The 57,495-nt window shown below is 58.4% G+C and carries 47 protein-coding genes, 2 tRNA genes and 1 pseudogene (2 of these 50 only partly in view); 37 read left to right on the plus strand and 13 right to left on the minus strand.

The window, feature by feature from the left end:
• The 11 genes from nrdD to H3T89_RS05415 form a co-directional block, all read left to right on the plus strand.
• Positions 1-889: the 3' portion of an anaerobic ribonucleoside-triphosphate reductase gene (gene nrdD, locus H3T89_RS05365; protein WP_232348479.1), read on the plus strand. The gene continues 1,508 nt to the left of window position 1, outside the view; the window shows 889 of its 2,397 coding nt (coding positions 1,509-2,397); its start codon lies off the left edge, out of view; its stop codon occupies positions 887-889.
• A gap of 69 nt (positions 890-958) precedes the next feature.
• Complete coding sequence (gene nrdG / locus H3T89_RS05370; protein WP_110416803.1) at positions 959-1,681, plus strand: anaerobic ribonucleoside-triphosphate reductase activating protein; 723 nt, start codon at positions 959-961, stop codon at positions 1,679-1,681.
• 56 nt (positions 1,682-1,737) lie between these two features.
• The gene (gltX, locus tag H3T89_RS05375; protein ID WP_198216438.1) at positions 1,738-3,264 is read left to right on the plus strand and encodes a glutamate--tRNA ligase; all 1,527 of its coding nucleotides are present in this window, start codon (positions 1,738-1,740) and stop codon (positions 3,262-3,264) included.
• A gap of 68 nt (positions 3,265-3,332) precedes the next feature.
• Positions 3,333-3,405, plus strand: a tRNA-Glu gene (locus H3T89_RS05380).
• Positions 3,406-3,446: 41 nt separating this feature from the next.
• Positions 3,447-3,518 (plus strand) — tRNA-Gln (locus H3T89_RS05385).
• A gap of 315 nt (positions 3,519-3,833) precedes the next feature.
• Positions 3,834-5,009 carry an NAD(P)/FAD-dependent oxidoreductase gene (locus tag H3T89_RS05390; protein WP_198216439.1) on the plus strand — a complete coding sequence of 392 codons (1,176 nt, stop codon included), beginning with the start codon at positions 3,834-3,836 and terminating at the stop codon, positions 5,007-5,009.
• Positions 5,010-5,062: 53 nt separating this feature from the next.
• Positions 5,063-5,293 (plus strand): hypothetical protein, encoded by a 231-nt coding sequence (locus H3T89_RS05395; RefSeq protein ID WP_198216440.1) that lies wholly within the window; start codon positions 5,063-5,065, stop codon positions 5,291-5,293.
• Positions 5,290-6,342 carry a cytochrome d ubiquinol oxidase subunit II gene (gene cydB / locus H3T89_RS05400; RefSeq protein ID WP_198216441.1) on the plus strand — a complete coding sequence of 351 codons (1,053 nt, stop codon included), beginning with the start codon at positions 5,290-5,292 and terminating at the stop codon, positions 6,340-6,342. The genes H3T89_RS05395 and cydB overlap by 4 nt, the downstream gene beginning before the upstream one ends.
• A 61-nt stretch (positions 6,343-6,403) precedes the next feature.
• The gene (locus tag H3T89_RS05405; protein ID WP_232348480.1) at positions 6,404-8,374 is read left to right on the plus strand and encodes an ABC transporter ATP-binding protein/permease; all 1,971 of its coding nucleotides are present in this window, start codon (positions 6,404-6,406) and stop codon (positions 8,372-8,374) included.
• Positions 8,375-8,393: 19 nt separating this feature from the next.
• The gene (gene cydC / locus H3T89_RS05410; RefSeq protein WP_198203637.1) at positions 8,394-10,253 is read left to right on the plus strand and encodes a thiol reductant ABC exporter subunit CydC; all 1,860 of its coding nucleotides are present in this window, start codon (positions 8,394-8,396) and stop codon (positions 10,251-10,253) included.
• A gap of 261 nt (positions 10,254-10,514) precedes the next feature.
• On the plus strand, positions 10,515-12,008 hold the full coding sequence (locus tag H3T89_RS05415; RefSeq protein WP_198216442.1) for a cytochrome ubiquinol oxidase subunit I: 1,494 nt from the start codon (positions 10,515-10,517) through the stop codon (positions 12,006-12,008).
• Positions 12,009-12,258: 250 nt separating this feature from the next.
• Here H3T89_RS05415 and H3T89_RS05420 read toward each other — a convergent pair whose 3' ends face one another.
• Entirely contained in the window at positions 12,259-13,218 is a 960-nt protein-coding gene (locus tag H3T89_RS05420) for a polyprenyl synthetase family protein (protein WP_198203638.1), read from the minus strand.
• A gap of 228 nt (positions 13,219-13,446) precedes the next feature.
• Here H3T89_RS05420 and H3T89_RS05425 point away from each other — a divergent pair, with 228 nt between their 5' ends.
• Positions 13,447-14,928, plus strand: coding sequence for a serine/threonine protein phosphatase (locus H3T89_RS05425; RefSeq protein WP_110416809.1), 1,482 nt, complete (start codon positions 13,447-13,449; stop codon positions 14,926-14,928).
• 27 nt (positions 14,929-14,955) lie between these two features.
• On the opposite strand, the gene H3T89_RS05430 is transcribed toward H3T89_RS05425, so the two are convergent.
• Complete coding sequence (locus H3T89_RS05430; RefSeq protein ID WP_044090872.1) at positions 14,956-15,744, minus strand: IclR family transcriptional regulator; 789 nt, start codon at positions 15,742-15,744, stop codon at positions 14,956-14,958.
• Positions 15,745-15,895: 151 nt separating this feature from the next.
• Here H3T89_RS05430 and leuC point away from each other — a divergent pair, with 151 nt between their 5' ends.
• The 9 genes from leuC (at position 15,896) to H3T89_RS05475 (ending at position 28,063) form a co-directional block, all read left to right on the plus strand.
• The gene (gene leuC, locus H3T89_RS05435; protein ID WP_110416811.1) at positions 15,896-17,299 is read left to right on the plus strand and encodes a 3-isopropylmalate dehydratase large subunit; all 1,404 of its coding nucleotides are present in this window, start codon (positions 15,896-15,898) and stop codon (positions 17,297-17,299) included.
• Positions 17,300-17,351: 52 nt separating this feature from the next.
• On the plus strand, positions 17,352-18,038 hold the full coding sequence (gene leuD / locus H3T89_RS05440; protein ID WP_015021334.1) for a 3-isopropylmalate dehydratase small subunit: 687 nt from the start codon (positions 17,352-17,354) through the stop codon (positions 18,036-18,038).
• A 113-nt stretch (positions 18,039-18,151) separates the two neighbouring features.
• Positions 18,152-19,114, plus strand: a complete 963-nt coding sequence (locus H3T89_RS05445; RefSeq protein ID WP_015021335.1) for a CPBP family intramembrane glutamic endopeptidase — start codon at positions 18,152-18,154, stop codon at positions 19,112-19,114.
• A gap of 167 nt (positions 19,115-19,281) precedes the next feature.
• A complete protein-coding gene (locus H3T89_RS05450; RefSeq protein ID WP_198216443.1) occupies positions 19,282-21,969 on the plus strand; it encodes a CPBP family glutamic-type intramembrane protease in 2,688 nt (895 codons plus the stop codon).
• A 103-nt stretch (positions 21,970-22,072) separates the two neighbouring features.
• On the plus strand, positions 22,073-23,125 hold the full coding sequence (locus tag H3T89_RS05455) for a CPBP family intramembrane glutamic endopeptidase (RefSeq protein WP_198216444.1): 1,053 nt from the start codon (positions 22,073-22,075) through the stop codon (positions 23,123-23,125).
• A 139-nt stretch (positions 23,126-23,264) separates the two neighbouring features.
• Positions 23,265-24,596, plus strand: coding sequence for a UDP-N-acetylglucosamine 1-carboxyvinyltransferase (murA, locus tag H3T89_RS05460; RefSeq protein WP_198203642.1), 1,332 nt, complete (start codon positions 23,265-23,267; stop codon positions 24,594-24,596).
• Positions 24,597-24,610: 14 nt separating this feature from the next.
• On the plus strand, positions 24,611-25,504 hold the full coding sequence (locus tag H3T89_RS05465; RefSeq protein WP_198216445.1) for a lysophospholipid acyltransferase family protein: 894 nt from the start codon (positions 24,611-24,613) through the stop codon (positions 25,502-25,504).
• A gap of 113 nt (positions 25,505-25,617) precedes the next feature.
• Positions 25,618-26,619 (plus strand): NAD(P)H-dependent glycerol-3-phosphate dehydrogenase, encoded by a 1,002-nt coding sequence (locus tag H3T89_RS05470; RefSeq protein ID WP_198216446.1) that lies wholly within the window; start codon positions 25,618-25,620, stop codon positions 26,617-26,619.
• A 295-nt stretch (positions 26,620-26,914) separates the two neighbouring features.
• Positions 26,915-28,063: a D-alanine--D-alanine ligase family protein gene (locus tag H3T89_RS05475; protein WP_198203645.1), complete on the plus strand. Its 1,149-nt coding sequence runs from the start codon at positions 26,915-26,917 to the stop codon at positions 28,061-28,063.
• An 89-nt stretch (positions 28,064-28,152) separates the two neighbouring features.
• Here the strand turns inward: H3T89_RS05475 and H3T89_RS05480 are convergent, their stop codons facing one another.
• On the minus strand, positions 28,153-28,974 hold the full coding sequence (locus H3T89_RS05480; RefSeq protein WP_198216447.1) for a mechanosensitive ion channel family protein: 822 nt from the start codon (positions 28,972-28,974) through the stop codon (positions 28,153-28,155).
• Positions 28,975-29,054: 80 nt separating this feature from the next.
• Positions 29,055-29,507, minus strand: a complete 453-nt coding sequence (locus tag H3T89_RS05485; protein WP_198216448.1) for a GNAT family N-acetyltransferase — start codon at positions 29,505-29,507, stop codon at positions 29,055-29,057.
• 276 nt (positions 29,508-29,783) lie between these two features.
• Between H3T89_RS05485 and H3T89_RS05490 the strand changes: the two genes are divergently transcribed.
• Positions 29,784-30,380 (plus strand): sugar O-acetyltransferase, encoded by a 597-nt coding sequence (locus tag H3T89_RS05490; RefSeq protein WP_232348482.1) that lies wholly within the window; start codon positions 29,784-29,786, stop codon positions 30,378-30,380.
• Here H3T89_RS05490 and H3T89_RS05495 read toward each other — a convergent pair.
• Entirely contained in the window at positions 30,340-31,155 is an 816-nt protein-coding gene (locus tag H3T89_RS05495; protein ID WP_198216450.1) for an ABC transporter ATP-binding protein, read from the minus strand. The genes H3T89_RS05490 and H3T89_RS05495 overlap by 41 nt on opposite strands.
• A gap of 393 nt (positions 31,156-31,548) precedes the next feature.
• Here H3T89_RS05495 and H3T89_RS05500 point away from each other — a divergent pair, with 393 nt between their 5' ends.
• The 4 genes and pseudogenes from H3T89_RS05500 to rsmD all read left to right on the plus strand — a co-directional run.
• Entirely contained in the window at positions 31,549-32,577 is a 1,029-nt protein-coding gene (locus tag H3T89_RS05500) for a helix-turn-helix transcriptional regulator (RefSeq protein ID WP_110416820.1), read from the plus strand.
• A 124-nt stretch (positions 32,578-32,701) separates the two neighbouring features.
• A complete protein-coding gene (gene rpmB / locus H3T89_RS05505; RefSeq protein ID WP_015021347.1) occupies positions 32,702-32,896 on the plus strand; it encodes a 50S ribosomal protein L28 in 195 nt (64 codons plus the stop codon).
• A gap of 101 nt (positions 32,897-32,997) precedes the next feature.
• Positions 32,998-35,475, plus strand: coding sequence for an ATP-dependent DNA helicase RecG (locus tag H3T89_RS05510; protein ID WP_198216451.1), 2,478 nt, complete (start codon positions 32,998-33,000; stop codon positions 35,473-35,475).
• A 10-nt stretch (positions 35,476-35,485) separates the two neighbouring features.
• Positions 35,486-36,091, plus strand: a pseudogene (gene rsmD, locus H3T89_RS05515) (16S rRNA (guanine(966)-N(2))-methyltransferase RsmD); the annotation flags it as partial.
• Positions 36,092-36,116: 25 nt separating this feature from the next.
• Here the strand turns inward: rsmD and trmD are convergent.
• Complete coding sequence (trmD, locus tag H3T89_RS05520) at positions 36,117-37,067, minus strand: tRNA (guanosine(37)-N1)-methyltransferase TrmD (protein ID WP_198216453.1); 951 nt, start codon at positions 37,065-37,067, stop codon at positions 36,117-36,119.
• Positions 37,068-37,415: 348 nt separating this feature from the next.
• Between trmD and H3T89_RS05525 the strand changes: the two genes are divergently transcribed.
• The 3 genes from H3T89_RS05525 to H3T89_RS05535 all read left to right on the plus strand — a co-directional run bounded on the left by H3T89_RS05525 (position 37,416) and on the right by H3T89_RS05535 (position 41,104).
• On the plus strand, positions 37,416-38,039 hold the full coding sequence (locus H3T89_RS05525; RefSeq protein ID WP_198216454.1) for a hypothetical protein: 624 nt from the start codon (positions 37,416-37,418) through the stop codon (positions 38,037-38,039).
• A complete protein-coding gene (locus tag H3T89_RS05530) occupies positions 38,036-39,145 on the plus strand; it encodes a helix-turn-helix domain-containing protein (RefSeq protein ID WP_198216455.1) in 1,110 nt (369 codons plus the stop codon). Before H3T89_RS05525 ends, H3T89_RS05530 begins: the two co-directional genes overlap by 4 nt.
• Before the next feature lie 555 nt (positions 39,146-39,700).
• Entirely contained in the window at positions 39,701-41,104 is a 1,404-nt protein-coding gene (locus tag H3T89_RS05535; RefSeq protein WP_198216456.1) for an MFS transporter, read from the plus strand.
• A 30-nt stretch (positions 41,105-41,134) separates the two neighbouring features.
• Here H3T89_RS05535 and H3T89_RS05540 read toward each other — a convergent pair whose 3' ends face one another.
• A complete protein-coding gene (locus H3T89_RS05540; protein WP_232348483.1) occupies positions 41,135-42,151 on the minus strand; it encodes a YdcF family protein in 1,017 nt (338 codons plus the stop codon).
• 357 nt (positions 42,152-42,508) lie between these two features.
• On the opposite strand from H3T89_RS05540, the gene H3T89_RS05545 reads away from it, so the two are divergent.
• From H3T89_RS05545 to H3T89_RS05555, 3 genes are read left to right on the plus strand one after another with little or no spacing between them, the layout of a single operon-like run.
• A complete protein-coding gene (locus H3T89_RS05545; RefSeq protein ID WP_015021358.1) occupies positions 42,509-43,327 on the plus strand; it encodes a (Fe-S)-binding protein in 819 nt (272 codons plus the stop codon).
• Positions 43,324-44,829, plus strand: a complete 1,506-nt coding sequence (locus H3T89_RS05550) for a LutB/LldF family L-lactate oxidation iron-sulfur protein (RefSeq protein ID WP_015021359.1) — start codon at positions 43,324-43,326, stop codon at positions 44,827-44,829. Before H3T89_RS05545 ends, H3T89_RS05550 begins: the two co-directional genes overlap by 4 nt.
• On the plus strand, positions 44,826-45,530 hold the full coding sequence (locus H3T89_RS05555) for a LutC/YkgG family protein (RefSeq protein ID WP_015021360.1): 705 nt from the start codon (positions 44,826-44,828) through the stop codon (positions 45,528-45,530). Before H3T89_RS05550 ends, H3T89_RS05555 begins: the two co-directional genes overlap by 4 nt.
• A gap of 106 nt (positions 45,531-45,636) precedes the next feature.
• Here H3T89_RS05555 and rimM read toward each other — a convergent pair whose 3' ends face one another.
• From rimM to H3T89_RS05575, 4 genes are all read right to left on the minus strand, one after another.
• Positions 45,637-46,242, minus strand: a complete 606-nt coding sequence (gene rimM, locus H3T89_RS05560; RefSeq protein WP_198216458.1) for a ribosome maturation factor RimM — start codon at positions 46,240-46,242, stop codon at positions 45,637-45,639.
• Positions 46,239-46,472 carry an RNA-binding protein gene (locus H3T89_RS05565; protein ID WP_198216459.1) on the minus strand — a complete coding sequence of 78 codons (234 nt, stop codon included), beginning with the start codon at positions 46,470-46,472 and terminating at the stop codon, positions 46,239-46,241. The genes rimM and H3T89_RS05565 overlap by 4 nt, the downstream gene beginning before the upstream one ends.
• A gap of 36 nt (positions 46,473-46,508) precedes the next feature.
• Entirely contained in the window at positions 46,509-46,967 is a 459-nt protein-coding gene (gene rpsP, locus H3T89_RS05570; RefSeq protein ID WP_198216460.1) for a 30S ribosomal protein S16, read from the minus strand.
• Positions 46,968-47,159: 192 nt separating this feature from the next.
• On the minus strand, positions 47,160-47,906 hold the full coding sequence (locus H3T89_RS05575; protein WP_198216461.1) for a GntR family transcriptional regulator: 747 nt from the start codon (positions 47,904-47,906) through the stop codon (positions 47,160-47,162).
• 398 nt (positions 47,907-48,304) lie between these two features.
• Between H3T89_RS05575 and H3T89_RS05580 the strand changes: the two genes are divergently transcribed.
• From H3T89_RS05580 to H3T89_RS05595, 4 genes are all read left to right on the plus strand, one after another.
• A complete protein-coding gene (locus H3T89_RS05580; protein WP_198216462.1) occupies positions 48,305-49,330 on the plus strand; it encodes an extracellular solute-binding protein in 1,026 nt (341 codons plus the stop codon).
• A gap of 16 nt (positions 49,331-49,346) precedes the next feature.
• Entirely contained in the window at positions 49,347-50,483 is a 1,137-nt protein-coding gene (locus H3T89_RS05585) for an ABC transporter ATP-binding protein (protein ID WP_198216463.1), read from the plus strand.
• Positions 50,480-52,132 (plus strand): ABC transporter permease, encoded by a 1,653-nt coding sequence (locus H3T89_RS05590; protein WP_198216464.1) that lies wholly within the window; start codon positions 50,480-50,482, stop codon positions 52,130-52,132. Before H3T89_RS05585 ends, H3T89_RS05590 begins: the two co-directional genes overlap by 4 nt.
• Before the next feature lie 61 nt (positions 52,133-52,193).
• A complete protein-coding gene (locus H3T89_RS05595; protein ID WP_198216465.1) occupies positions 52,194-52,904 on the plus strand; it encodes an N-acetylmannosamine-6-phosphate 2-epimerase in 711 nt (236 codons plus the stop codon).
• 136 nt (positions 52,905-53,040) lie between these two features.
• Here the strand turns inward: H3T89_RS05595 and H3T89_RS09110 are convergent, their stop codons facing one another.
• Complete coding sequence (locus H3T89_RS09110) at positions 53,041-54,183, minus strand: endonuclease/exonuclease/phosphatase family protein (protein ID WP_198216466.1); 1,143 nt, start codon at positions 54,181-54,183, stop codon at positions 53,041-53,043.
• 30 nt (positions 54,184-54,213) lie between these two features.
• A complete protein-coding gene (gene ffh, locus H3T89_RS05605) occupies positions 54,214-55,830 on the minus strand; it encodes a signal recognition particle protein (RefSeq protein ID WP_198216467.1) in 1,617 nt (538 codons plus the stop codon).
• Between the two features lie 407 nt (positions 55,831-56,237).
• Here ffh and H3T89_RS05610 point away from each other — a divergent pair, with 407 nt between their 5' ends.
• On the plus strand, positions 56,238-57,495 hold the 5' portion of the coding sequence (locus H3T89_RS05610; protein ID WP_198216468.1) for an ABC transporter substrate-binding protein. 53 nt of this gene lie beyond the right edge of the window; the window shows 1,258 of its 1,311 coding nt (coding positions 1-1,258); it begins with the start codon at positions 56,238-56,240; its stop codon lies beyond the right edge, outside the window.

Below are 57,495 nucleotides of genomic sequence, written 5' to 3' on the forward strand. Positions count from 1 at the left end.
GGCCCACCACGCCCTGCAGTTCCGCATCATGCGCTGCAAGCAGGCTACGCCCATCAACGCACCCACCCTCTACCAATACGGCGCCTTCGGCAGGTTGAAGCCGACCGACAGTGTGGACACCCTCTTCCGCAACAGCCGCTCCACCGTTTCGCTGGGCTACATCGGCCTTTACGAGGCCACCAGCGTCTTCTACGGCAAGGACTGGATGAAGGACCACTCCTGGGATCCGGATGGTAAGGAGTTCGCCCTGAGCATCGTTCGCCGGATGAATCAGCTCTGCAAGCAGTGGGAGAAGGCTGAGGGATACCACTATTCGGTCTACTCCACTCCGGCTGAGTCGCTGACTGACCGCTTCGCCCGGATGGACAAGGAGAAGTTCGGCGTAGTCGACGGAGTCACCGACCACGACTTCTACACCAACAGCTTCCACTACCCGGTCTGGCTGCGGCCCACGCCCATGGAGAAGCTCAGCTACGAGCGGGACTTCCCCTACCTGGCCTCCGGCGGGTTCATCAACTACTGCGAGTTCCCCTCCATGCAGCAGAATCCCAAGGCCCTGGAGGCGGTCTGGGATTACGCCTACGACATCGGCATCGGATACTTGGGCACCAACACCCCCATCGACCACTGTTTCGTCTGCGGCTACGAGGGTGACTTCGAGCCCACCGAGGAGGGTTTCAAGTGCCCCGAGTGCGGCAACGACGATCCTGATAAGTGCAACGTGACCAAGCGCACCTGCGGTTATCTTGGCAACCCCGTCCAGCGGCCCATGGTCCACGGCAGGCACGAGGAGATTGCCCACCGCGTCAAGCATATGGAGGGCGAGACCGGCCACGTGGTCCTCAAGGATGGATCCACCAAGGAGTGGTTCGACGACAAGGCCGAATAGGCTCTGACAAGGCGCAGTTAATGGCGGGCCGGGTAGTTTGCGGCCCGCCATTGTCGTGAGGAGGATCAGATGACGGACAAACAGGGAGCCATGAGAAAGACAGGCGGCCACCGTGACTTCGCCGCTGATGAGCAGGGGCGCGGTCCAGGGGTTCCCTCCGCGCTGACCAACAATCCCAAGGCCGGCCAGTGGGACGGTCGTCGGCTCAGTCGGGGAATCGTGGCGGACTACAAGCGTCTGGTCATGACCGACGGCGAGGGGATCCGCTGCTCCCTCTACGTCAGCGGCTGCCCCTTCCGCTGCCAGGGGTGCTACAACGCATCCATCTGGGACTTCGGCGCCGGACACCCCTATACCCAGCAGCTTGAGGACCGCATCGTCAAGGATCTGTCGCTGTCCTATGTGCAGGGCATTACCTACCTGGGTGGTGAGCCTCTGCTCAACACTCCCATGCTGCTCGGCCTTTCTGAGCGGATCAGGCGTGAGTTCGGCCATGAGAAGGATATCTGGTGCTGGACCGGCTACACCTGGGAGGAGCTGAACCGGCCGGGGGAGACCCCGGACAAGGCTCAGCTGATCTCCTACCTTGATGTGCTGGTGGACGGACGCTACTTGGAGAATCGGAAGAACAGCCTGCTCCAGTTCCGGGGCTCGGACAACCAGCGGATCATAGACGTGCCGCGTTCCTTGGAGCAGGGCCGGGTGGTCATCTGGCCCAAGCTGCATGACCAGACCAGGTTCATTCCGGAGACCTACAGCAAGGACCGGCAGCAGGAGCAGCAGCGGGGCTGATACCAGTTCCGGCTCTGTATTGTCCTACGTCGCCTTGCCGGGGCACAATGGGTGTCATGACTGATGAGCATGATCACGACGCCAAACCCGACCTGCCTAAGGATCTTAGGGTCCGCTTCTGCCCTTCGCCGACTGGCACCCCGCATGTAGGCATGGTTCGAACAGCACTTTTCAACTGGGCCCAGGCCCGGCACTCGCATGGCACCTTCGTCTTCCGCATCGAAGACACCGATGCCCAGCGCGACAGCGAGGAGAGCTACAAGCAGATCCTGGAGGCCCTCAAGTGGCTGGGGTTGGACTGGGATGAGGGCGTGGAGGTCGGCGGCCCGGATGGCCCCTATCGACAGTCCGAGCGTGGCGACATTTACCGCGATGTGGCCCGGCAGCTGCTTGATGCCGGTTATGCCTATGAGTCCTACTCCACCGCCGAGGAGATCAAGGAGCGCAACCTGGCTGCCGGTCGCCCGGCCGCTTTTGGCTATGACGGCTACGATCGCGACCTGAGCGACGAGCAGCGTCAGGCCTTCCGCGATCAGGGCCGCCGTCCCGCCCTGCGTATTCGCATGCCCGACGAAGACATCGCCTTCGACGACCTGATTCGCGGGCATATCGAGTTCAAGGCCGGGTCCGTGCCCGACTACGTGATTGTGCGCCCCAACGGCGATCCCCTTTATACTCTGACCAACCCGGTCGATGATGCCCTGATGCACATCAATGTGGTCCTGCGCGGCGAGGATCTGCTCAGCTCCACCCCCCGGCAGATCGTCCTCTACCGGTACCTGATGAAGCTGGGCATAGCCCGGGCTATGCCTCTGTTCGGACACCTGCCCTATGTCATGGGCCAGGGCAAGAAGAAACTGTCCAAGCGCGACCCTGAGTCCAACCTCTTCCTGCACCGGGAGCACGGCTTCATTCCTGAAGGCCTGCTCAACTATCTGGCTCTTCTGGGCTGGTCCATCGGCCCAGACCGGGATGTCTTCTCCATGGAGGAGATGGTTGAGCACTTCGACATCCGCGACGTCAAAGCCAATCCGGCGCACTTCGACATCGACAAGGCCGTGGCCATCAACGCCGAGCACATCCGCATGCTTGAGCCACAGGACTTCTTGAACCGGTCCCTGCCCTACCTCAAGCGTGACGGGCTGGTGAATGCCGTGCGCTGGCAGGACCTGAGCGATCGGGAGCAGCGGATTCTGAGTGCTGCCGCCCCCCTGGTCCAGCCTCGCGTACGTCTGCTGGAGGAGGTGTCCGGGATGGTAGGCAGTCTGCTCAGCCAGGAGGAGTACCTCGAGCCTGAACCGGATGCCCGTAAACAGCTCAAGGATTCGGCCGGACAGGTTCTGGATTTGGCCATTGCCGCCCTGCAGAATGTGTCCGAGCAGGATTGGAAGGCCGATCACCTGCACGACCTTCTCACTCAAGCGCTGGTGGATGAGGGCGGCTATAAGCCCCGTCTGGCCTTCGGCCCGATCAGGGTGGCGGTTTCGGGAAGGCGGGTATCGCCGCCCCTGTTTGAGTCCCTGGAGATCCTAGGCAAGAGCACAACACTCCGAAGGTTGGCCAACTTGCGCCAAAACCTATGAGCGGGTATATTTCTTTTTTGTTGTGCTACTGACCTGTTGAACCGGGTTCGTACGCGGCGAAAAGTGAAGCCCCCGTCGTCTAGCGGTCTAGGACTACGCCCTCTCACGGCGCCAACACCGGTCCAAATCCGGTCGGGGGTACGACATGTGGCAACCGTCCAAGCGATTGTCGCACAGCCAATTGGGGTATGGTGTAATTGGCAACACAGGTGATTCTGGTTCATCCATTCTTGGTTCGAGTCCAGGTACCCCAGCAGTAGAGACATAGAGTCCCAGGGAGCGGAGCACCGACACGGTGTTCCGCTCTTCTTATTTAAGCATTACCATGGATTCTAGGAATGCCTCTGGTTTGCAAAGCGGCGGCCAGTGGTATCCACGAGAGTTACTCACGGTGTGAGCAAGCAAACAAAAAGAGGAGGCCTGGCAAACTGCTATGTCAGAGTTTCCGATGATGGAATCTGATACTTTGAGCATAGAAGCTTGAGTGATGAACCCAATCATCGGCTGATCGGGCAACATCACCCGGTATATGAATCATTGTACGATTTTTTCGGTAAAGGTGTGTGATTATGACGACAATCATGGTGTTGGGAGCTGGTTATGCGGGCCTTCGCGTGGTCAAGAAGCTGGCTCATGCAAAGACTGATGCCCATATAGTCCTGGTCAATCAGAACGAGTACCACTACGAGTCCACCCAGCTGCATCAGGTGGCGGCTGGGACCAAGGAGCCGGCGGACGTGGTCTTCGACCTGCGCAAGGCCCTGCCTGATTCGGTGGAGCTGATTGTCGACAAGGTGGTCGGCATCGATCAGGACAACCGCAAGGTCAGCCTGGAGCATCACGATCCTCTGTCCTATGATTACCTGGTCAACGCCCTGGGCTTTGAGTCCGAGACCTTTGGCATCAAGGGGGCCGATGAATATGGATGGCCCCTTGTCGACGTGGACACTGCCTTGGCGGCCCGTAAGAAATTGGAGCAGACGCTGGCTCGCTATCAGACCAGCCATGATCCGCTGGATTTGAGCATCGTGGTCTGTGGCGCGGGCTTCACCAGCATCGAGTATCTGGGCGAGCTGGTCTACCGGCTGCCTCAGCTCTCGAAGCGCCTGGGCTTCCCCATGGATCAGGTCAAGGTGGACTGCATAGAGGCATCGCCCAAGATTCTGCCCATGTTCAGCCAGGATCTGGTCGACTGGGCTGTGGATTACCTGCGCAAGCGGGGGGTCAACTTCCACACCTCGACTCCCATCACCGAGGTCAAGCAGGATGCCGTGGTCTCCAATGACCAGGAGTTCAAGGCCCATACGATCATTTGGACAACGGGTGTGCGTGGGAGCCACGTTATTGCCGATTCCGGGTATAATCAGAAGCGTAACCGTGTAGTGGTCAGGGATGACCTGTCGGTGGAGCAGCATCCAGAGGAGTTCCTGGTGGGTGATGTCAGTGCCGTTCCCGACCCCCAATCGGGTCGGCTCTACCCAACCACTGCACAGATTTCGATGGCCCAGGCTGATACCGCGGCCGCGAATGTCCTCGCCAGAATGCGGGGGCAGGAGCCCCAACGGTTCACCTTCCGAAGCCTGGGGACCGTGTGCTCTCTCGGTCCTCACGCCGGGGTTGCCGAAATCGACCGTATGGGCACGCTGAAGCTCAAGGGCAAGGTGGTCTCGGTCCTGAAGTGGATCGTGAATGAGCGGTCGGTCCTGGAATTGGCCGACGTGCGTACCATGTTGGAGAGCAACTGAACCAGCGTCTCAAGGACGCAAGGGGCTAGACGATGAGGAAGAGGAGGACGAACATGATTCAGTTCATGAGGATGTGGAGCATGTTCGTCCATTTCCAGCCTCGGATTGGATCGTTGTGGGCGACGATGGCCATCGGCCCTGTGTTCGTCGACATCATTGACTACCTCCTGCTCCTCCTCATTCCGACGGAAACAGCGGCTCATTGTCGCTTCCGTCCGGATGGCGGAGATTCCCGTGCCAGTGCGCGGATCGGCAGGAGCGAGAGGAGAGTGGCATTAGCATGAGTTTTCTACAAGGTTTATGGTTCTTTGTCATCGGCCTGCTTTTTGCGGGATTCCTTCTGCTTGAAGGGTTCGACTTCGGCGTTGGCATGGCCACCAGGTTCGTGGCCCGTGACGGTGATGAGCGCGCCACCTTCATGAGGGCTATCGGCCCCCACTGGGATGGCAACGAGGTCTGGCTGATTACAGCCGGCGGTGCGATGTTTGCTGCTTTCCCGCTCTGGTACGCCTCCCTTTTCTCGGGGTATTACCTCTTGCTCTTCCTGGTGCTGGTCTCCCTGATTCTGCGTGGCGTCTCATTCGAGTTCGCCTCCCATGCGCTGACCAGCCGCGAGCGTGGTGTCTGGCAGTGGGCCAACTTCATCGGTTCGCTTTTCGCGCCATTCTTCCTGGGTATGATGCTGACCAGCCTGATCCAGGGCATCCCTATGGATAAGAACGGCGATGCCTGGCCCGGGTTCTTCGACGTGTTCAACTGGCTCTCTGTAGTCGGCGGCATTGCTGTAGTCTTCTTCAGCTTTGTTCATGGCCTGCACTTCCTGAGCCTGAAGTTGGGTGCCATGGATTCCCGCCGGATGCTCAACGTCAGCGAGAAGACCTACTGGATTGCCTATCCGGCCCTGGTCGTCTTCGTGCTCCTGGCCATCTTCAACACCGACTTCTACAAGGCACGTCCCCTGTCCACCTGGCTGATCACCGTCATCATCCTGGCATCAGTGATCGGAGGCCACGTTGCCGTCTTCAAGAAGCACGGCGGCTACGCCTTCACCTGCTCGGGCATCACCCTTATGGCCATCATCGCCTTTATCTTCAACGGGCTCTTCCCGCGGGTGATGATTGCTGACGATCCGGCACACAACCTGCTGATCCAGGATGCCTCGGCCTCGCCGCTGACCATGAAGATCATGACTGTTGTGCTTTGCATCTTCCTGCCTATCATGCTGGCCTACTTCATCTGGAGCTACTTCATCCAGCGCAAGCGGCTGGACACCGATGGAGCTCATCTGACCTCACCCGTGGCTCCTTCGGCCACCGTGGCTGAGACCGTCTGAGAACCAAAGGAGGCAGGGGGGCAGTGCTGGCAGGACCGGAGCGCATCCGGAGGGTAATGCATTGATTGACAAAAATCTCTTCCGTTTCGACGGAGTCCGGTCCACCTTGGGCCTGCTGGCTGCCCTGTCCCTGGTTCAGGGAATAGGTGTGGTGGTTCAGGCCTATGGGTTGACTTTGGCCCTGGTGCGCATTTGGCACCTTCAGAACCTCAAGGTGCTGGTGGTGCCGGTGCTGATTTTTTTGGCAGCCTACACCTGTCGACAGCTCTGCGATGTGGCCAAGGATCGTATCGCCACCGACCGTGCAGATGCCATCGTAGCCGAGCTGCGGCCCCGTATTCAGGACAAGGTCTTCTCGCTGGGGCCCTCGGCACTGGCCCGGCGTGGCACGGGCTCGGCCGTCACCATGCTGGTGGATGGGCTCGATCAGGTGCGCACTTACGTGCTGACGGTCCTGCCAAAGATGATGGATCTCATCTTTATTCCCCTGATTGTCCTGGTTGTGGTCTGGATCCAGGATGCAGGTTCCGGGCTCATCCTCATGCTTATGCTGCCCCTGCTCATCTTCTTCATGGTCATCCTGGGTCTGGCCGCCAGGGATCGCTCCAGTCGGCAGTATGCTCAATTCCGCAAGCTCAACACCAGGTTCATGGATACGGTCCTGGGTCTGCCGACCCTGAAAATGTTGGGCATAGACAAGGAGTACGAGGACGAGATCTATTCGGTCTCGGATCGTTTCCGCAAGAGGACCATGAGCGTTATCCGGGTCGCCATGACCTCCACCTTTGCTTTGGACTTCTTTGCCACCTTGGCAATCGCCATCATGGCCGTTTTCTTGGGCAACAATCTGATCAATGCCAAGGTGGAGCTCTTTCCAGCCCTTTTGGCCCTGATTCTGGCCCCTGAGTACTTCATGCCCATCCGCCAGTTCGGAGATGATTTCCACGCCACGCTGAACGGCAAGAACGCCTTGGATGACATCGCGGATATGCTGGACCAACCGGAGCCCAAGCGCTTGGAGGAACTGGACTGGTCCGGGTGGAAGGAAGACAGCCACCTGCGTCTGAAGGGAATCGACTTCTCCTATCCTGGTCCCAAGCCGGTAGAGAGCAATGCTTCAGCCGGGGCGCAGATGGATGCCATGGCAAAGTCCGAGAGTCAAAAGCCCAGCAAGAAGAGACGCAAACCCAAGGCATCCAAGATTCATGACGGTGATGGGACGTCGGCTTCGGTGGGGCTCGGTTCCACGGTATCGAAGGGAACCGGAGTCGAAGCTGCTGCGGATTCACAGGTCAGCTGGTCTGACGGGGGCTCGGAAGAGCAGCCCCTTGCCCTGAATGGACTGGATTTCGACCTGCACGGCTTTTCCAAGGTGGCTGTTGTCGGCCGCTCCGGTGCCGGCAAGTCTACGCTGATGGATCTGCTGGCCGGATTTGACCAGCCCAAGGCAGGCACCATCGACCTGGATGGTCATCAGCTGGAGCATTGCAACGTCGCTGCCTGGCAGCGACACATCAGTTACATTCCGCAGAACCCCTTCATCTTCCACGGCACAGTGGCCGACAATATTCGCTTCTACAATCAGGAAGCAGACGCTGCCGAAGTAGCCCGTGCAGCCGATCGGGCTGGACTGACCGACTGGCTGAAAACATTGCCTGACGGTCTGCACACCCAAATCGGAGAGGGCAACCGCGGCATCAGCGGCGGCCAGGCCCAGCGGATCGCCCTGGCCAGGGGCATCCTGGATCCCTCGCGCGAAATCCTGTTCTTTGACGAGCCCACAGCCCACCTGGACATCGAGACCGAATACGATCTGAAACAGACCCTGCTGCCCATCATGGACGGGCACCTGGTCGTCCTTGCCACCCACCGGCTGCACTGGCTGGCCAACATGGACTGGGTGATCATGCTGGAGCATGGACGAATTGTGGCCCAGGGCGATCCGCATGAGCTGATTGGACAAGGCGGACCCTTGGACGCGCTGATCGATGAGATGGGAGGGAACCAGATTGCCGACTACCAGCAGGACTGAAACCGCCGGAAGAGACGGCATGGGATCGCCTAAGGCCTCCCGCCGCGGCCGCGGACTGTCGGGCTACATGCATATCTGGCACCGGGACCATTGGTTCTGGCCCTACCTGCGTCAGAACAAGGGGCTGCTTGCCCTGATCTTCTTCCTGGGAACCATCACCTTCGTATGCGCAGCCGGGCTGATGTTCACCTCAGGCTTCCTGATCAGCAGGTCTGCCCGTCATCCCTTCAACATCTTTGCCGTGTACGTGCCGGTGGTCCTGACCAGGGCCTTCGGCATTGGACGGCCTACATTCAAGTACCTGGAGCGCATCAAGAGCCATGACTGGGTGCTCCGAGTGGTTTCCAAGCTACGGGTTCAGCTTTACCGCACCCTTTCGAAGGACGCGGCTTTCCTGAACGAGCATGAGCGTACAGGCACGGTACTTGGCATGCTCTCGGACGATCTGGACCACTTGGAGAACTTCTATCTGCGCACCATCTTCCCCACGGTAGTGGCCTACATGATGTGGGTGGTGGTCACCATAGCTGTAGGCGTCTTCTCCTGGCTGACCTCGCTCCTACTCTTCCTGCTTTTCGCTCTGATCCTGATCCTGATCCCGCTGGTCTCGCTGGCTTATTCAGACGGGCGTTATGACATGGAGAAAGCGCGGCGGCAGGACCAGTACACTGCAGTGACCGAGAGCTACATGGGCCTGGGGGACTGGGTGATCACTCGCCGTCGTCGGCGTTTTGTGGATACGGCGTCCGGCGACTTCAACGATATCGCCACCGGCCGCAGAGAGCAGAAGCGATTTGAACGCTGGCGCAACTGTGGTATCCAGATGATTTTCGCCCTTATGGTGGTGGCCCTGATTGTGGGGGCAGATCTGCGTATGACCAGCTCCACTTCCATAGCTGACTTCGCGGCAGCCGTGGTCCTGGCGGTTTTCCCCTTGGTCGACTGCTTCATCGTGGTCTCGCAGGCAGTGGCTGAGGTTCCCCTCTACACAGATTCGCTGGACCACCTGAATGATCTGACCGAGCGGGTCGAGTCCCGGCAAATTGCGCCAAGTCCCCAGACCAAGCTGGAGGGGCCGATCAAGTCAATCGTCTTCGATCATGTCAGCTTCTCCTACGGACCTGATGACCCCCTGTTGCTGGACGACTTCAGCCTGCGGATTGAAGGTGGGCAGCGGGTGGCTCTGCTCGGTCCCAGCGGAGAGGGCAAGACAACGGTTCTTCAGCTGCTTTTAGGCGATCTGCGCCCCACCAGTGGCCGCATCCTCATCAACGACATACCAGTCGACGCACTGCAGGATCAGCGTCCTGAGCTCTTCGGCTACCTGAACCAGCAGGCATTCCTCTTCAACACCACTATCGCCTCTAACGTGCGTCTGGGGGCCCCACAGGCTGATGATGACCAGGTTCGTCAAGCCTTGAAGGCTGTACAGCTGGATCAGGTTGTTGCTGACATGCCGCAGGGAATCGACACACCGGTTGATGAAGCTGGCGGTCGTCTTTCAGGCGGGCAGCGCCAGCGTCTGGCCCTGGCCAGGATAGTGCTCAAGCGTACTCCAATCATCCTTTTGGACGAGCCCACCATCGGTTTGGATCCCATAACCGAGCGCAGGCTCATGGCCATGATCTTCAAGGTCAGCCAGGATCGTACCCTTCTTTGGGTGACCCACCACCTGCAGGGGCTGGAGGAGGCCGACCAGGTCATCTTTATGCAGGACGGGCACATCGCCATGCAGGGTCGGCCTATCGACCTGTACCGGGAGAACGCCCGTTTCCGTGAACTTTATCGCATGGACGTCTCGGACGTGGACAAGGGTGCCGGTCAAGGGATATACTTAAAGAAGCAGTCAGATTCAGATGGACGGAACCCTGTTGAATGACCATCAGGCTGTTTCCCGAGCAATGAATTTTGCACGGTTGTCGGGTCGCCGATCTTGGCGGATGGCTTCTCGACCGGTCACCGTGCGCCGTCGGTTCATGGACTGGACGGTATGGAAACCGGAGCCCGTGGAAGCGACCAGGTCGCGAAGTCGGGGAGAGCTGAAAGGTTCTCGTGGGCATAAGCCTGGTCATATCTGAATCCGTCCGGATTCGACCCGTGTACCCGCGCCCGACGAACCCTGCAGAGATTGGGAGGAACGATGTTCACTGTATTGGGATTGTCTAGATTCCAGTTCGCCATGACGACGATATTCCACTTCTTCTATGTTCCTATGACCATCGGTCTGGCCCTGGCGGTCGCCATCATGGAGACCGTCTATGTGGTGACCAAGAAGGATGTCTACAAGAAGATGACCATGTTCTGGTCCAAGATCTTCCTGCTCTCCTTTGCGGTGGGTGTGGTAACCGGCATCATCCAGGAGTTCCAGTTCGGCATGAACTGGTCCAATTACTCCAGGTTCATGGGTGACATATTCGGCGCTCCACTGGCCATTGAGGCCTTGGTGGCTTTCTTCCTGGAATCAACTTTCATTGGCGTGTGGATGTTCACCTGGAACCGTTTCAAGCCGGCCGTGCATGCGGTCTTCATCTGGCTGACCTTCCTGGGTTCCTCCATGTCGGCCATCTGGATTCTGGCTGCCAACAGCTTCATGCAGCACCCGGTTGGATTTGAGATCAACCAGGCCACCGGTCATGTGCGGCTGCGCAGTTTCGGTGACGTCGTATCCAATCCCCAGCTGTGGATTGAGTTCCCCCACGTCTTCTTTGCCGCTGTCTGCACAGGGGCCTTTGTGGTCATGGGTTGCAGTGCTTTCAGCCTGCTGAGGATGCATATGGGAAACAAGGACAAGGCCGTGGCCGCTGTCGAGGCCGACTCCGAGAAGCAGGCCAAGGTCAACTTGTTCACCAAGTCAATCCGTCTGGCCGCTCTGCTCGGACTTATCGGTTCCATCTGCGTGATCACCTACGGTGATTTACAGGGCAAGTACATCGTGACCGATCAGCCTATGAAGCTGGCTGCCACCGAGGCCATCTATGAAGACACCGGTGATCCCGCCCCCTGGAATGCTGTGGCTCTGATCAATGAGAAGGACCATAAGATCGAGGGGTCCGTCGAGATTCCCGGAGCCATGTCGCAGCTGGCTTACGGCAAGAAGACAGGTGCCGTCAAGGGCATGAACACCGTCAACAAGAAGCTGCACGAGAAGTATGACGCCAAGTTTGGCAAGGACATGAACTACTACGTGCCGGTTACCACCCTATTCTGGGTCTTCCGTCTGATGGTCGGAATCGGGTTTGCCTTTGCCCTGATATCCGCATTGGTGCTCTGGTTCACACGTAAGAAGAAGAACACACTGTTCACCTCGCGTTGGAAGCTCTGGATTATGGGTATTTTTACCTTTGCTCCCTTCGCTGCGACAACCAGTGGCTGGCTGGTGACTGAGCTTGGTCGCTATCCCTGGCTGGTTTACGGTTATCAGACCATTGCCGATGGAGTTTCGCCCACCAGCACGGTGCCGAACCTGCTCTTCACCTGCATCGTCTACTTCCTGCTCTTCCTGGTTCTGGGCGGAGTTATGGTCTTCTACACCAGGAGAACCCTGCACCAGGGACCCTTCTATAAGCCGGATGACGGCAATGGGCCGCAGCCTGCCAAGGTGCATGGAGCACCGGCTCGAGTAGCCTTGGCCTGATGGTCGTCTGACCTCAAACCTTTCCTTCCCCTTCGGCAAATCCCCCGCTTCGGACCGTATGGTTCGGAACGGGGGATTTGCTGTCTTAAAGGTTTGCCATCAGTGGCGAGCGGCTGTGAGATTCAGATCAGAACAGAGAGCAATGGCGAACATGATGCGACAGAGGTTATGTATGTTCGGCATAGAGCTGATACCAGGCTGGCTTCACTCATTTTGGTTTTGTTGCTTTGGTTCTGTTGCACCGATTCGTTCAGACCTGGGCGGTCAGCTTGGCTGTAATCCTCTGCAACAAGTCTCGCACCCCTTTGTCCATTGGGGAACCCTCAAGGTTGTACGCAGCCTGTTGCAGATAGTCCCTGGCGGTTTGCCGACTGCTCTCCATCAGTTGGGGATGGGATCTGAAGTAGTCGACCACCTGGTCGGGATCGTCCTGCTGGACTAGGGTTCTGAAGTTCTCATCCTTTTGGAACCCCAGCAGGACCGGCAGAGTGTAGATTCCGTCGCGAATATCCTCCAGCTTGGGCTTGCCGGTGTCGCGATCCAGATCGAAATCGTTGATGTCATCGATGATCTGGAAGGCCATGCCCAGATTGCTGCCGAAGTCTCTGGCGGTACGTTCCAGGGCCGTGTCAGTTGGCTGGCCATCAAGGCGGATTCCAGTCAGGCAGGCCAGTCGGAAGAGTGCTGCGGTCTTGCCCGAGATGGCCCGGTCGTAATCGTCAATGGTTATATGGGTGTGGTGACGGTCTGACTCCTGGTAGAGCTCGCCACCCACGATCTCACAGACCGTGCCGGCTTGCTCGCGGATAAAGGCTGTGTCAGGGGCGATGGAGGCCATAATCTCCATATAGCGTGAAAGGATCAGGTCTCCTAGATAGATGGCGGCCTTATTGCCCCGGATGGTGTGGACCGTGGGCTTGTTGCGGCGTATGGGGGCATTGTCCAGAACGTCGTCGTGGACCAGGGTGGCCAGATGAAGCATCTCGATGGCGGCGGCGCCGGTGATGACGGTATCGTCCAGGCGCCCTTTGTTTCGTGAGCCGGCCCGGGCAAAGAGGATCACCATGGCGGCGCGAATCATCTTGCCGTGGTTATCCAGCAGTCGACGGTAATCCTCCTGATAGGGAGCCACATGGGTACGTTCCTGGTGCAGACGGTTGACAACCCGCTCAAGATCCTTGCGCAACAGGAGCTCTTGTCCTTCTGCCATGGAGGTACGCTCCCTCTATCTCGTTAAGAACCGCAACGTATCCAATATACCAAGACCGGGGCCAGGCCTGAAGATTGTCGCCCCTGTCCTGACTATCGCCGTAATCACTGTGGTCAAGCTCACATCAAAGTGTTGTCGTACTGTGATGATCCTGAAGCCTGAATCCGATTCGTAAGGGGGCTGCATAGATGGGCCCAGAGGCAAAGGCCGGTGAAGTAGGCTAGATGTATGAGTCAGCATTACAACGCGGATCGGGTTTCCCCACAAGGCGGCGAGGGAGAGCATGATCGACCGCTGTCCGTTTCAGCTCGGCTGGGGCGGCTTCAGTTCCATTACTCGGGCAAGTTCAGACTTTTGCAGCTGGCCGATGTCCAGGAGGGGCCTAAGGTCTCTTCGGACACAATCAGACTGATAGCCGCGGCCTGTGATGCAGCAAAGCCTGATCTGGTGGTCTTCTCGGGCAACCAGGTGGCCGGTTACGACACGGCCTATGAGCGCACCTTCCGTAAAAGGCGTTGGAGCACCCCCCTGGATGGCATCTACTCGGCTGGTCTGAGCATGGGCGGCGCCCTGGGACTTGGGGGAGCCTCCCTGAAGCGCTCCTCCAAGATTCAGGATGGCCAATCTGCTGCTGACCGCAGGGAGCTGAGTCGCAGGGAATCGGAGCATCAGGCGGACGACAGGGATGCCGAGCGTGTACGTCGGCAGAACATCAAACACACCGAGGACCTGGTTCGCAGAACTGTTGGCCTGATCACAGGCCCACTGGTTGAGCGCGGGATTCCTTTCGTCGTCACTTATGGTAACCACGATTTCCAGTGCGGTCTGGACACGGATCAAATGGATGCCATCTATCGGGAGGTGCCCGGTTGCCTGAACCCGGAGGCTACGGTCGCCCACCCTGATCGGGTCCATGCGCTGATCGGATCGGCCCTGCCCTCCCAGACGGCCTTCGTCTGCGCTCCGGGCACCTTCGCGTTGCCTGTGGCGGATTGCGACGGTCACGGGGTGGTCATGGGCCTGGTTCTGGTGGACTCCGGCGACTATGCCCGTGCAGGCGGTTACGGCTCACCTTCGGCCCAGGCCCTGGATTTCCTGGCGGCTGCTCCTGACCTTCTGGGCAACCGATCCATAGTCTTCCAGCACATGCCCATTCCCCAGTTCTATGATCTGCTCAAGCCGGTGCCGGCCACCACAGCCTATGCGGTCCAGGGCTACCGGAGTTTCGACTCCCGCTGTTACATTCTGGACGAGTCGCGCACCTGCCCGGGCTCCTACTTGGGCGAAGGAGTCTCCTGTCCGGACGAGGACAGCGGCGAGTATGACCTGCTTACCCGGAACCGGGGCTATTTCGCCCTCTTCGCTGGGCATGACCACCGCAATGGCTTCGTCGGACGCAGCGGTGAACTGACTCTGGGGGCTACGCCCACATGCGGATTCGGCTCCTACGGTCCGGTGCCCGGCAAGCGGGCGGCACGGCTCTTCGAATTCGACATCCGTCATCCCCATCATCCTCGCACTCAACTTTTGGAGTTCGGGCAATTGGTGGGGCGGCCCGGATCCCACAAGGTCTACACCTTCGCCATGAGCCATGTGCCTACCTCTACTGGGGATGCAGTCAACCTCCTGCGTCGGCCTGGGTTCTTGGCTGGTGGCCTGACGGCCCTGGCAGGGTTGATCGCCTCCTGGGGCTCCACCCGACGGCGGTAAGGATGGCGATAAGGGCCAGGAATGCCCTCAGACCCTACGACGGGTAGGGGATGAGGCTCGTAGCAGGGCTTCGGTCAGATATTTGCCAGCGGCCATGACCAGGGGGGCGTAACGTCTTCCAGGCGTGGTGGACATACGGTTGACCGGCCCGGAGATGGAAATGGCGGCCATGACTTGCCCGGATCCGTTGCGGATGGGAGCCGAGATGGAACAGACGCCCTCTTCCCGCTCATTGATGGACTCTGCCCAGCCGCGTTTGCGTACAGTGGCAAGGGTTGCTGCGTTGAACTTGGCGTGTCGCAGACCCTGATGGAGGCGTTCGGGTTCCTCCCAGGCCAGCAGGATCTGTGCCGCCGACCCGGCCTCCATGGACAGCAGGGCGCCTACGGGGATGGAGTCGCGCAGGCCGGAGGCGCGTTCCACCGCGGCGATGCAGACCCGGACCTCGCCTTGGCGGCGGAAGATCTGGGCCGATTCGCCCGAACGGTTGAGCAGTGTATGCAGAATGGGCCCCGAGGCGGTCAGCAGACGATCCTCGCCGGCGGCGGCGGCCAGTTCGGCGAAGCGGGAGCCCAGAACGAAGCGGCCATGCACGTCCCGCAGAACGAAGCGGTGGCGCTCCAAGGCGATGGCCAGTCGGTGGGCGGTGGGGCGAGCCAACCCGGTTGCGTTGACCAGCTGTCCCAAGGTCATGGGTCCGGTCTCCAGGGTGTCCAGAATTCGCACCGTCTTGTCCAGAACGCCGACGCCCGAATGAATCTCCTCCTGATGCATGTTCGGATCATTTGCGGAGGGGTATCTGTCGTCGTCGTTCATAGAAAGCGTGTCCATGCTTGAATTATGCCATCTCAGTATATGAAATGCAAAAGTTCATAACGGTTGGGCAGTTCCATACTCGGTGGTAAGAGGCCGGCGGGGTGCCGATGAGGTTGGCGCCCCGGCCGGTCGTAGGCTTTCAGGAGGCGATATGGGACGCACAATGGCGGAAAAGGTCTGGACCGATCATTTGGTCAGAAAGGGCCAGGGAGGCGAACCCGATCTGATTTACATCGATCTGCAACTCATGCACGAGGTGACCAGTCCACAGGCCTTCGAGGGTCTGCGCCTGGCAGGCCGGAAGATCCGTCACCTGGACCAGGTCATCGCCACTGAGGACCACAACACCCCTACCATCGACATCGATCGGCCCATCGCAGACAAGGTCTCGGCTCTGCAAATCTCCACCCTGGAGCGCAACTGCCGCGAGTTCGGAGTCCGTCTGCATCCATTGGGGGACGCGGACCAGGGCATTGTCCATGCTTTTGCACCCGTCCTGGGATTGACCCAGCCCGGCATGACCATCGTCTGCGGTGATTCGCATACCTCGACCCACGGGGCTTTCGGGGCCCTTGCTTTCGGTATCGGCACCTCCGAGGTGGAGCACGTTCTGGCCACCCAGACCCTGAGCCTGAAGCCTTTCAAAACCATGGCCATCACCGTCCGCGGTCAGCTCAAGCCCGGCGTGGGCGCCAAGGACGTCATTCTGGCCGTCATTGCCAAGATCGGCACGGGTGGCGGTCAAGGGCACGTTCTGGAGTACCGGGGCGACGCCATTCGACGCATGTCCATGGACGCGCGCATGACCATCTGCAACATGTCCATCGAGGCCGGGGCGAGGGCCGGGATGATCGCGCCGGATGAGACCACCTTCGCCTACTTGGAGGGCCGGCCGCACGCCCCCAAGGGAGCCATGTGGAATCAGGCCCTGGAGTACTGGCGAACCCTCCCCACCGATTCGGATGCAGTCTTCGACAAGGAGGTCATCCTGGATGCCGACCAGCTGACCCCTTACGTGACCTGGGGCACCAACCCCGGACAGGGTCTGCCCATAGGTGCTGATGTGCCTGTGCCAGAAAAGATCGCCGACCCGGCCAAGCGCCAGGCGGCCCAGGAGGCCATCGACTACATGGGTCTGAAGCCGGGGATGCCCATCCGGGACATCGCCGTGGACACCGTCTTCATCGGCTCCTGCACCAACGGGCGCATCGAGGATCTGCGCGCAGCAGCGGCCATCATGAAGGGGCACCACAAGGCCAAGAACCTGCATCGCGTCCTGGTGGTTCCGGCCTCTTCGCGAGTTCGCATTCAGGCCGAAAAGGAGGGGTTGGACCGTATCTTCGAGGACTTTGGAGCCGAATGGCGCAACGCCGGCTGCTCCATGTGCCTGGGAATGAACCCCGACCAACTGGTGCCGGGTGAGCGTTCCATTTCCACATCCAACCGCAACTTCCAGGGTCGTCAGGGCAAAGGCGGCAGGACGCATCTGGCCTCGCCCGAGGTGGCTGCAGCCACCGCCATCAGAGGGACCATTTGCTCCCCGGCCGATCTGTAGGCCTATCGAGCATACGTCATCGTCATCGCCATCCAGCAGTCAGGAGGTCATCATGGAGCCACTTTCCGTTGTAACCGGGGTCGGGGTGCCCTTGCGCCGCTCCAACGTCGACACCGATCAGATCATCCCCGCAGTATTCCTGAAGCGGGTGAAGAAGACCGGCTTCGAGGATGCGCTCTTCTACGCCTGGCGAAGGGATCCGAATTTCGTGCTCAACCGACCCGAATATTCAGGTGCCCGCGTCCTGGTGGCCGGGCCGGACTTCGGCATCGGATCCTCGCGCGAGCACGCGGTCTGGGCACTGCGGGACTACGGCTTCCGCGTGGTCATCGCTCCCCGTTTCGCTGACATCTTCTATGGGAACACCGCCAAGAACGGGGTTCTGGCCGCCATCATGCCCCAGGAATCAGTGGAGTTGCTCTGGAAGCTCCTGGAGGAGGACCCCGGCACTGAGATGACCGTGGATCTGGGCGCTCGCACGGTCACCTGCGCGGATGTGACCCTGCCCTTCCAGGTAGACGACTACGTGCGATGGCGGCTCATGAACGGCTACGACGACATCGATCTGACCTTGCAGCACGAGGATGACATCCGTGCCTATGAGCGCATGCGAGCTGAGCGCTTCCCCTTCAAGCCGCGTACACTACCGGCTCAGCACATGCCCGAAGAGCCGGTCACTTCAGCCAGAGAGGGCCAAATCGACTGGCCTGGGCCCCTGGCTGACCGCGGCATCATCTGACCGACGGGCCGTGCGCCCTCATATGAGAGTCCTCCGCTCCTTTTTCGCTTACCATGGAAATGACAGTCATTGGCCGACTGTGACCGGTTGGCGAGCGAAGAGGGGCGGTTATCATGAGGCACAGCAGCGGCGATGTGCACGACTGGGGCGTTCGACGGGCAGTGAATGCCCTTAGTGCTTTTGCTTTCATCTATGTGGCCATCGAGACCCTGGCAGGTCTATTGGGAGGCAAGGTGGTTCTGCCCGCCCTCTTCCCACATGCGTCCAAGGCGCAGCTCAACGGTCCTTTGTCGGACTGGACAGTGGTTATCGCCGTAGTGCTGGCCCTGCTGTTTGCCTTGATCAGTCAATGGCCGGTCATCGTAGGTCGTGAACGGCATGGCCAGGACCAGGTGCGTTGGGTTACTGCGCGCCGATTCAGCCTGCTGGCGTTGATTATCGCCCTGGCCTGCTTCTTCCTCAGTCAGTTGGTGGCCAGTGCGGCTAACTCTGGGCTGAGCGCTATCCTGTCCGGCACGGGGCTGCATCCGCCGACCGCACCTGACGATGGCGGCGGCCTGGAAACGCCGATCATGCTCTTCTATGGCATTCTTCTGGGACCCTTTGCCGAGGAGTTGGTCTTTCGTGGGGTCATCATGAACGGCCTGCGCCGCTTTGGTCGAGTCTTCGCCATCATTACCTCTTCCCTGCTTTTCGGCTTCATGCATGGCTCCTTGGTCCAGGGTCTGTTTGGTTTCATTTCCGGCCTGGTTCTGGGCTATCTGGCCATGGAATATGGGCTGGTCTGGTCCCTGCTGGTGCACATGCTCAACAATGCCTTCTCTTCAGGTCTGCTGGCCAAGTACATGCCCCTGGCACCCGAGGTGGTTCGCATCGGCCTAGGCCTGCTTATGATCCTGGTGCTGTTGATCGGTGTCGTCGGGCTGCTGTTCAAGATCAGGACTCTCCGTGATTACTGCCGCGGCAATCGCGCTCCCAAGGGGATCTACGCTTCATGGAGGGCGCCCTGGTTCCTGCTCTTCTGCCTGGCGTGCCTGCTGATGGCCCTGAGCGAATTCGTACCAGGGCTGGCCTGACCGGGCAGTCGATGTGCCGGCTCATTGTCGGGATTCTGTCGAGGAAGGGCGGGGTCGGGCTAGACTCGGATATGTAGTGTCATGATATGAACGCGGGGAAAGGTTCGTGTCGCTGGACGCCCTTGACGGTCGTACGGTAGTGCATGAAGGGGAAGGATCATCGACGGATGAGGGATGATGAGGATCGCGACAGCGGCAGCGAGTCTGCCGATGCCCAAAGCGATCAGGGGCGCTGGAAGGTGTCGCGCTCCTCTATCGCCCTCATGACTGCAAGCCACAGTGCCAGCAAGGACTACGCACGCCACTGGGATTATGAGGAAGGGTCCATCGACCTGCCGCCTTTGAGCCTGCCGGGGGAGGCCGTGGATGATGGTTTGGCCTATCCGGGACGAATAGCCCATAGGAAGACTGCGCTGCTGAATGATGAAGGAGCTGGCGGCAAGGGTGCCAGGCCAGTCGGTGAACGACCCTCCGTGCTTCCCGGATCCTATGATTTTTTGACTTCGGTCACTGTGGCCAATCAACCGGAAGTCCCCACATTTCCTCCGGCAGACCTGCCATCTGACGGGCATACTGGAAAGGATTCCGGCCAGGAGCCATCCCCGCGGCGCGTGGTGGCTCGCCGAGAGCTGGAGGATTCCAAGGCCGCAGAGATCTCGTCACAGCCGAAGCAGCCTGCGGCCAAAGTTGTCTGGTCCTGGACCAAGCCTGAGGTGGACAATGGTCCGGTCTTCTCTTGGAATATGCGCAAGCGTCGTAAGCCGTCCGCAGGGGCCCGCGCAGGCAAATCCGCAGCTTCCATAGCCAAGACCACATCTGTTTCCGCATCCTCTGTAAAGGCTGTCGATTCCACCGTTCCGGCACCTTCCAAGATTGAGCAGAAGTCTTCCAAAGCTTCTGTTCCCGCTGCTTCTGCAGTTGAACCAGTCGGAACCAAGCCAGTGACCAAGGCCGGGGCACCCTCGGCTTCCGGCTATGAGGATTCGACGTCTGCGAAACCGAATCCGGGGGTCTCTGCGCCTACAACCTCTGTTCATACGTCAGCAAACCCCGTGGTATTCGCCGACCGACCGGTTGTTGTCAGTCATTCAGATGTCGACCGGGATTCCTCGGTAACTGGTTCATCGGCTCCAGGGCAGAGCGATGCTGTGTCGCAAACTGTGGCCAGCGAAGCCGATCATCAGGGGCGTCGGGTCTGTTCGACTCCACGTGTAGTTGCCCATTCTGCTGCAGTCGCCGGTGACGGCACCGGTGGTCGCGTCGTTTCGTCAAAGGCTATTGGCGGACAAGGGACGGCGCTCGCGCAGAAGGATCATGTCGGTCAGCCCTTGCAGACCGGCCAAGAAGGCATTGCCGTTCAGACTGCCCCCTCTAAATCTTCAGAGGCTGTGAACGCATCTCCAGGGACGCAGTCGGTCGTCCAGTTTGCCTCTTCGCCCACATCCGTATCCTCTCCAGGCGCTTCTGTGGCCCTTGCCGCCAAGGCTGCAGAGGCTGCTGCAGCTGCCGTGGCCGCCAAGACCGAGTCCGCCGAGACTGGGGACGCCGCAAAGAACGCAACCAAACCGACACGTTCTTCGCGTGGTCCTCGCAAACGTGTTGGTGGCCTTCATCTCGGTCTTTTCGCCAGAGGTCAGGAAGGGAGCGAAGGAGCCCGTCGGTCGTCCAAGCGGCGGTCTGCTCAAAACCGTACCCGTACTTCAGTGGAGGCGGCAGCGCCCAGGGTCGTTTCCAATGCTTCGGAAGGACCCGGCGCAGGAGCAAGCCGACCGGTACCGGCCAATTCGCAGTCGATTGTTGCTCCCAGTGAACTTGACGCTGTCACGCCAGCTGCTGCAATTGCGGCTCAGGCCCAGCCCCAGGCTCAGTCGCAGACGGCTAAGCCCGCTGCGCAAAAGTCCACCACCTACACAGCCAGTTCGGGGGTACTCCACGCCGTCAATGGCCAGGCTGCCTTCGCCTTTGTCTATCTGGCCATATCGGTTCTGGTGCTCATGGTCGGTTCGGGGATGATCCTGCCAGTCATCATGGAGCAGGTCAAGGACCCCAGATCCATCGCCTTCCTGTCCGATGGAATTACCCTCCTGTCGGTTCTGCTGGCGCTGACATATGCCTGCATCTCAGAGTGGAGCGTTATTCGAGGTAAGGATCAGCGAGGGCGGGACGCTGTCCACTGGCGAACAGACAGAAGAATGACGCTGGCGGCTCTGCTGGCTCTTGTAGCGGTGCTCCTGCTTGGCCAGGGGATGGTTCATGAACTGAACAAGTTCTTCAACCACTTCTGCCTGCTTCTGCACATCCCCTCCCTGGCCTCGCGCAGTCTGCTGGTCACCGGCGCTTCCTCGCCGACGATGGCCTTGTACGCCCTTCTGGTGGTTCCTCTGGCTGAGGAGCTGGTTTTCCGTGGCATCATTCTCAACGGGTTGCGTCGGTATGGCCGGGTCTTTGCCATCCTGACCGCATCCCTGCTCTGCGCCCTGCTCCAGTGTGATCCGGTCTCTGGGCTTTGGATCTTCCTGCTGGGGCTGGCTCTGGGCTACTGCTCCCTGGAGTATGGTCTGATCTGGGCCATCGGGGCCCGCGTGGTCGGCGATCTGCTCTTCAGCGGCCTGCCCAACCGTTATCTGATGAGCGCCCCGAGAACTGCTCGTCTGTCGATTTTGGCAGTGGCACTGGTCTTGGTCCTGGCTGGGTTGGTCATGTTCTTCCTGCACCGCGCCAGTCTTTTGGACTACCGACGGCGTTATCGGGCCCCTAGGGGAACATACGTTTCCTGGAGGCAGCCCTGGTTCCTGCTCTATTTGCTGCTCTGCCTGCTGCTGACAGTCTTCAAGTTCGTACCCGGTCTGCTCTAGCGCATAACGCATTGGGTCTGCCGGTGGTGGCGTAGACTTGGACAAGCTGGAGGACAATGCCGGATGGCCAAACCTGCAGAGGATCATGAAAGGGCATGGTGACATGGGGCAGACAGCGACTGCGGCCGACGCGCCAGGGACTGGGCAGACTCATAAGCCTAGACGAGGTGCGGCGGATCGCGCATGGATGAGTGCGGCCAGGGGAATGCTCAACCGTCAGGCCGCCCTGCTGCTGGTCTATCTGCTTATCATCAACAGCGTCGGCCTTCTGTTCGGTGTTCTGGCTCAGATGGAGTGGAATGCCGTGTTTGATCCGGTGCCTGCCCACTCGGGATTTATGTATGTGATCGTCCATGCTGACAAGGAGTATGGAGGCATCATCAACCTGATCTCGGCCTGCACAGGCCTCTGTTTCCTGGTCTTCACTCGGCGTCGGCAGATCTGCGATTCCGGCCCTATGGGCATATTCCACACTGATCTGCATCCCATGACCTGGCAGGTTTTGCTGGGGTGCTTTGCGCTGACGCTGACAGGGCAGACCCTGGCCGGCTGGTATCAGTCAGGCATGGACTGGACCACGGCGCAGTTGGGAGTGCAACAGTCCTGGACCACGACTGAGCAGATTCAGCAGGCCTCGGGTACCATACCCATGTTCATTTACGTCAGCCTGCTGGCCCCCGTCATCGAGGAGCTGGTCTTCAGAGGTGCCATCCTGCACGCGCTGAAGCCTTACGGCCATGTCTTCGCCATCGTCACCTCCGCTGTCATGTTCGGCTTCTTCCACGGCGATCTGGGCCAGGGGTTCTTTGCTTTCATCATGGGTCTGCTCCTGGGCTATCTGGCCTGCGAATACTCCATCTTCTGGTCCATGGCCCTGCACGTGTTCAACAATCTGGTCGTCAGCGACGGGTTGCAACTCCTGCTCGGGTTTATGAGCGACAATATGTCCTCCTACGTCAACGTGCTCATGATGCTGGTAGGCATGCTGGCAGCCGTGCTGGTCCTCTACCTGGGCCGTCATCGGATTATCGCGTTTCTGCAGGAAAACCACACGTATTCGAACGTCTATGGTGCCTGGGCTTGCCCATTCTTCGTCATGTTCCTGCTGATCATGGGCTTCACGATGCTGACCCCCTTCGTTTCAGCAGGCGCCTGACCAGCATCTGACTGGGTGGACGCTCTATGCCCGAGGCGACAATTCACGGTGTCCCCACACCCCCTGTGGCAGACTTGCAATAAGGGCCGATGTTGTGCCAAAGCCCGGCTCTGAGCGGATACGAGAAAGAAGCCGATAAATGCCCAAGGTGAATACACAGGATGATGTACTGCATGTGGTGGGCGGCAGGCCCCTGCATGGCACCATACAGGTCCGTGGGGCCAAGAACTTCGTCAGCAAGGCCATGGTTGCCGCCCTGCTGGCTCCTGGTGTATCAGTGCTCAAGAACGTGCCTGAAATCCGCGACGTCCAGGTGGTCTCCGACCTGCTGAGGCTGCATGGTGTCAAGGTGGATGTCCGTCCACAGGAGGGCGTGGTCACCATTGATGCCAGCCATGTGGAGCTGGCCGACGTGGCCGATGTGGACACCCTGTCGGGCTCTTCCCGCATACCCATCCTCTTCTCCGGGCCGCTTCTGCATCGGATGGGAGAGGCTTTCATTCCCGTGCTTGGCGGCTGCCGCATCGGCAGCAGGCCCATTGACTTCCATCTGGAGACCCTGCGCAAACTGGGGGCCAATGTCGACAAGGAGCATGAGGCCGGCATCCACATCACAGCGCCAGACGGGTTGCATGGAGCCAAGATTCACCTGCCCTACCCCTCGGTGGGTGCGACGGAGCAGACCCTGCTGGCGGCTGTCCTGGCTGAGGGGCGTACTGAGCTGTCAGGGGCGGCTACTGAGCCCGAGATTATGGACCTGGTGGCGGTTCTGCAGAAGATGGGTGCGCAGATTTCCGTGGACGTGGATCGAACCATCCGCATCGAGGGTGTGCCCTCCCTGAAGGGCTTCACACATACCTCCCTGCCCGACCGAATCGAAGCCGCCTCCTGGGCCTCCGCCGCCCTGGCCACCCATGGCGACATCATGGTCAAGGGCGCCCACCAGCCTGACATGATGACCTACCTGAATGTCTTCCGCAAGATCGGCGGCCAGTTCGATGTGCGCGACGACGGCATCCGCTTCTGGCATCCGGGTGGCGACCTGCGCCCCGTGGCCATCGAGACCGACGTGCACCCCGGGTTCATGACTGACTGGCAGCAGCCCCTGGTGGTGGCCCTGACCCAGGCCAAGGGTCTTTCCATCGTTCATGAGACCGTCTACGAGAATCGTTTCGGCTTTACCGAGCCGCTGATTCAGATGGGTGCCACCATCCAACTCTATAAGGAGTGCCTGGGATCTCTGCCCTGCCGCTTCCAGCAGCGCAACTTCAACCACTCGGCCGTCATCTTCGGGCCCACCCCGTTGACCGGCCAGGACATCGATGTGCCCGACCTGCGTGGCGGCTTCAGCCACCTGATTGCCGCGCTGACGGCATCCGGCCCCTCCAACGTTCACGGCATCTCCCTGATTGACCGCGGCTACGAGGACTTCCGCGACAAGTTGCTGGCCCTGGACGCGCAGATCGACTGATCCGGCAGGTATAGATGGCTTCTAAAGGCAAACCCTCCCCTCGGTCCGCTGTGCCAGCCCTGCCCGATCAGCGGGTGGCCCTGCTGGCTCAGAGGCACAGGTTGGTGGATCCGACTCGCTATTATCCCACTGGTCACCGCACGCCGGACCTAGACGAGATAGACGGTCAGCATCCGGTGGGAACCACCCGTTTGCTATGGGGGGTCTCCCAGGTGGTGCGAGACTCCTGCCGGGTCTATGCCTGGGGGCTGGAGCGGGTGCCGCAGACCGGCCCCTTCATCACTGCCGCCACCCACGTGACCCAGTTCGACGTTTTCATTCCTATGATGGCCCTCTTTCACCAAGGGCGTCGTCCCCGCTATATGGCAAAGGCCGAGATGGCCCATTGGCCCCTGATCGGCAGCTGGTTCCGCATGGTCGGCATGCAGCCGGTGGAGCGCAAGTCCGGCAAGGCCAGGTCGATTGAAGAGGAGTCGATCAGCATCATTACCTCGGGCAGGCCTTTGACCATCTGGCCTGAAGGGACTGTGACCCGTGACCCTTTGAAGTGGCCCATGTCGCTCAAGCCCGGGGTCGGATTCATCGCCTTAGAGGCCTCGCGGCAGCTGGGTCGCATGGTTCCTCTGTACCCCAGCATCACCTGGGGGGCGGCTTCAATCAATCACAAGTGGCCCTGGCCGCGGAAGAACGTGGTCATGTGCTATGACAGGCTCCTTGACTATTCCGACCTACTGGAAGACATGGATCAATGGGGTGCGGAACCACCCAAACAGTCCGTGCATGCCCTCTGTGTCCGCCTGCGAAACCGGATGGAGGAGGTCATGGCTGAGATTCGTGGCGAGGAGCCCCCGGCGGCTGGATACTTCGATTATGTGACCATGATTCGTCGGCCCAGAAGCGAGCAATAAGGCCGGAACGCACCTCCAATTCCCCCTGCCTGGCGGCGGTGTCATAGGATGGTAGAGATAAGAATGAGGCTGCTGGTCGGCGTTCCCGTGCGCACGGCATTATGCAAAGGAGAATGATGACGAAGATCGCGGTATTGGGAGCAGGCGCATGGGGGACCGCTTTTGCCCAGGTATTGGCCGACGCGGGCAATCAGGTGGTCATGTGGGACATCGATCTGGATGTCGTGGACGAAATCAACAGTAAGCATTCGAATACCCGCCGCCTACCGACTGTGGAGAAGCTGCCCGATACCATCATCGCTGAGGGTGATCGGTCCAAGGCCGTCTCGGGGGCTGAAATCGTTGTCATGGCCATTGCCGCTCAGCATGCCTGTGAGGCTTTGACTGAATTCAAGGGTCTGCTGGGTCATGATGCCATTGCTGTTTCTCTGATGAAGGGGATTGAACGGGGTACGGACAGGCGGATGGACCAGGTGGTCTGCCAGACGCTGGATTTGGATTCAACCAGGTTCGCAGCCGTCTCAGGCCCCAACCTGAGCAAGGAGGTGGCCGCCCGCGAGCCGAGCGCCACAGTGGTCGCCAGCGCTAATCCAGATGCCGCCATGAGAGTGGCCTGTGCCTGTACGACCGACTATTTCAAGGCCTTCGTCTCGGACGATGTGATCGGCCTGGAAATGTGCGGGTCGTTGAAGAACGTCACTGCACTGGCTGTTGGGATGTCACGGGGGGCGGGATTCGGGGAGAACACGGCTGCCATGATCCAAGCCAGGGGGCTGGCTGAGCTCACCGCTCTGGGGGAGGCCTGCGGGGCCAAGTCCAAAACCTTCGCCGGTCTTGCCGGGGTAGGCGACCTGGTGGCCACCTGTGGATCGTCCCTGAGCAGGAACTACACTTTTGGCTTTAATTTGGGCCAGGGCAAAAGTATTGAAGAAGCCACTCGCGTCAGCAAGGGTGTCGCTGAGGGCGTGCCTACCACCGATGCTGTCGTCGCCCTGGGTAAGCGCTACCAGGTGGCGACCCCGCTGGCTACGGCCATGAGCCATGTACTGGATCAGGGTCTGAGCTGCCGGGGGATGATTGACGAGCTGTTCGGCGGACAGATCACTACAGAGTGAGTCTGGCGGCCGTCGGAAAATTCTGAAGGCTATAGGTGTGCGAAGACTGTGAAGCGGGCGCTATCAACCTTTTGCTCGGCAATGAACGGTTTTCCGAGTCAGTCAGTATGTCTTTCTCGTCTGGTGCCTGCGTCAGCTCCATCATGCCTGTGTTCGTGCCAAGCTTGTGGATGAGCGCCCCTGACCAGTCTCTGCCGCCCGTCAAGGGGATATTCTGCTGTCTTGAGTGATGTATCTGCCCGGGCAGGTGCATGAGGTTGGAATTCATGTCCAGGATGAGGAAAGCCGAGGGATGATGGTCAGGAAACGTGTTGTGGTGCTCTATGGTGGGCGTGCCGACGAACATTCCATATCCTGCGTGTCGGCTGCCGGCGTGCTCAATGCCATTGATGCCGACCGATACGAGCCCATCCCGATTGGCATCACCAAGGACGGCCGATGGACCATCGGCGGCCAGGATCCCAGGCAGTGGGGTCTAAGTGATGCCAGTCTGCCAACCGTGCAGATAACCGAAGGCAGCCGTCCGGTCATTCTCGACATGGCCCGTGGCAGGGATGGGTTTCTGATCGGCGACCATGCCGACCTGGTCTCTGGAGCCGAACCTTCGAGGACGGCGGGTTCCTTGGAGCCTTTGGGGCACGTTGACGCTGTTTTTCCAGTATTGCACGGCCCCTACGGCGAGGACGGCACCCTGCAGGGTCTGCTTGAAATGATGGGTCTGCCCTACGTCGGGTGTGGTGTCTTCGCTTCTGCTGCCTGTATGGACAAGCACTACACCAAGATCCTGCTCAGCCAAGCCGACATACCCGTGGCTCCCGGTATCACCATAGACTCCCGTCAACAGCAATCCGGAGCCGACTTACTGGCCGCTGTGGAGAAGGCAGGGCTCCATTACCCGCTCTTCGTCAAGCCCTCCCGTGCAGGATCCAGCTTTGGTGTGGTCAAGGTGGAAGAGCCTCAAGCCGAAGTCCTGGTTGCTGCGGTCGCCGAGGCCGCGAAGCATGACTGGCGGGTCCTTATAGAGGAGGGCATTGAAGGGCGGGAGATTGAATGCGCTGTGCTCGCCTCGAGCAGGGACAGAGAGCCTCGTACAGCCTGGCCTGGCGAGGTGGTGCTGGATAAGGCTGATCAGGACGAGGCTTTCTACGACTTCGACAGCAAGTATGTGGACTCCTCCGCATCCCACGTGGAGGTTCCTGCGAACCTGCCGGAGGAAACTCTTCAGAAGGTTCGCGATCTGGCTTCCAAAGCCTTCAAAACCGTGGACGGTGCCGGTCTGAGCCGTGTCGACTGCTTTGTGACACCCGAGGGCAGGGTCATCGTCAACGAGATCAACACCATGCCTGGCTTTACGCCCATCTCCATGTATGCCAAGGCCTGGGAGGCAACGGGGATCACATACACCGATCTGATTACTGATCTGATTGAGGGTGTATCAGCCTGACGCTGGAGTCTCTTCCGTAGTTTAGGCATCTTGGGAGAGGGAGAGATGCCGCTTTTGCACTTCTCCCGCAGGAGGAGAAGATCATCCGGTTAATGTTCAATGTCTTTTGTCTGGAGCTCGGCCTCCTGAACCAGGTAGTCCTGGCCGGCCAGTGCGCGGGTGGCGGCATCCTGCATATCGGCGGCGATGACACCCTGCTTGGCGAACATGACCACTTGGCCCTTGATGCCATAAGGGGTGAAGCCCTGGAGCTGGACAATGGGCGGGTTGGATTGCATGGCCATGCCCTTGGTTGCCTGGGCCACCGCCTGTGCAATGGAGTGGGAGGACTTGGCTATATCGGCATTCCCTCGCAGGGTGAAGGGAACCGTGGCGGCAGCCTCGCCGGCCTCGGTGATCTTCTCGAGCGCCGTGGTGTTGAGGATGGAGTTGGGGATCAGCAGTTGGTTGCCGGTCCTGTCGATGACGATGGTATGACGCCAGGTCACGTCGCGGACGGTTCCGGTGGTGCCCTGGATGGTGATGATGTCGCCGGGCTGGACCACCTTGCTGACCATCAGTCCGAAGCCGCCGACGATGTTGGCAATTGTATCCTTCAATCCGAAGGAGAGCGCCAGGCCGCTGACGCCCAGGGCGGCGACCACTGTGGATGGGTTGATCCCGAAGACGGGTTGCAGGACTGTGGCAGCAGCGAAGATCCAGATCAGGGCGCGGACGATGTTGACGAAGATGGAGGCACTGGGCAGGTTGGTCCGTTCCAGGGCACGCCGCATGGCCGCCGCCACAATCTTGGAAATCAAGGCAGCGCAGACAGCCACGACGATCAGAAGAATGATCTTTCCGAAATTCTGGCGGAACCAGTAGATGATGGCATCGCTGAAGCTGGAGATGGCCTGTTCCGACCTTCCCATGGGGTCCTTGTCCTGATTGGCGCTTGTGATGCTTGTGCTGGCTAGTGCAGGAACTTCGCTTGTAAAATTGACGGTCAGATTCATGAGGCCTGGTCCTCTGCCTTGTTTCCGGTGCCGACTGTTAGGGGTTTGTCCATCCACATGTGCGGGCATCCCTCGTCCTGGTCGTGAATGCCTATGTCCCTATACCCCAAGGACTTATAAAAGCCCTCCACCCGTTCCTGGGCATGGAGCGTGAGCCGGTCAGCCCCATGGCTCCGAGCGGTTTCCTCAGCCTTGGCTACCAAATAGGCACCCAGGTGCTGACCGCGGTAGGGCTTCAGCACCGCCAACCGGCCAAGGGTCCATGTCTTGCCACGGTCGGGAAAGATCCGGCATACCCCGACGGGTTCATCCCCGTCATAGGCCACAATATGGAGGCTGGCATCGTCGGTTCGATCGAACTCGTTGTGAAAGCCTTGCTCCTCTACGAATACGGCCTTACGGATGGCCTTGGCATCCTCGGGAATGGCCTTGTTCACCTCATACCGCATGCTTCCTCCTCGCCAGGGTCCTCCGCTGCCTCCAATCTACCAAGTTTGACCCTTGGCGTGAACGGATATCCGCAACAGGATGATGACCGGTACGTGCGGCTGTCTGCTGTCTGACCCAGACGATTATATGGGTGGGGAATCTGCAAGCAGTGCAAACTTGCAGAAGTGACATTGAAGTGACGCGGGAACGAGTGGATGGCCATGGACAAGGACTCAAAACTGACAGGTGTTGTTGGCGGAGCCGGTAAAGGTGCTTGGCGCTTGCAGATGGAGCGGATGCTTGCTGGCGAGCTCTATGATGCCTCGGATCCCGAACTGGGCCAGCTGCGGGTCAAGGCCCACGAACTTTGCCGTCTTTTCAACGCATCTTCTGAGCAGGAGCGGGACCTGCGTAACCGGCTTTTGGACGAGCTGGTGCCCGAACATGGTCAGGATGTTGACTTTATGGGGCCTATCTATTTCGACTATGGATGCTTCACCAAGCTTGGCTCGCGCATCTTCGCCAATTTCAACTTCACTGTCCTGGATACCTGCCCTGTGCAGATTGGCGACGATGTGATGATCGGCCCCAATGTCACCCTGGCCACCCCCCTGCATCCCCTGCGGTGGCAGGAACGGAACCTGAGGCGCCATGAGAATGGCTCCCTCTACGACTACGAGTTGGCGGCTCCGATCACTATCGGATCCAACTGCTGGCTGGCGTCAAACGTGACTGTGGCCGGGGGAGTGATCATCGGCGATGGTGCGGTCATCGGTGCCGGATCCGTGGTCACCCATGACATTGCACCTGACTCCTTGGCTGTGGGTGTGCCCTGCCGGGTAATTCGTACCATCACCGAGGCTGATCGGATGGAACTGCCAGAGGAGGGCTGAAGGCCTCCTCGTTTGAGACAGCATCCATGCTGGCCAGCTGCTGGGCTATGGTCTGTGGGTCTCCGCCCGGGCATGCTGCCTGAATGCGTCCGTCCTGGAGGAAGATGACGCGGTGGGCCCGGGCGGCGACGTTGGGGTCGTGGGTCACCATGAGGATGGTCTGGCCGCTGCGGACGGCCAGATCGAAGAGGTCCATAACCTCCCGCGAGCTATGGGTGTCCAGGGCGCCGGTAGGTTCGTCGGCCATGATGATTTCCGGGCTGGCAGCCAGGGACCGGGCGATGGCAACGCGCTGCTGCTGGCCACCACTCATGTCGGCCGGATAGGTGTTGGCATACCCCTCCAGGCCGACGTTCGACAGGGCAGACAGGGCCGCTTGGGCGGAGATTTTCCTGCCGCCGAAGAGGCTGGACAGCATGGTGTTCTGCAGGCAGGTGAAGGCGTTCACCAGGTTATAGTCCTGGAAAACGAAGCCGATATGATCGCGCCGGAGCCGGGTCAGCTCCCTCTCTTTCATTCGCGTCAGGTCCTCACCGGCGATGGCCACACTGCCCTGCCTGACTTGGAGCAGTCCCGCGGCGCAATAGAGAAGGGTCGATTTGCCGGCGCCTGAAGGACCCATGATGGCCGTCCAGGTCCCAGCCTGACATTCCAGACTGATTTCGTCCAACACCCGGGCGCCCTGCTTCTGCCGTGTTCCATAGTCATAGCAGATCTTGTTCAGAATAAGTGGGGTCTGTGCGTATGGATCTTTAACCATCCGATGCTGCATCATTGCCTTCCTTTCGGTCGTTTCCTACCCGGCCTCTATCTCTATAAGACCATGGCGAGAGTTCCTGTCAGGGTGTTTTCAGGGTCGAATCGGGGACGATTCAGGGTGGAATCAGCAGGGTTCCCATTCCCTCCTGAAGAGTATGTATCGTGTACGTAGAGGAGTCGCATCTCTTGCCGGAAGGGGGAATGATGGGCGGGTCGTCATCAGGATGACGGGGATTCGGTGATTGCTTATTTCCTCGGAATTGCAAGGATGCAACCGTCGGTTGACGGCAAATATCGGTGTCTTTGGCCGGATGCAACCCAAAGCTGGTGGCGGTCGGAGCCCCGCACGTTTCATCATGGCCTCGTTGCTGGTTGAATCGGCAATCTGCCGATCGGGAGAAAGAACAATATGAGTTTCAGAACCAACGTGCAGTATCTGCGTTCGCAGCGCAACATGACTCAGGAGCAGCTGGCCATGCTGGTGGGGGTGTCCCGTCAGGCGGTGTCCAAGTGGGAGTCGGACAAGGCATATCCTGAGATGGACAAGCTCCTGGCCATCTGTGACCTCTTCGGCTGCACCCTTGATGACCTGGTCCTGGGCGATGTTCGGCATCCGGGTTCCGGGCAGCGTGCATCCAGGCCGGACCATCAGGAAACCACCCAGGCGACTCCGCCAATCCATGCGACTATGCCGCCTGTCCCGTCTGCTATGGAAGACGTTACCGGCTACGCCTCCTTCAGCAATGTCTACAGTCTTCGGATGGCTTTCGGAATTGCCCTTATCATGCTGGGACTGGCTTTCGGTGGTCTTTTCGCCGGAGTCAGTCAACCGACCGACGCCCAGAATGGTCTGGCCTTTCTTGCTCTGATGATCGGCATCGTCCTGGGCCTGGCCTGTCTCATACCGGCGATTTCCACCAGGAAGGACTTTCGCCGCAGGCATCCCTATGTGGCGGATTTCTATACCGATGAGGAGCGCTCGCGAGTTTATCGGCAGACTACCTGGGAGTTGGTCTGCGGTTTGGCTGTCGTGCTCCTGGATGTGGGTATCAACTCTGCCGGATACCTGATCTGGGGCTGGTCCGATCAGGTCAGAGGGTTTGTCTTCTTCCTTCTTCTGGCTCTGGGCGTCTTCCTACTGGTCCACGCTGGAACAAGCCATAGGATGATGAACCTCCGTGCCTACAACAGGCAGGTTGATTCCGTCGATGACGGTCGCTGGGATACCTATCGTTACGAGCACCGGGTAAGCAATGCCATCAGCGGAACCGTCATGGGCCTTTGCACGCTGGTGGCCCTGACCATGCTCTTTTCGGGCAATTATGACAACCTCTTCGGTTGGCGGATCCCATTCTGGGCCATCTGGATCATCGGCGGAGTGTTCTGCGGAGTGCTCCAATCACTGATTGGCATCTTCCGCAAGCCTCCGCGTGCCTAAGACCTTTAATTTGCCTTACCTAATGGAATGTAGTAGTCTAATAAAGTTGTGTGTTCATCCGTAGCCTTGTGTTGCGGACAAGAACACCTGGGACGACTTGGAAAACAACGTAAAGGAAGTCATCATGGCAGCTCGTTGCGCGGTGTGCGGCAAGGGCCCGCAGACCGGTTACAGTGTTTCTCATTCGCATATCCGGAACAAGCGCATCTTCCGCCCCAACCTGCAGTCGGTGCACACCACCGTTGATGGTCAGAACGTGCGTCTGCGTGTCTGCGTCAAGTGCCTCAAGGCCGGCAAGGTGCAGCGCATCGCCGCCTGAGTGCGGTTCGTCGGTCGTGTTTGGACCCCCGGGGGCATAAGCTCCGGGGGTTCTTGTCATCCTGAGGTATGTTGGTCGGTGCTTGCGGGAGGTAATCGGGTATGTCGGCAGTGGCTCGTGTTGGTCTGCACAGCACCGTGGCCTCGCTGGTGGCCAACAGGCGTCGGGTGAGTGCTCTCAAGGCTCTGGGTGTGGTCACGGTGGGGGATGCGCTGACCTACTATCCTTTCCGCATCACCGATCCCATGCAGGTCACCACTATTGCCGGCATTCGGCTGGGTGAGCCCTGTGCCTTCGCCGCCCGGGTTGATCAGGTGCGTCTGGTGCCACTGAGCGGTCACCGGGGTTTTCGGCTGGACGTGATGGTGGACGATGCTGCCTTCGTCAGCGGTCGGGGCGGCACTCCGCTTGCGGTCAGGCTGGTCTTCTTCTCTCATAAGAAGCCCTATATGGACTGGATGGTCCGTCGGCTGCAGGTAGGGGCGGATCTGGTCGTGGCCGGTGAGCCCGGTGTCTACATGGACCAGCTCCAGTTCACCCATCCTGAGACCTTGGTTGTTGCTAATGCCGATCAGGAGGTTTCTGCGGACGCATCTCGGCCCGATGCGGCCAGCCTTGACAAGGCTCTGGAGCGCGTCCGTCGGCCGCGGCCGGTCTATCACGCCAGCTCCCGCATTTCCTCGGACCATATTCACGACGTCATTCTGGGTTTTCTGCGTCTGCTGGCACATGCCGATGATGCATCTGGCTCTGTCCCTGCAGTCGGAGCTGTCGAAGAGGGGCAGCCCAGTGCCGATGTCCGCATCGATCCAGAAGCGCTGAGCCGGGCCATACCTGATGTGTTGCCCGAGCAGGTCCGTGTCGACCAAGGGCTGATGCATCGTGCCCGTGCCCTCTTGGGTATGCATGCCCCCGACAGCCCTGACGACTTCGCTGCGGCGCGCAAGACCCTGCGCTATGAGGAGGCCTTCGTTTCGCAGACGGCGCTTCTGCAGACCCGTCGCCAGACCCAAGAGCAGCCCACCTACCCATGCGCGAATTCGGGTGCCGACCGTCCGGACACCCTGCCCGCCCGTTTCATCGACTCCCTGCCATTCCAACTGACCGATGGCCAGCGTCAGGTCATTGACGATATAGGCGTCGACATGGCCAAGGATCAGCCCATGCAGCGACTTCTGCAGGGCGAGGTTGGCTCCGGCAAGACCGTGGTGGCTCTGGCGGCCATGCTTCAGGCGGTCCAGGCTGGCCATCAGGCTGTCTTGGTGGCTCCTACCCAGGTGCTGGCCGAGCAGCACTATGCTTCCATCGGCGCCATGCTCAAGGCCATGGGCACCGATGTGACCGCCACTGCCGTAGCGGGCCGCCATAAGCCTGTGGACAACGTCACCATGATCCGTATGACTGATCAGCTGGTCCTGCCTCTGGTACTGTTGACCGGCGGCATGAGACTGGCCCAGCGCCGCTCCGCCCTGGCTGTTTCGGCCTCGGGCCGTCCCTGCATCGTCATCGCCACCCATGCGGCCTTCTCCAAGACCTTCCAGGCTCCCAACCTGGCCTTGACCGTTATAGACGAGCAGCATCGTTTCGGGGTTGAGCAGCGCGAGGAGCTACGTCGCAAATCCGAGCGAGTTCCCCACCTGCTGATCATGACCGCTACGCCCATCCCGCGTACAGCCGCCATGACCTGGTTCGGCGATCTTGACATCTCCGCCCTGACCGAGCTGCCCAGCAACCGCAAGCCAGTCCGCACGCACGTCATCGCCGAGTCTGACGGAGCGACCATGGGCGCCATGTTCCTGCACCTGCGTAGACGGATCGAGGCTGGGGAGAGGGCCTACGTGATCTGTGCCCGTATTGATGATGAAGACGACCCTTCGGCCTCCTCAGACCGCCCCGGTCAATCCGGTGGGTCTGGCTCCCAGCCTGAACTGCTGGTTGAGGAGGGCCAAGGTGACGGCCAGCGTCCGCCACTGCATTCGGTGGCTGAAATGAGTCAGCGCCTGGCCGCCCTGCCGCAGTTCCAGGGCATCGCCATAGCCACGCTGACCGGGCGAGACGACGATGCCACCAAGAACGCCGTCATGGCCGACTTTGCCTCGGGTCGCACGCCCTTGCTGGTGGCCACCACTGTGGTGGAGGTGGGGGTGGATGTGCCCCAAGCCTCCTGCATTGTCATCTTCGATGCCGATCGGTTCGGACTCTCCCAGCTTCATCAGCTGCGCGGCAGGGTGGGGCGCGGCGGCACTGATTCTTGGGCCTTCCTGATCTCACGTGCCCCTGCGGATTCCCCGGCTGCCGAGCGGCTTGAGGTCATTCGCGACACCACCGATGGGGCCAAAATCGCCGAGGAGGACATTCGCATCAGGGGAGCCGGCGATGTGCTGGGCGATGCCCAATCCGGCGGTCATTCCTCGCTGAAGCTTCTGCGTGTGGTCACCGATGCGCCCATGATCTCACGTGCACGCATCCAGGCCGGTCAACTCCTGGAGTCAGACCCTACCCTGGCCGGGCAGCCCGAGCTGGCTGGCGCCGTTCTGGACTTCATGAGGGGCAACGAAGGTTTCCTGGTCTCCAGCTGAAAGGACAACGGACCATATGCACATCATCGCCGGCCGATTCAAGGGATTCCCCATTCCCGCTGCCCTCAAGGGCACCCGGCCTACCACCGATCGGACCAAGGAGGCCATATTCTCCCATCTGGAGTCCGAAGACTTGCTGTCCGGTGCTCGGGTCCTGGACCTGTTCGCCGGCACAGGGGCCTTGGGATTCGAAGCCCTATCCCGTGGTGCCCAGAGCTTGGTGGCTGTGGAGTCTTCTGGCCGTGTCGCTGGGCTGCTGTCACGTTCAGCTGCAGAGCTGCGCCATCACCCGGCTTGGGATTCAGCCATGGACATTCGCGTCAGCAGAAACCGTGCCGAGCGCTTTGTCCGTCCACTCTCCTCAGGTCATGAGGATGCTGGTCTGTCCGAAGCTTGCTTCGACCTGGTCTTCATGGACCCGCCTTATGATTTGTCGACGGATGACTGCCAGAGCATTATGACCGGTCTGACTGCCCGGAAAATGGTGGACGACGGAGGCATGATCGTTCTGGAGCGATCGACACGCACCCCGGCGCCCACGGCTCCTGAAGGATGGGCCATTGATCAGGCTCGCAGCTATGGGGAGACAGCAGTCTACTATCTGATGGCCCGCTGATTAGCCCTGCAAATTTGACGGCCAATCAATTTGACGGCTGGTCCAGAAGTCTCGGATGGGTTTTCCCTGTGCCCCAGCCCAGGTCTTCCAAGAGACGGCGGTCGTGCTTATCGAGAGTGGAGCAGTCCAATCGGGCAATCAGGTCGGGACGGATTCGACTGGTTCTCCTGATGGCCTCGTCGCGCCGGAACCTGTCCACCTTTCTGTGGTCGCCGCTGGTCAGTATCTCGGGCACAGCCATGCCACGCCAGGTGGTGGGGCGTGTGTACTGGCGATATTCCAGCAGCGGCTCATCCCCGGTGTAGGACTCCTGCACGATGGATTCGGGATTGCCCATGAAACCGGGCAGGAGACGTGTAATGGCCTCCAGCATGACCGAAACGGCCACCTCGCCCCCATTGAGTACGTAGTCGCCAATGGAGTACTCACGAACGTCGATTCCCTGATTCCGGTAGTAGTCGGGGATGCGTGCGTCATACCCTTCGTAACGGCCGCAGCCGAATATCAGCCTCTCCGTCCGAGACAGCTCGGTCGCATCGGCCTGGGTAAACAGAGGAGCGGATGGGTTGGGGAAGATCAGAACTGGTCTGGCCACACCAGCCTCGTGGCTGTCTGCAGATGGATCTGCCTCGGATGCTATGCCGTAGCTTTTGCCTCCGGAACTCTTCATTGCCTCTTTTTCTTCTTCGGTATCGGCAGTGTCGGTTGTCTGATCCATGGTGGGTGGTTGCAGAGCCGACCCGTCTGGCATGTCCAGCAGATCGTCCAGGCACTGGCCCCAGACTTCAGGTTTCATGACCATGCCAGCTCCACCGCCCACCGGCGTATCGTCCACGGAGTGGTGCACGTCATGGGTCCAGTTGCGCAGGTTGTGGGCGCGTATGGTTACCAGGCCTTTCTCCTGCGCTTTGCCTAGCAGGCTGAGTCCAGTTACGTCAAAATACTCGGGGAAGACGGAGACGATATCGATTTGCATGTCACCAACTCTACCCAAGCTTGTTTGGGTTGGAATCGAGCGCGGAGTGGCACATTTTAAGTTCGCCTAAAGGTTCACCACGATGGCGAAATTCGTTTCCAACGAGTCTGTCAGATTGATGGCTGCTGCGCAGCAACTGTTCGGAGATGGTCAGCTCAGTGGTCTATATCGTCTCCTGGTATTTGTCGTCATGAAGATTCATGACAACGTTGACGGTGAAAAGACAAGGCAAATCTGCATTTATTCTGACTTGATAGATTAATTTTGCGGTAGTAAACTCAAACTCAAATAGTAAAATAAAACAATGCTCCAAATATCAAACATGAACGCGCGTTTTAAGGAAACTCCTTGGAAAAACTTGAGCTCATTCGTCAGAACCTCACGCCAATCAATGATGCCCTTCCAACATTGTTGCCGCAGGCTAGGCTTCGTTCGCTGTCGGCCATGAGCACACTTGGCACTCCTCGGGCTAAGTATCCGAAGCTCTATGCGGACAACTTCAACGCGACGCTCCGCGCAGAAATTGCAGACGAGCCAATCGACGGCTGGCAACTTACGAAGTCCACTTCCTGCCTTCATCTGCGCAATACCGGCTCAGGCCTCAGGCTTCGATTCCTCAAGAAGTTCAAATTCGAGGGAAGTGTTCCTCCCGCCGGTCCGAACTTACGGCGTAGGGAGGCATGGGTGCAACCAGCTATGCTCGACCAGGAGCTTTCCGGCAAGAAGCCACTGAGCGACTCGGAAATCGTCCTGGTTTGGACCGAAGCAAATGGCATTTTCCATTGTTCTGCCTACCAGCCTACTGGAACCGGCCGGTTTCCTAAGGGCGCTCCCTGCATTGCCCTCATGGTTCTTCAGATGGGTGAAGGTTTCAAGGGTATGGCGTTTAACGGTGATGACGAGGAAAATGAGCTGTTGGTCCCACGCTCAAATACAATTGTCGAAGAAGAAAGGGAAGAGACGGTCCGATGAATGACTTCAACCCCACGCGCATTGAGCTTGCACGGAAGTATCGGGGTTGGACCAAAAAAGAGCTTGCCGAGCGTTCTGGCATGACCCCGACCTACATCGGCATGCTGGTTGGCAGTCCGACCGCTCATCTTACGGAATCGAGCGTCGAAAAGATAGCCTACGCAACCAGCCTTCCTCTGTCTTTCTTCATGCTGCGCGGTCCAGGTCTTGACTGGAATCGCCTCGCCTTTCGTCGCAAGAAAACAATCACCAGGAATCTCAGCAATCGCATCTGCGCGGAGTTCGAGATGTTGGCGAACACGGTCTCCAGGGTCAGTTCGATGTCAAATGTGCCAGATAAGACTGCCTCCTGGCTTGATGAGATTGCACCGACCTTTGACCCGCAGGAACAAGGAGTCCGCCGCATTGCGGCAAACACGCGCGCGATACTGGGTCTGCCTTCCACGGGAGCAGTGCGCAACATGATCCGAAGCGTGGAACGTAAAGGAGTGATCATTGCACCGCTGACAACGAAGGTGGCTGATTCCGTCAGTGATGGAGTTACTTACCCAAACAAGGCCCTTATAGGCTATTTTCCCGAAAACAAGCCTGGTGACCGGCTCAGATTCACTATTGCTCATGAGCTAGGGCATCTGGTTCTGCACCGGTATCGCCGCCCCAAGGATGTGTCCTTGATGGAGAGGGAGGCTAATGAGTTTGCTGGCGAATTCCTTTTTCCTGAGTCCGACGCGCGAGCGGTCATCAGCCCGAGCATGATGCTGGAAGACTATCTGTACGTAAAGTCCGGATGGGGAATTTCCGTTGGTGCGGCGGTGCGCAGAGCCTCCGATCTGGGTCTGATCGATGGCGACAAATACAAATCCCTGTACGTTCGCATGGCGCAGCGTCATTGGATAAAGCATGAGCCCGTGGAGGTCAAGGCGGAGCATCCGGTACGTCTTGCTCAAATGCTCGGCCGTGCGTTCGGCGGACTGGACGACACTGGTCGTTCCACGGTGCCCAGGGATGGGATTGAGGGATTCCTTGGTGTTCCCTTCGAACTGGCGAACGATTGGTGTGACAACAGGCTGACGGAAAAGGCGGCGAGCTGGACGATCATGAGATAGGCAAAGCGGCTATAGAAGCATCTCCATAAAGGCCATATTCGTCAGCAAGATATTCGGAAATGACTTACATGCCGGTAATGTCAAGTCAAAAAAGAAGCTCAGTGGGTTCTTTGTTGACAGAACAGGAAAGTATGACCGGAACAGCGAGGGCTAGACTTGTCCAGGATCATCGAAGTCGTGGCAAAGTTAAAAAACCAACGGAGGGATAGCCTGGCCTGATCGATGTTGAACGTGAGTTGCAGGAAACACATCAGCGTTAACAGCAAATCTCGATGTCACCAACTCTACCCAAGCCTGTTCAGGTACAGAGTGAGCGCGGATTGGTACCCCTGCGGGTGCTACACTAGCTGGGTCTTCAAAGGTTATGGAGGTGAACCGGCTCTTCGCAGCATGCGGCTGTCAGCCCGGCGCCACCTTGGAAGATGTCATCAACGCAGCCAGAGAGCTATAACCGTTGCGTAAACAGCAATGAGAGTGGCATCCGATGATGCCATGCCGTACGGATCCGTGGAGATGGCTATGCGAACAGTCTGATGCGTTAGGAGCGGACGGTCCATGGTCGACCATGTTGATAAGAGAACAAAACTGCTGATTACCGGTACTGCCGGGCTCGCCTTCTGCGGGGTCCTTTTGGAGACCTCGCTCAACGTCACTTTTCCGGAGATGACCCACTACTTCAAAACTGGCCTGGGCACGGTCCAATGGCTGACTACCGGCTATCTGCTGGTGGTGGCCTTGACGGTTTTGGCCGCCGCCTGGCTGGAGCATTCATTCACGACCCGCGCATTGATTCTGACCAGCGTAGGAATATTCCTGGGCAGTGACCTGATGTGCATCTTCGCCCCATGCTTCCCTGTCCTTATGGCTGGGCGCCTCCTGCAGGGCATCAGCACCGGTATCGCCCTTCCTCTGGTGTTTTCCCTGATCATGAAAAAGGTTCCTCTTCACATCCAGGGTCGCTACGTAGGCAGCGCCGGCATGGCGGTCGCCCTGGCGCCATCCCTGGGCCCGACCTTTGGCGGAGCCGTTATCCAGGCCTTATCCTGGCGGGCCATCTTTCTGATTGTGTTGCCCATTGAGCTGGTCTTCGGGGTCATAGCACTTATCTCAGTTGATAAGGAGAGCGCCCATGTCGGTCCTTTCGCCTGGCTCCAGTTCCTTCTCATGGGTATATTTCTGACCGGGCTGACCCTGGGGCTGAGCACCTTGGATGTTCATGGTCCTGTCACCTGGCTGTCCTTGTTCATCGGTGTTCTGGCCCTGGCTGCAGGGGTCTGGACCCTTGCGCATCAGCGCACCAGGCTGATCAACATCGCGGTCTTTCGGAACCGTACTTTCACCCTTGCCCTGATTCTCTACTTCCTGGTCCAGTTCGTTCAGATTGGCCTGACATTCATCCTGCCCAACATGGCCCAGTCGGTCCTGTGGGAGACCTCCACCGTGGCTGGCCTCCTTCTGCTGCCGGGAAGTCTGCTCTCCGCCCTCTGCCAGCCCATCACAGGCGGCTATCTGGATGGCCATGGCCTGCGTGGACTGCTGGCCGTGGGAAGCGCTGCCTTCTTCCTCTCGGCCTTAGGCTTCCTGATCCTCAGCCGGCACTTGTCCGTCCCGCTGATGATTCTTCTCTACGCCTGCTACATGGTCGGTCAGGCTTGCGTCTTCAACAACCTGCTCACGGTCGGACTGCAGCATATCCCGGCGAAACTGGTGCCCGACGGCAATGCGCTCTTCAACACCCTTCAGCAGTATTCAGGCGCCGCCTCGACTGGCGTCCTGGCTGCCATCATCACTGGCATGCCCAAGGCCAGGGGGATTCATGCCGGCGTTCAGGCCTTCCAGTTCGGAGCTGTCTGGGCCTTCGTCTTCGTCTTTCTCATCGTCCTGGGCATCCTCCTGGTGGCCTGGTTCCTGGAGCGTAGCCTGGCCAGTCAGGATGGGGGCGGGGTTCAGTTTGCATGACCTCTGATTCGTTCTGGAAAGCCGTTGGTGTTAATTCAGCAGTGAGATGCCGACCCAGGCGGCCCAGCCTAGTGCAAGGACCAGGTAGGGCCACCAGTGCATGCGGGTGATGGCCACGAACTCCCGGATGAAGGCAGTCGGCCAGTAGTAGCCTTTGGTGTGTGAGCCGATTCCATCGGCATTCAGTCCGACCTTGCTGGCGTATTCGCTGGCTCGGAAGACGTGGTAGTCGCTGGTGACCAGGGCCACCCGGTAATGCTCTGGTCCGGTGCCCATCTCGTAGCGGTTATCCAGAATCTGCTTGGAGTAGCGCAGATTCTCCAGGGTTGTGGTCGACCTGTCCTCCATGATGATGGCCTCGGCTGGCACCCCACAGGAGTTGCGCAAATATTGAGCCATGGCCCTGGCCTCGCTGATGACCTCGTCGGGACCTTGCCCGCCGGAGACTACGAAGCGCCCGTTTCGTCCCTGTCGTTTCCAGAGGTCTACAGCCTTGTCCAGTCGTCCCCGGAGCAGAGGCGTGGGCTCTTCGCCGCGCAGGCCTGCTCCGTGGATGATGATGTAATCGTAGCGACGCTTGCGGGGCAGCATCCTGTAAAAGTTGGAATAGAGCAGCAAGGCCAGGAAGGAGAAGAAGAACCAGGTGGCTTCCAGGTCGATCAGCCCGGCCAGCTTCTGCAGCCATGAGGGGGCACCAAACCCAGCCAGGAGGGGCGAAAGAATCATGTAGGCCACCACGGCCAGTGCCAGCAGTCCAGGCAACAGAGTGGTCAGGGAGACCCCCTCGTGTCGGATGACGATGACCGTGTTGGCCAGCAGGAAGCAGATCACCAGCAGGGGGGCGGCGATGAGAAGGATGATCAGGGGCAGGATCAGCCAGCGCATCCCGAACTGCAGAAGGAGCGCTCCGCCCAGGGTCAGCAGCAGGAGCAGCAACCAGATGGCATTGCGGAACTGTCGTGGTTCCTTGTGCAGGTCCCAGAGGAAGAGCAGACCGAAGATGATGGCGGGTGCATAGAGCAGGAGGAGTTGCAGGTGGTTGGACATGCGCCGATTGCCCCTTTCACGAGAATGGCCGCGCAGGGTCTGACTCCACTGTAGCGAATCGGCCAATCACCTACCATCCTTGACATGCCAAAGATTCCCAGACCGCAGTGGTAGCATAGATGTGGTAAATCTCACACGTTCAAAAGCTGAGGGCGGGCGATTCCCTAGGGTGCGAATTCCAGGTCGAGACCATGATAATGATGGGTCCTTTCAGGATTGCACATCGGTGTCCGCGTGGGCGGGTCGGTCGCAAGGCAGCGATGCCCTGGAAGGATTAGGGGTTCAAGTGATGTTGGGTTTCTCCGCGATCCGGAGATGATTCGGACCTGGGGTACAAGGTTGTAGAGAGGTGCGGTAATGAAAGTAGTGATATTCTCCACCTGCGTGGTGGACCTCATGTTTCCGAACGTGGGGAAGGCCATGGTGGAGGTGCTGGAGCGGTTCGGCTGTGACACCTATCTACCCAAGGAGCAGATCTGCTGCGCCCAGCCCACCTTCAACAGCGGGTATGTCAAGGAGAGCATGCAGGTCATGCGCAACGAGGTCGATGCCCTGCTGAGCGTGGATGCCGACTACATCGTGGGTCCGGCGGGCTCCTGTGTGAATATGCTCAAGGAGCTGCCCTTCCATTTGCGGGCCGACCCGGTCTATGCAGCCAAGGCCCAGACCATGGCTGACAAGACCTATGAGTTCTCGCAGTTCCTCTACCGGGTGCTGGGTGTGCTGGATGCCGGCGCTGAACTCGACGCTGTGGCCACCTACCACCGCTCATGCCACATGACCCGGCTGCTGGGGGAGCGGACCAGCCCCTTCGTTCTGCTGGACCATGTCAAGGGACTGACCATGGTCCCCCTGCCCCACATCGAGAACTGCTGCGGATTCGGCGGCATGTTCTCCATGAAGGAGCCCGAGATCTCCAAGCAGATGGTCGATGAGAAGGTAAACGACGTGCTCAGCACCAAGGCCAGCGTCCTCATCTCCTGCGATCCGGGCTGCCTGATGAACATCGGCGGTCGTTTCAACCGGCGTGGCGAGAAGATCACCATCATGCACCTGGCCGAGGTGCTCAATCACAACGTGGACATGAGTCGCGTCAAGTATGTGGAAGGCCGCTCTGCTGGCGATGGGGCCGTGGGCTCCGACAGGGCTGCCAAGAAAGAGGGGGCTCTGGTATGAGCAGCATGGTCAACGGCAAGAAGGCCGCGCAATATCTGAGGACCAGCAAGGCTCCCTTCCTGACCAGGGTCAAAGAGTCCGAACAGGATAAATTCGCCCAACAGGCCGTTGCCAAGGCTCAGGATGCGCAGTGGGTCAAGCGGGAGGCCGCCCGTCAGGAACTGGGCAACTGGGAACAATGGCGCGACCTTGGAGAGCAGATTCGACAGCACGTCATCCGCTACCTGCCTGACTACCTGGAGGAGTTCGCCGATAACGTGGAGAAGCGCGGCGGCCATGTCTTCTTCGCTCAGACCGACGATGAGGCTGCCCAGTACATCAAGCAGATCGCCATCGAAAAGAAGGCCAAGCACGTCGTCAAGAGCAAGTCCATGGTGACCAGCGAGATCAACCTGGACCCCACGCTGATGACTGTGCCCGGTCTGGAGGTGCTTGAGACCGACCTGGCCGAGTTCATCCTGGAGGAGGATGACTGGGATCAGCCCACACATCTGGTCTTCCCTGCCCTGCACAAGAACCGCGAGCAGGTTCGTCAGGTTTTCGAGAAGAAGCTCGGTTACAAGGGCGACAACGACCCTCAGCACATGGCTCGGTTCTCCCGCAAGGTTCTGCGCAAGCACTTCCTCGAGGCTGACATGGGCATCACCGGTTGTAACTTCGCCGTGGCTGACACGGGCATGATCAACCTGGTGACCAACGAGGGCAACGCCGACCTGGCCATGTGCATCCCCAAGACCCAGGTTGTGGTCATGGGCATGGAGCGCCTGGTGCCGACCATGAAGGAGGCCGAGACCATGGACAACATGCTGGCCCGGTCCGCTGTCGGCCAGAAGCTGACATCCTACCTGACCTACACTGCGCCACGCACCGGCCAGGAGTCGGACGGACCGGACGATGTCTATGTGGTCATTCTGGACAACGGGCGCTCAAACGCCCTGGGAACGGTCTTCGAGCCCATCCTCCAGTGCATCCGTTGCGCCTCCTGCCTGAATGTCTGCCCCATTTACCGGCACATCGGCGGTCACGGCTACGGATCCATCTATCCGGGTCCGGTGGGTTCGGTGCTCTCGCCGGTGCTGGACGGTGGCTACGACGACTTCGGAGATCTGCCCTACGCCTGCAGTCTGTGCGCAGCATGCACGGCCACCTGTCCGGTCAAGATTCCCCTGCACCAGCTCATGATTGAGCACAGGCGGATCATGATGGACGACCAGTCCAAGGCCAATCTGATTGACGACACGGTCATGAGGGTCATGGGTCTGGGAACAGGCCACTCCTCGCTCTTCCGCACTGCCCTGGGGCTGGATCACACCATGCTGACGCCCATATCCAAGAAGCAGCCGGAGACGGCCAAGAACCTCTTTGCCAGCGACCGGCATGTGGAATGGATGCCCTTCGTCTTCGGCGGATGGACCAAGGTGCGTGATCTGCCGGATCCGCCCAAGCACGGGCAGAACTTCCGCAGTTGGTTCGCTCATCACAAGAAGGAGCAGCAGGCATGACCGATCGTGAGGTATTCCTGGACTATCTGGCCAAGAAGAGCGGACGGCCCCGCCACCAGCTCAAAGATCATCCTCTGGTGCCGGTCAACGATTTACCGGAGACCACCCTGTCTGGCCACACCCAGGATGAGCTGCTGGAGATCGCGCGGAAGAGCAGCGAGGCTGTCCATGTGGACTTCCGCACCTGCACCAAGGCTGAGCTTCCCACTGCCCTGAATGAGTTCATCGATTCGCGCAAGGACGACAGCGACCATGTGATGCTGCCCACTTCCGACTTGTTCGCAGACTTCGGACTGGAGGAGTGGAGGGATGGCCTGAACCCGCCTGCCACTTTCTGGAAGCCGGGGGCCAGCCGCGAGGAGAATATCAAGACCGCCGACGAATCAGGTACGGCCATCGCCTTTGCAGACTTCCTGCTGGCTGAGTCAGGCACCATCACCGTGGCTACCACCCCGGGTCAGGGTCGTGCCTTCCACTTCCTGCCGGTGCACTATCTGAGCATCATTCGCAAGTCCAAGATTCTACCCCGAACCCGGCAGGCCATGGACTACTATGATCCGGCCCTGGTCTCAGGCGAGCTCAAGACCTCCAACATCAACTTCATCACCGGCCCCTCCAACACCGGCGACATCGAGATGGTGATTGTGGTTGGCGTGCATGGCCCCCTGGATATGACCTATCTGGTGGTCGAAGACATGTAGCTCAACAAGATTTCCTGCTTAGGCAGGCGCATTTCCCGTAAGTGGGGAGTCAGCGGCTCGAAGATGGACGCTGACTCCCCACTTACGGTTTTGCTGAAAGATGGGTTCAGTCCAGTCCGGGCAGAAGTCCCCCAGGCGGATCGATGGCCACATACCCATTCTCAATGTCAACCCGGGGCACCAGGGCTTCGACGAAGGGTATCAGCCCTTCCGCCTCCTCGTCGCTCTCTTTGGTGGTCATGCGGATCTGCAGCTGCTGCTGGGCTGCGCCGTCCAGCACGTCGCTGACTTGGCCGACCACTCGTCCGGATGGTTCACCCAGAGAGTTGCCCGGGGCCATGCGAACCTCAAGTCCAATCAGATCCTCGGGATACCAGGCGTCCTCCTGCGCCAGCTCCTCGGCTGGATCAGCCTGGACATATAGTTCGAGGCCGTTCAGTGCTTCGGAGGCGTTCCTGTCTTGCACTCCTTTGAAGAGGACAATCCAACGCTGTTTGAAGCGGCGGGAGGAGACGACTGTGAAAACCTGTTCGTCCTTGGTCTGCAACCGGGAGCCGGGGGCGAAGCGCCGCTCGGGCTCGTCGGTGTAGGCATATACGTTGACCTCGCCCTTGAGTCCTTGGGCGCGGCCGATACGGCAGACCCTCAGCAACCTTCGTTGCTGAGGGTCCGGACCCTGCGGGTCGTGATTGGTGGACCGGCTGGGGCTCACCGGCGCACGTCCATGATGTCGACGCGCACCTTGTGGTCGGCCAGCGCCTGGATTACGGTGCGTATGGCGTTGGCGGTCCTGCCGCCCTTGCCGATCACGCGGCCGATGTCCTCGGGGTTGACCCGCACCCGTAACAACTCTCCGCGAGAGTTTTCGTGCGACTTGACCGACACGTCATCGGGAAAGTCCACGATGTTCCTGATCAGGTGCTCAACGGCCTGTGCAAGCATGATAGCCGGTCCTTCCAATCCTTAAGTGAATGTGCCTTACTCAGCTGCCTGCTCGGCCTGGGTGGCATCTGCGGGCTCATCGGCCTTGGAGGCTTCCTTCTCCGCCTGGGCCTTGGCCTTGGCATCAGCCTCGGACTTGGCGGCCTTGAGCTTCTGAGCTTCGTTCTGCGCCTGCTCGATGCGGGCCTGGGCATCGGCCTCGGCCTGAGGCACCTTAAGAGTGCCTTCCTTGCCGGGCAGATCCTTGAACTTCTGCCAGTCGCCGGTGATCTTCAGAAGGTTGAAGACAGGGTCGCTGGGCTGAGCGCCCACACCCAGCCAGTACTGGGCGCGCTCGGAGTCGATCTTGATTGAAGAGGGCTGGGTGTTGGGATCGTAGGTGCCGATCTCCTCAATGACCTTGCCATCGCGCTTCTTGCGGGAATCGACCACGACCACGCGGTAGAAGGGGTAGAACTTCTTGCCCATTCTCTTCAGACGAATTCTGGTTGCCAAAACGGCTCTCCTTGGTACTTGGTGTGCCCGGCGGCGTCTCCATGTGGGGCATGGTGGCGCTCCTGGCGTGTTCCTCACGACCGTCGGAATGAGAGGGCTCCTCCGGACATGAATAACAGCAAAAGTATACCTCAACCGGGGGATAGCGCGAGAGACGGGTTATATCTATCTGCATGTCCAGTCCGTAGCTCTTCAAAACCTGCTTCCGCGAGCCTTTTGGACGGTGAAATCGAAGTTATACCTATCGCCGCGGTACAGACTGACGGCATACTCGATGTGTCGATCCATACTGTCCTTAACAATTCTGGTCACTCGTAGGGCAGGGGAATGTGCAGCTGTGTCGAGGAGTTCTGATTGTCGACGGCTGAGGGTGCTCACGTCTATGATCTGGCGGGCCGCAGTCAGCGATAAATGGTACTTGGATTCCAATAGCTCATAGAGGGACCCCTCAAGATTTTGCTTAAGTAGATCTGGGGTCAACGTTTGGGGAATCCAGACGTCCTCGATACACATGGGTTGATTATCTGCGGTACGTAGTCTCCGAAGATGGATGACCGGAGCTCCAGGCGAAAGCGAAAGTTTAAAAGCCAGGGAAGAACTGGCTTCCTGAACTTCTGTAATGAGTACCTTGCAACCAGGCGTGAGACCGCGTGCAGCCATGTCGTCACTAAAAGATGTCAATTCAATCGATTTGGTGATTCTGGGCTCAGCAACATATGTACCTGAACCCTGCTTGCGGTAAATGGCACCTTCAAGTTCCAATTGATTGAGTGCATTGCGAACCGTTGCTCGGTTAATGCCATATTTCGCGGCCAAAGACCTTTCAGTCGGAAGCTTGGCGTGTGCAGGAAGCGAGTGTTTTATCAGTGAATCGAGGTAATCGCGCAGGGCTTGAGCCTTGCCGCGGCCTTCTGCCGATGTAAGATTTTGATTGGTCATGGTGCGTCCCCCTGGATGTGAAGCCGTTCCCTTCTTTCGGCCGAATCTCTCTACTTACTAATAGGAATATACCATTGCGGTCAAAATCGTATGAAAGCATGAAGGACGACGAGGAAGATTGTTTGAGCAATCACCTTATTGGTGTATACCGTTACAATAAGCATGTTCAAAAGGTAATTTCAGCCTTTGCCGCTCAGTTACAGTAACAAGTTATTTAACCATATCGAAAGTCTTGACTTTACAAGTCAAATAAAATGCGATTTTTGTATATGAAGCTCAGAAGACGCACCGTTAGATTTGGAAAAATCACTTTATTGGTATATACCAATAATAACAATATTGGATTACACCAATATTGGGTATGTCCCAACGGGGGGAATGTTAAAAAGGAGAACGTCATGAGAACAAGGAAGTTGCTCACGGCAATGACTGTATTCGCCCTGATGCTGGCAGGTGGATGCGGATCGTCGAACAGTAAGAAGTCAGATTCCGAATCAACTGGTGGAAAGCTGGTGGTCTATACTCCAAACAGCAAGGAAATTGTCGCAGAGATTGTCCCTGCTTTTGAAAAGAAGACCGGCGTCAAGGTGGAAGTACTGGAGGCTGGAGCAGGCGAGATTCTGACAAGAGTCAAGGCTGAGGCCAACAGTCCATCCGCGGACGTGCTGCTTGGTGCGGTACGCGATCAATTCGATAAGTATTTCGAAAAATATGTTTCTCCCAACGACAAGTATTTGCAGAAGGCCTCCAGGAACGTCACTGGTTTGGCAACCGCATACATATCTAATGGAAGTGTGCTCCTTGTCAACGACAAGTTGGAAGGGTCACACAAGATACAGTCTTATGAAGACCTGCTTCGACCTGAGTTGAAAGGAAAGATCGCTGCAGGTGATCCGGCCACGTCAAGTTCTGCATTCGCCCAATTGACTAATCAATTAAAGGCCATGGGCGGTGACTATACATCCCGCAAGGGATGGAATTATGTAGGTAGCTTGATTAAAAACCTTGGTGGAAAGGTTGCATCCAGTTCGTCTGCTGTGGCGCGTGGTGTAGCAGATGGTGAGTATACAGTTGGAGTCACCTATGAGGAGCCTGCAGCCAATTACGTGAAAGATGGTGCTCCTGTTCATATTGTCTACCCGCGAGAAGGGGCGGTGTTCCTGGATTCTTATGTCGGCATTGTCAAGAAGGCGCCCCATCGTAAACTGGCAGAGGAATTCGTGGATTTTGTCATCAGCAAGGATGTGCAGGATCGTTTTGGCACCAAGTTAACCAACCGGCCCTTGCGGAGTGATGCTTCGTTGGGCAAGGCCCTTGCTCCTATGAGCAGTATCAAATCCATCAAGGAGGATGGCGCATATGTTGAGGCACACCGTGATGACATCGTGAGGCAGTATACCGATCTGTTCGCCAGCCTGCAGTAGGGGATGGAGCACTATTATGGCAACATCAATTGAACTTTCTCACATTCGCAAGGCCTATAGTGATACCCTTGTGATTCCTGACTTGGATCTGCAAGTTAAAGAGGGCGAGTTCTTCACTCTTCTCGGTCCATCAGGATGCGGCAAGACGACACTGCTTCGCATGATTGCGGGTTTCAACCAGATCACATCAGGAACAATTGCTTTCGACGGAACTGTCATTAATGATCTCGTGCCGGCAAAACGCAATATCGGTATGGTTTTTCAGAATTATGCCGTTTTTCCCAATATGACCGTCAGAGGCAATATTCTTTTTGGATTGAAGAATCGTGGACTTCGCAAGGAGGAAATGCGCCAGAAAGCTGACCGGGTCATGGATGTCGTTCAGATTCGGCAGTGGGAAAATCGATATCCAAAGGACCTCAGTGGAGGACAGCAACAGCGGGTCGCGTTGGCACGTGCCATTGTTATTCAACCGCGACTCTTGCTCATGGACGAGCCCTTGTCGAATTTGGATGCAAAACTGCGGGTCGAGATGCGCAATGTCGTCAGGCATGTACAACAAGCTGTTGGTATTACAACGGTTTACGTTACCCATGACCAAGAGGAGGCCATGGCTGTCTCCGATCGTTTGGCCATTATGCACGCGGGTGCGATTGAACAGGTGGATACTCCACGCCAGGTATATCTGCATCCGGCAACCAAGTTTGTTGCAGGATTCATTGGTAGAACCAACTTTTTCCAAGCTACCGTGACCAAAGAATCCGGAGCGGTTTCCCTGGCCTTCGACCACGACCTGAGCCGCTTAGAGTTGCGCCCGGAATTATCGCAAGCGTTACTGCACCAAAATGTTCAGCACGTCATTATGGCTGCTCGTCCGAATGAAATATCGTTCGTGAAGTCTGACCAAGGAACTGCCGCCGAAGTGGTGGGCAGCACTTTTCTAGGTGAAAGCGTGCATTATCAACTGGTGCTAACTTCCGGTGAACACATTGAAGTATCTAAGAATTCGGTAAATGCGCCTCAGCTCGTCCCAGGAGAGCATGTTGGTCTGTCATTCAATATGGATGACATCAATATATTCGATGCGGAAAACGGGCGGAACGTGTTGGTAAATGATTCAGCCAGGCAGGAGATGGAGGCGAGTCAGGTATGAAGCGTCGAATTCGTCTTGACGGCTGGACCACTGTAGCCTTGGCTGTATTCGTTTTCTATACTGTCGCACTGCTTATTCCCCTCGGGGGTTTGCTAATGAGCGCTTTTAGAGATTCGAATGGCGGCTCTTTCACTACCAAGTATTTTGGGCGTTTCTTCGGTAAAAGCTTCTATCTGGAAACTATTTGGAACAGTCTGGCGGTAAGCATATCGGTGACTTTGCTTTCGGTGCTTATTGCCACCCCTCTGGCCTATATTGTGGCTACCATCAGCATCAAAGGAACCAGTGTCGTGCGTTCATTGATGTTGGTATCATCCATGTCGGCCCCGTTCATCGGCGCGTACTCTTGGATCCTTCTTCTAGGCAACAACGGTACAGTAACAGGTTTTCTTCGAAGAATGGGTATCAGGGTTCCCAGCATATATGGGTTCCCGGGCATTGTATTGGTGCTTACCTTACAGTTGTCTCCCATGGTATTCATGTACGTTTTGGGTGCCATGAAAAACGTCGATTCCTCCTTGCTCGATGCGGCAGAGAGCCTAGGGTATCAGGGCATTCAGAAGGTGCTGAAGGTGGTCGCTCCACTGATTATGCCCACGGTACTCGCTGGCGGTCTGATGGCTTTTATGCGTGCGCTCGCGGATTTCGGCACGCCAATGCTGATTGGCCAGGGGTATCGTACTGTACCAGTCCTGATATATACCGAGTTCATCAGTGAAATGGGCGGCGATACCGGGTTTGCTGCCGCAGTGAGCATCATCATCGTTGCGCTGGCAGTCATTGTCTTCTTCGCGCAGCGATATGTTTCTAACCGCATGTCTTATGAAATGAATGCCTTGCATCCAATCGTTCCTACAAAAGCCAGAACGGCATTTGGACGAGTGATGGCTCATGTCGTGGTTTATCTGTTTACAGCTTTTACAATGATTCCACAGCTCTATGTGGCATACACATCATTTAAAAACACCAGTGGTCGAGTATTTACTCGAGGCTTTTCTCTCAATAGTTATCGACAGACATTGGATGAAGCCGGAAGTGCAATCAAAAATACTATGGTGTTTTCACTGATCGCAGTAGGCATCATCGTCGTCATTGCGGTTCTTTCGGCTTATGTGATGGTACGTCGCAGAAGTGGTTTGACTGGTTGGCTAGACGTGATCTTGATGTTGCCATTCATCGTGCCGGGTTCTGTCATGGGTATCGCACTCTTGACGTTTTTCAATCATGGTCCCATCGTGATTGCCGGTACTTCTATTATTATCGTGCTGGCCTTTGTCATCAGACGATTGCCATACACTGTACGTTCTGCTGAAGCCACCTTGCGCAATACCAGCGTGAGCGTGGAGGAAGCGGCTATTAGTTTAGGAGCGTCGCCAGCTCGTACATTTGTACGAATAACCGTACCCATGATTCTATCGGGAATCATTTCGGGTGCCATACTCAGCTGGATCAGTATTATCACTGAACTCAGCGCCACTGTGCTTTTGTATACCACTAAAACACGCACGATGTCCATTGCGATTTATTCGGAAGTGCTGAGTGGAAACTATGGTGTCGCTGCCGCGCTTTCAACCATGCTGACGGTTTTGACAGTCTTCCTGCTTTTCCTGTTCTACAGGATTTCAGGCAGCAGGGATATCAATATCTGAAGCTGATTTTTTATGGATAAATGAATGGTTCGGCGGGGTTATGGAAGGAAGGTGAATCGTCATGGATTGTTCCGTTATCAGTTCTTTGCAGTCAAATTTGATAGTTTCGTGTCAGTCCTATCCGGGTGAGCCTATGAGGGATTCACGAACCATGGCGCAAATAGCTGCAGCTGTTGTCAAAGGTGGGGCATCAGCAGTACGTTTACAAGGCATCAAAGATATTCAACTTGGCCGGTCCTTGATTGACGTACCAATCATAGGTTTAGTCAAAGTTGGCGATGAAGGTGTATATATAACGCCGACGCTGGCCGATGCTCTACGTGTAGTCGAAGCCGGTGCAGACATAGTAGCCCTGGATGGAACTGCCAGGCCACGGCCTGATGGCTTGACACTTAAAGAGACAGTGAAAGGAATACGAGATCATTCATCGGCTTTGATTATGGCTGATTGTGGTAGTTTGGCTGATGCTGTCTGGTCCCAAGAAGCCGGCGTCGATTTGGTTGGAACCACCTTAAGTGGGTATACGTCTGCCAGAGCCATGGGCCACGGGCCGGATTATGCGCTTATCGATGAGCTGGTGGAGACTGTTTCCCTACCTGTTGTGGCGGAGGGGCGTATTCATACACCTGACCAGGCTTATGAAGCATTAAAGCACGGAGCCTTTGCCGTTTGTGTAGGTACGGCCATTACGCATCCGACTACGATAACTTCTTGGTTTGTCGCAGGTCTCCACCGTTCAGCACAGTCCGTGGAATCTTCGGTAGTCCTGTAAGAGTCTGAGTCATGATTGTTGATACCGTATAGCTGGCATGCTTTCTTACAGTGGTTAAGCTACAGATGGCCTTTGCTTCAACTGAGTATGCTTGATGCGCCCAAGCATACTCAGTAAAAAGAGCATCAGCATCGGTTCATATACATAGCTCGGTCAGTAAGCCATAGTGATCGGAGTCTGGAACTCTGATTGTCTTCATTGATTTGACTCTGATGCCCTGGCTGACCAGGACATGGTCGATTTCAATTAGTGGCGGTAGAAGTGCTCGGCAATGCGGAAAGGTTGGATGCGGGCCGCGGCTCAAAGACAGCGAGGTGTCCCGTAATCTGCCAGACTTCAGCATGGCACGAAAGGTTGGATGGTGCAGGTTGGCGTTGCAGTCGCCCATGATGATGGTGAATGCGGGGGGTTCAATGCCTGGGCCGGTCTCCATATTTTCGCTGCTTAGTTGAGCCAAGCGCTCAATGCCCAGGCCCCATTGTTTGGCACCGCGCTGGGGCGACCTGGGATGGACCGAAGCCACTCGGATTGTTCCAGCCTGGGTATGCAAAAGCATCAGAGGGACAGCTGATGCTTCCAAATCAAGGGCTGCCGGTTGAGACCAAATGGGCTCCTGCCTAGAGAACAGCGCGTTCCTGCCGCCATTGTCATTCTTGGTCTGAGGACCCTCCACGAGGTATGGCAAGGTCTGCCTTATCCCTGCTTTCTGAAGATGAGTCAGCAGAGTTGAGTTCACCTCCTGCAGGGCTAAAACGTCGACATTCTGGCTTTGAACCTGCTCCAGGATGGACTGCGTATCCGCTTTGCCATATCGGCAGTTCAGCGTCATGACTCTCAAAGAAAGAGCCGGGTGGCTAGTGGCTGAAGCCAGGTCGTGAGGATCTGTGTGGATTCGCGCTGAATCAGGCATGTCCTGATTGCACTGCTGTGATTCGGGACGGTCTGCACCGGTATCTGATTGGTTACTAGTATCGGTGCGGTGTCTGTTGTCTGACTGTAGCCCATCTCTGTGCCTAGAGCCCATGGGAGAGGGCAGGTGAAACCTGTATTGAAGTCTCCACAAGGTGACCAGAGTCAACTCGATTAGGGCCAGGGCGGACTGTGGCCAGGCTTGAATCACAATGGCGCAGGCCAGTATGACCAACAGGGGAGCGGTCAGCAGGTCAATCAGGGCGATCAGCTCTATCAGGGGGCGGTGCCGGTCAGCTCCGGCAGGCAGGAAGCGCAGGGCCATCCACAAGGCGATGAGCCCCAGGGGAATCCAGAGAAGGGTGTTCACGTGCCGTTGTCTTCTGTAGGAGGGAGGCGGTTAGCGGCCGCCGAAGAGACCGCCCAGTCCGCCGCCGAGGTTGGGGGGCAGGTCCGGCAGGCCTTCAGGCATCTGCGGAGTCTCGGGGCGCTTGGCGAAGGCCGAACCGCCGGAGGATTTACCCTTACCGGACAGGCGTTCGCGCAGAGCCTTCTCTTCGGCCTCCCGCTTCATGGGATTGCCTGAGCGGGAACCCTTGCGGCCTTTCTTGCCCTTTTTGCCCTTCCTGCCGCCGCCAGCGCCCGTGCCGCCCATGCCGGGGATCGAGCGGCTACCATTGGTCATCCGCTTCATCATCTTGGCCGCCTGCTCGAACCGCTGCAGCAGGCCGTTGACAGCCGATACCGTCGTGCCGGCGCCATAGGCGATCCGTGCCCGTCGTGATCCGTCGATTATGCTGGGGTCGCGCCGTTCCTGGGGAGTCATCGACTGGATGATGGCCTGGGTCCGGTCCACCTCTTTTTCATCGAACTGCTCAAGTTCTTTGCGGTGCTGGGCCATGCCCGGGATCATGCCCAGGATGCTCTTGAAGGAGCCCAGCTTGCGAACCTGCTGAAGCTGCTCCAGAAAGTCGTCCAGGCCGAAGCTGCCCTCGGACATCTTACCGGCGGCCTTGCGGGCCTCCTCCTCATCGAACTGGCGCTGGGCCTGCTCGATCAGAGTAAGGATGTCACCCATGTCGAGAATCCTGGAGGCCATCCGGTCAGGGTGGAAGACCTCGAAGTCCTTGAGGCCCTCGCCGTTGGAGTCGAAGAGAATGGGCTTGCCTGTCACTGAAGCCACCGACAGAGCCGCGCCGCCGCGGGCGTCGCCGTCTAGCTTGGACAGGACCACGCCGGTGAAGTCCACGCCCTGGTCGAAGGCCTTGGCTGTGGCGACCGCGTCCTGACCGATCATGGCATCGATGACGAAGAGGATCTCGTCCGGATGGACGGCGTCGCGGATATTGCGGGCCTGTTCCATCAGCTCCTGATCCACACCCAGCCGTCCGGCCGTATCAATGATGACCACGTCGTAGAGCTTGTCCTTGGCCACCTTGATCGAATCGGCTGCCACCTTGACCGGATCGCCCGTGACCTGTCCTGGGGCCGCCAGCTCGGATCCGCTGGTCTGCACGCCTGGCTCGGGTGCGTATACCGGCACTTCGGCGCGTTCACCGACTACCTGGAGCTGGGTGACCGCGTTGGGCCGCTGGAGGTCGGCAGCCACAAGCAGGGGGGTATGGCCGGCATCCTTGAGCCAGTAGCCCAGCTTGCCGGCCAGCGTGGTCTTGCCTGCACCCTGCAGCCCGGCCAGCATGATGACTGTGGGCGGGTTCTTGGCGAAATTGAGTGGTCGATCCACTCCTGCGCCCAGGATGCTGGTCAGTTCGTCGTAGACGATGGAGACCACCTGCTGGGCCGGGTTCAGAGCCTTGGAGACCTCCTCGCCCAGGGCGCGTTCCCGGATGCGTCCGGTAAAGGAGCGCACCACGTCCAGGGAGACATCAGCATCCAGAAGGGCGCGCCGGATCTCACGGATTGTGCCGTCGATGTCGGCCTCGGTCAGTTTCCCCTTGGAACGCAGATGGGTGAAGGCCTGGGAGAGCCGATCGGTCAAAGATGAAAATGCTGCCATAATGTCCCAAGTCTACCTGTCAGCCGGGAGATTGGCTCTGGTTTCAGCAAGGCCTGTGCCCTGAGCCGACCAACCGTAGGCAGTTGCGGAAAATTCGATACTGCTGGGCAAACGGCTGTACTGCTTTTGGTGTGAGTAGTTCGGCAATAATGACTGAACATGGGCGTGGGGATTATTGCTCGGGGAGTGAGAGAGTTTGTGAGGCTTGATAAGAGAAGACCTGAGCCTTATATTGTGTTCTCTTGACATGACCCGTGACAAGCTTCTATACTAAATCGAAACGATTCGATATCTCGAGTGCATCGACGGAGATGGTCAACGCTCAGCAATGCACCCGAAGTCGAAACCTTTCGACATGTTGAATCGCAGTAGATGGATGCAAGGATGCAAGGAAGTTAGGAGCCATCATGAAGATCAGAAGAGGGATCGGAGCGGCCTTGGCCTTGACCCTGTCGATCCTGCCACTGGCGGCCTGCGGATCGGGGGGCGACGCTCCCCAGGAAGCCCATCCGTCCAGCATCAAGATCTGGTACTACGAAGAGCCCAGCAGCGGACAGGCCCGGGGCTGGCTGAAGGCTGCCGATATCTTTACCCGGCAGACGGGCATCAAGGTGGACTTCGAGGTCAAGTCTTTCACGCAGATCGCCCAGAATGGCAGCCAGTTCCTCAACTCGGACGACGCTCCGGACGTCATGGAGTCCAATCGCGGCAACGGCTCGGCCGGGGTCCTGTCCACCCTGCAGCTGCTGACCGACCTGAAGCCCTATGTGCAGAAGTACGGCTGGGACAAGAAGGTGCGCGGCCAGGCAGCAGCAGTGGGCAAGTACGACAAGCGCGGCGTCATGGACGGGGATACCTGGTACGGGGTTTCCTCCTACGCGGAGATGCAGCGCGTCTACTACAACAAGGACCTCTTCGCCAAGTACAAGATCCCCATCCCGCAAACCTTTGACCAGTTCGTGGCAGCCCTCAAGGCCTTCAAGAGTCATGGGGTCACGCCCATAGCGGCCGATGCCCAGGAATACGGGGTGCTGTGGCTCTGGTGGCAGCTGGCCATGACCAAGGCCGATGCCCGATTCGTCGATGACTGGCAGCTCTACAAGCATCCAGTCAACTGGCGCAGCAAGCCGCTGACCTTCGCCACCAACACCATCCGCGACTGGATCGACAAGGGATACATTTCCAAGAACGCCACCGGCATGAAGGCCGAAGACACGACCACGGCATTCATCAAGGGGACCTATCCCATCTACCAGACCGGTACCTGGAACCAGACCCGCTTCATGGAGCAGGTCAAGGCCTTCGACTGGACGGCATCCATCTTCCCAGGGGCCAGGATGGTCGAGGGTTGTGCGGGCAACCTGCTGGTCATTCCGCAGAAGTCCCGGCGCAAGGATGCCGCAGCCCGTTATATCAACGTGGTCCTGTCCAAGGAGGTTCAGAACTACATCGGCAACAAGGGCGGCGTGCCGGTGGCGGCCGATACGGACGCCATCACCAACCCCAAGAGCCGTGACCTGGTCAACGAATACACCAAAGCCTCGGACGCCAGCCGGATGAGCTACTACCCCGACTACCCTGCGCCCAACCTGACCGACGCCATGCCGGCCGCCTTCCAAGAGCTGGTCAACGGCACCAAGACCCCCGACCAGGTTCTGGACACCC

This window comes from Bifidobacterium sp. W8114 (genome assembly GCF_016101165.1).
Classification (GTDB): Bacteria; Actinomycetota; Actinomycetes; order Actinomycetales; family Bifidobacteriaceae; genus Bombiscardovia; species Bombiscardovia asteroides.

Excerpts from the sequence above, each read along its gene's own strand:
- nrdG (WP_110416803.1), top strand. The coding sequence starts at position 959 with ATGACGGACAAACAGGGAGCCATGAGAAAGACAGGCGGCCACCGTGAC.
- gltX (WP_198216438.1), top strand. The coding sequence starts at position 1,738 with ATGACTGATGAGCATGATCACGACGCCAAACCCGACCTGCCTAAGGAT.
- H3T89_RS05390 (WP_198216439.1), top strand. The coding sequence starts at position 3,834 with ATGACGACAATCATGGTGTTGGGAGCTGGTTATGCGGGCCTTCGCGTG.
- H3T89_RS05395 (WP_198216440.1), top strand. The coding sequence starts at position 5,063 with ATGATTCAGTTCATGAGGATGTGGAGCATGTTCGTCCATTTCCAGCCT.
- cydB (WP_198216441.1), top strand. The coding sequence starts at position 5,290 with ATGAGTTTTCTACAAGGTTTATGGTTCTTTGTCATCGGCCTGCTTTTT.
- cydC (WP_198203637.1), top strand. The coding sequence starts at position 8,394 with ATGGGATCGCCTAAGGCCTCCCGCCGCGGCCGCGGACTGTCGGGCTAC.
- H3T89_RS05415 (WP_198216442.1), top strand. The coding sequence starts at position 10,515 with ATGTTCACTGTATTGGGATTGTCTAGATTCCAGTTCGCCATGACGACG.
- H3T89_RS05420 (WP_198203638.1), bottom strand. The coding sequence starts at position 13,218 with ATGGCAGAAGGACAAGAGCTCCTGTTGCGCAAGGATCTTGAGCGGGTT.
- H3T89_RS05425 (WP_110416809.1), top strand. The coding sequence starts at position 13,447 with ATGAGTCAGCATTACAACGCGGATCGGGTTTCCCCACAAGGCGGCGAG.
- H3T89_RS05430 (WP_044090872.1), bottom strand. The coding sequence starts at position 15,744 with ATGAACGACGACGACAGATACCCCTCCGCAAATGATCCGAACATGCAT.
- leuC (WP_110416811.1), top strand. The coding sequence starts at position 15,896 with ATGGGACGCACAATGGCGGAAAAGGTCTGGACCGATCATTTGGTCAGA.
- leuD (WP_015021334.1), top strand. The coding sequence starts at position 17,352 with ATGGAGCCACTTTCCGTTGTAACCGGGGTCGGGGTGCCCTTGCGCCGC.
- H3T89_RS05445 (WP_015021335.1), top strand. The coding sequence starts at position 18,152 with ATGAGGCACAGCAGCGGCGATGTGCACGACTGGGGCGTTCGACGGGCA.
- H3T89_RS05450 (WP_198216443.1), top strand. The coding sequence starts at position 19,282 with ATGAGGGATGATGAGGATCGCGACAGCGGCAGCGAGTCTGCCGATGCC.
- H3T89_RS05455 (WP_198216444.1), top strand. The coding sequence starts at position 22,073 with ATGGGGCAGACAGCGACTGCGGCCGACGCGCCAGGGACTGGGCAGACT.
- murA (WP_198203642.1), top strand. The coding sequence starts at position 23,265 with ATGCCCAAGGTGAATACACAGGATGATGTACTGCATGTGGTGGGCGGC.
- H3T89_RS05465 (WP_198216445.1), top strand. The coding sequence starts at position 24,611 with ATGGCTTCTAAAGGCAAACCCTCCCCTCGGTCCGCTGTGCCAGCCCTG.
- H3T89_RS05470 (WP_198216446.1), top strand. The coding sequence starts at position 25,618 with ATGATGACGAAGATCGCGGTATTGGGAGCAGGCGCATGGGGGACCGCT.
- H3T89_RS05475 (WP_198203645.1), top strand. The coding sequence starts at position 26,915 with ATGGTCAGGAAACGTGTTGTGGTGCTCTATGGTGGGCGTGCCGACGAA.
- H3T89_RS05480 (WP_198216447.1), bottom strand. The coding sequence starts at position 28,974 with ATGGGAAGGTCGGAACAGGCCATCTCCAGCTTCAGCGATGCCATCATC.
- H3T89_RS05485 (WP_198216448.1), bottom strand. The coding sequence starts at position 29,507 with ATGCGGTATGAGGTGAACAAGGCCATTCCCGAGGATGCCAAGGCCATC.
- H3T89_RS05490 (WP_232348482.1), top strand. The coding sequence starts at position 29,784 with ATGCTTGCTGGCGAGCTCTATGATGCCTCGGATCCCGAACTGGGCCAG.
- H3T89_RS05495 (WP_198216450.1), bottom strand. The coding sequence starts at position 31,155 with ATGATGCAGCATCGGATGGTTAAAGATCCATACGCACAGACCCCACTT.
- H3T89_RS05500 (WP_110416820.1), top strand. The coding sequence starts at position 31,549 with ATGAGTTTCAGAACCAACGTGCAGTATCTGCGTTCGCAGCGCAACATG.
- rpmB (WP_015021347.1), top strand. The coding sequence starts at position 32,702 with ATGGCAGCTCGTTGCGCGGTGTGCGGCAAGGGCCCGCAGACCGGTTAC.
- H3T89_RS05510 (WP_198216451.1), top strand. The coding sequence starts at position 32,998 with ATGTCGGCAGTGGCTCGTGTTGGTCTGCACAGCACCGTGGCCTCGCTG.
- trmD (WP_198216453.1), bottom strand. The coding sequence starts at position 37,067 with ATGCAAATCGATATCGTCTCCGTCTTCCCCGAGTATTTTGACGTAACT.
- H3T89_RS05530 (WP_198216455.1), top strand. The coding sequence starts at position 38,036 with ATGAATGACTTCAACCCCACGCGCATTGAGCTTGCACGGAAGTATCGG.
- H3T89_RS05535 (WP_198216456.1), top strand. The coding sequence starts at position 39,701 with ATGGTCGACCATGTTGATAAGAGAACAAAACTGCTGATTACCGGTACT.
- H3T89_RS05540 (WP_232348483.1), bottom strand. The coding sequence starts at position 42,151 with ATGTCCAACCACCTGCAACTCCTCCTGCTCTATGCACCCGCCATCATC.
- H3T89_RS05545 (WP_015021358.1), top strand. The coding sequence starts at position 42,509 with ATGAAAGTAGTGATATTCTCCACCTGCGTGGTGGACCTCATGTTTCCG.
- H3T89_RS05550 (WP_015021359.1), top strand. The coding sequence starts at position 43,324 with ATGAGCAGCATGGTCAACGGCAAGAAGGCCGCGCAATATCTGAGGACC.
- H3T89_RS05555 (WP_015021360.1), top strand. The coding sequence starts at position 44,826 with ATGACCGATCGTGAGGTATTCCTGGACTATCTGGCCAAGAAGAGCGGA.
- H3T89_RS05565 (WP_198216459.1), bottom strand. The coding sequence starts at position 46,472 with ATGCTTGCACAGGCCGTTGAGCACCTGATCAGGAACATCGTGGACTTT.
- H3T89_RS05575 (WP_198216461.1), bottom strand. The coding sequence starts at position 47,906 with ATGACCAATCAAAATCTTACATCGGCAGAAGGCCGCGGCAAGGCTCAA.
- H3T89_RS05580 (WP_198216462.1), top strand. The coding sequence starts at position 48,305 with ATGAGAACAAGGAAGTTGCTCACGGCAATGACTGTATTCGCCCTGATG.
- H3T89_RS05585 (WP_198216463.1), top strand. The coding sequence starts at position 49,347 with ATGGCAACATCAATTGAACTTTCTCACATTCGCAAGGCCTATAGTGAT.
- H3T89_RS05590 (WP_198216464.1), top strand. The coding sequence starts at position 50,480 with ATGAAGCGTCGAATTCGTCTTGACGGCTGGACCACTGTAGCCTTGGCT.
- H3T89_RS05595 (WP_198216465.1), top strand. The coding sequence starts at position 52,194 with ATGGATTGTTCCGTTATCAGTTCTTTGCAGTCAAATTTGATAGTTTCG.
- ffh (WP_198216467.1), bottom strand. The coding sequence starts at position 55,830 with ATGGCAGCATTTTCATCTTTGACCGATCGGCTCTCCCAGGCCTTCACC.